At 72.8% G+C, this 57671-nt stretch carries 45 protein-coding genes and 2 pseudogenes (2 of these 47 cut by a window edge); 31 read left to right on the plus strand and 16 right to left on the minus strand.

The annotated features are described in order from the left end of the window. Positions 1 to 370: the 5' portion of a hypothetical protein gene (locus ACU6P3_RS08350; RefSeq protein ID WP_447196564.1), read on the minus strand. The gene continues 44 nt to the left of window position 1, outside the view; only the first 370 of its 414 coding nucleotides appear in the window; it begins with the start codon at positions 368 to 370; its stop codon lies off the left edge, out of view. Between the two features lie 318 nt (positions 371 to 688). On the opposite strand from ACU6P3_RS08350, the pseudogene ACU6P3_RS08355 reads away from it, so the two are divergent. Next, positions 689 to 1591: pseudogene (locus ACU6P3_RS08355) on the plus strand (non-reducing end alpha-L-arabinofuranosidase family hydrolase); the annotation flags it as partial. Positions 1592 to 1682: 91 nt separating this feature from the next. On the opposite strand, the gene ACU6P3_RS08360 reads toward ACU6P3_RS08355, so the two are convergent. The 4 genes from ACU6P3_RS08360 to ACU6P3_RS08375 form a co-directional block, all read right to left on the minus strand. Continuing rightward, positions 1683 to 4889, minus strand: a complete 3207-nt coding sequence (locus tag ACU6P3_RS08360; protein ID WP_447196565.1) for an efflux RND transporter permease subunit — start codon at positions 4887 to 4889, stop codon at positions 1683 to 1685. A 271-nt stretch (positions 4890 to 5160) separates the two neighbouring features. Then, positions 5161 to 5859, minus strand: coding sequence for a response regulator (locus ACU6P3_RS08365; RefSeq protein ID WP_447196566.1), 699 nt, complete (start codon positions 5857 to 5859; stop codon positions 5161 to 5163). Next, complete coding sequence (locus tag ACU6P3_RS08370; RefSeq protein WP_447196567.1) at positions 5856 to 7160, minus strand: sensor histidine kinase; 1305 nt, start codon at positions 7158 to 7160, stop codon at positions 5856 to 5858. The genes ACU6P3_RS08365 and ACU6P3_RS08370 overlap by 4 nt, the downstream gene beginning before the upstream one ends. Positions 7161 to 7558: 398 nt before the next feature. Continuing rightward, on the minus strand, positions 7559 to 8146 hold the full coding sequence (locus ACU6P3_RS08375) for a TetR/AcrR family transcriptional regulator (RefSeq protein ID WP_447196568.1): 588 nt from the start codon (positions 8144 to 8146) through the stop codon (positions 7559 to 7561). Between the two features lie 95 nt (positions 8147 to 8241). On the opposite strand from ACU6P3_RS08375, the gene ACU6P3_RS08380 reads away from it, so the two are divergent. After that, on the plus strand, positions 8242 to 9294 hold the full coding sequence (locus ACU6P3_RS08380) for an NAD(P)-dependent alcohol dehydrogenase (RefSeq protein WP_447196569.1): 1053 nt from the start codon (positions 8242 to 8244) through the stop codon (positions 9292 to 9294). 192 nt (positions 9295 to 9486) lie between these two features. Here the strand turns inward: ACU6P3_RS08380 and pspAA are convergent, their stop codons facing one another. Then, positions 9487 to 9771, minus strand: a complete 285-nt coding sequence (gene pspAA, locus ACU6P3_RS08385) for a PspA-associated protein PspAA (RefSeq protein ID WP_030746057.1) — start codon at positions 9769 to 9771, stop codon at positions 9487 to 9489. 86 nt (positions 9772 to 9857) lie between these two features. Further along, positions 9858 to 10637, minus strand: coding sequence for a PspA/IM30 family protein (locus ACU6P3_RS08390; protein WP_447196570.1), 780 nt, complete (start codon positions 10635 to 10637; stop codon positions 9858 to 9860). A gap of 325 nt (positions 10638 to 10962) precedes the next feature. On the opposite strand from ACU6P3_RS08390, the gene ACU6P3_RS08395 reads away from it, so the two are divergent. From ACU6P3_RS08395 to ACU6P3_RS08410, 4 genes are all read left to right on the plus strand, one after another. Continuing rightward, complete coding sequence (locus ACU6P3_RS08395; protein WP_030746064.1) at positions 10963 to 11562, plus strand: DUF3043 domain-containing protein; 600 nt, start codon at positions 10963 to 10965, stop codon at positions 11560 to 11562. Between the two features lie 59 nt (positions 11563 to 11621). After that, positions 11622 to 12377: a class I SAM-dependent methyltransferase gene (locus tag ACU6P3_RS08400; RefSeq protein ID WP_447197809.1), complete on the plus strand. Its 756-nt coding sequence runs from the start codon at positions 11622 to 11624 to the stop codon at positions 12375 to 12377. 142 nt (positions 12378 to 12519) lie between these two features. Then, positions 12520 to 14490, plus strand: a complete 1971-nt coding sequence (locus ACU6P3_RS08405) for an ABC transporter ATP-binding protein (RefSeq protein WP_447196571.1) — start codon at positions 12520 to 12522, stop codon at positions 14488 to 14490. Positions 14491 to 14725: 235 nt separating this feature from the next. Next, positions 14726 to 15928, plus strand: a complete 1203-nt coding sequence (locus tag ACU6P3_RS08410; RefSeq protein ID WP_447196572.1) for a S1C family serine protease — start codon at positions 14726 to 14728, stop codon at positions 15926 to 15928. Between the two features lie 148 nt (positions 15929 to 16076). Here ACU6P3_RS08410 and ACU6P3_RS08415 read toward each other — a convergent pair whose 3' ends face one another. Beyond that, positions 16077 to 16286, minus strand: coding sequence for a hypothetical protein (locus ACU6P3_RS08415; protein WP_447196573.1), 210 nt, complete (start codon positions 16284 to 16286; stop codon positions 16077 to 16079). Positions 16287 to 16383: 97 nt separating this feature from the next. Between ACU6P3_RS08415 and ACU6P3_RS08420 the strand changes: the two genes are divergently transcribed. The 9 genes from ACU6P3_RS08420 to ACU6P3_RS08460 all read left to right on the plus strand — a co-directional run bounded on the left by ACU6P3_RS08420 (position 16384) and on the right by ACU6P3_RS08460 (position 26123). Beyond that, the gene (locus ACU6P3_RS08420) at positions 16384 to 17703 is read left to right on the plus strand and encodes a bifunctional adenosylcobinamide kinase/adenosylcobinamide-phosphate guanylyltransferase (protein WP_447196574.1); all 1320 of its coding nucleotides are present in this window, start codon (positions 16384 to 16386) and stop codon (positions 17701 to 17703) included. A 369-nt stretch (positions 17704 to 18072) separates the two neighbouring features. Continuing rightward, on the plus strand, positions 18073 to 18978 hold the full coding sequence (locus ACU6P3_RS08425) for a LysR family transcriptional regulator (protein WP_447196575.1): 906 nt from the start codon (positions 18073 to 18075) through the stop codon (positions 18976 to 18978). Positions 18979 to 19134: 156 nt separating this feature from the next. After that, entirely contained in the window at positions 19135 to 19608 is a 474-nt protein-coding gene (locus ACU6P3_RS08430; protein WP_107055594.1) for a cobalamin-dependent protein, read from the plus strand. Further along, positions 19605 to 20954: a methylaspartate mutase gene (locus ACU6P3_RS08435; protein WP_447196576.1), complete on the plus strand. Its 1350-nt coding sequence runs from the start codon at positions 19605 to 19607 to the stop codon at positions 20952 to 20954. The genes ACU6P3_RS08430 and ACU6P3_RS08435 overlap by 4 nt, the downstream gene beginning before the upstream one ends. Then, complete coding sequence (locus ACU6P3_RS08440) at positions 20951 to 21886, plus strand: transporter substrate-binding domain-containing protein (protein ID WP_051764938.1); 936 nt, start codon at positions 20951 to 20953, stop codon at positions 21884 to 21886. Before ACU6P3_RS08435 ends, ACU6P3_RS08440 begins: the two co-directional genes overlap by 4 nt. Positions 21887 to 21918: 32 nt before the next feature. Next, positions 21919 to 22923 (plus strand): DMT family transporter, encoded by a 1005-nt coding sequence (locus tag ACU6P3_RS08445; protein ID WP_447196577.1) that lies wholly within the window; start codon positions 21919 to 21921, stop codon positions 22921 to 22923. Then, entirely contained in the window at positions 22920 to 23963 is a 1044-nt protein-coding gene (locus ACU6P3_RS08450; RefSeq protein WP_030746095.1) for an aspartate-semialdehyde dehydrogenase, read from the plus strand. The genes ACU6P3_RS08445 and ACU6P3_RS08450 overlap by 4 nt, the downstream gene beginning before the upstream one ends. 17 nt (positions 23964 to 23980) lie before the next feature. Then, entirely contained in the window at positions 23981 to 25081 is a 1101-nt protein-coding gene (locus ACU6P3_RS08455; RefSeq protein WP_447196578.1) for an amino acid kinase family protein, read from the plus strand. Between the two features lie 4 nt (positions 25082 to 25085). Then, entirely contained in the window at positions 25086 to 26123 is a 1038-nt protein-coding gene (locus ACU6P3_RS08460; RefSeq protein WP_344284057.1) for a TauD/TfdA family dioxygenase, read from the plus strand. Between the two features lie 485 nt (positions 26124 to 26608). Here the strand turns inward: ACU6P3_RS08460 and ACU6P3_RS08465 are convergent, their stop codons facing one another. The 6 genes from ACU6P3_RS08465 to ACU6P3_RS08490 all read right to left on the minus strand — a co-directional run bounded on the left by ACU6P3_RS08465 (position 26609) and on the right by ACU6P3_RS08490 (position 32673). Then, positions 26609 to 27610 (minus strand): enolase C-terminal domain-like protein, encoded by a 1002-nt coding sequence (locus tag ACU6P3_RS08465; RefSeq protein WP_447196579.1) that lies wholly within the window; start codon positions 27608 to 27610, stop codon positions 26609 to 26611. A gap of 289 nt (positions 27611 to 27899) precedes the next feature. Then, positions 27900 to 28886: a helix-turn-helix transcriptional regulator gene (locus ACU6P3_RS08470; protein WP_447196580.1), complete on the minus strand. Its 987-nt coding sequence runs from the start codon at positions 28884 to 28886 to the stop codon at positions 27900 to 27902. 73 nt (positions 28887 to 28959) lie between these two features. After that, a complete protein-coding gene (locus ACU6P3_RS08475; protein WP_447196581.1) occupies positions 28960 to 29535 on the minus strand; it encodes a TetR family transcriptional regulator in 576 nt (191 codons plus the stop codon). A 146-nt stretch (positions 29536 to 29681) separates the two neighbouring features. After that, positions 29682 to 30497 carry an HAD family hydrolase gene (locus ACU6P3_RS08480; protein WP_447196582.1) on the minus strand — a complete coding sequence of 272 codons (816 nt, stop codon included), beginning with the start codon at positions 30495 to 30497 and terminating at the stop codon, positions 29682 to 29684. Beyond that, positions 30494 to 31642, minus strand: a complete 1149-nt coding sequence (locus tag ACU6P3_RS08485) for an acyl-CoA dehydrogenase family protein (protein WP_447196583.1) — start codon at positions 31640 to 31642, stop codon at positions 30494 to 30496. The genes ACU6P3_RS08480 and ACU6P3_RS08485 overlap by 4 nt, the downstream gene beginning before the upstream one ends. Further along, complete coding sequence (locus tag ACU6P3_RS08490) at positions 31636 to 32673, minus strand: ScbA/BarX family gamma-butyrolactone biosynthesis protein (protein WP_447196584.1); 1038 nt, start codon at positions 32671 to 32673, stop codon at positions 31636 to 31638. Before ACU6P3_RS08490 ends, ACU6P3_RS08485 begins: the two co-directional genes overlap by 7 nt. Positions 32674 to 32853: 180 nt before the next feature. On the opposite strand from ACU6P3_RS08490, the gene ACU6P3_RS08495 reads away from it, so the two are divergent. From ACU6P3_RS08495 to ACU6P3_RS08545, 11 genes are all read left to right on the plus strand, one after another. After that, positions 32854 to 33513 carry a ScbR family autoregulator-binding transcription factor gene (locus tag ACU6P3_RS08495; RefSeq protein ID WP_447196585.1) on the plus strand — a complete coding sequence of 220 codons (660 nt, stop codon included), beginning with the start codon at positions 32854 to 32856 and terminating at the stop codon, positions 33511 to 33513. A gap of 142 nt (positions 33514 to 33655) precedes the next feature. Continuing rightward, entirely contained in the window at positions 33656 to 34768 is a 1113-nt protein-coding gene (gene cobT, locus ACU6P3_RS08500) for a nicotinate-nucleotide--dimethylbenzimidazole phosphoribosyltransferase (protein ID WP_447196586.1), read from the plus strand. Between the two features lie 154 nt (positions 34769 to 34922). Then, complete coding sequence (locus ACU6P3_RS08505; RefSeq protein WP_447196587.1) at positions 34923 to 36719, plus strand: phosphatidylglycerol lysyltransferase domain-containing protein; 1797 nt, start codon at positions 34923 to 34925, stop codon at positions 36717 to 36719. A gap of 42 nt (positions 36720 to 36761) precedes the next feature. Further along, positions 36762 to 37598 carry an adenosylcobinamide-GDP ribazoletransferase gene (locus tag ACU6P3_RS08510; protein ID WP_447197810.1) on the plus strand — a complete coding sequence of 279 codons (837 nt, stop codon included), beginning with the start codon at positions 36762 to 36764 and terminating at the stop codon, positions 37596 to 37598. 193 nt (positions 37599 to 37791) lie between these two features. After that, a complete protein-coding gene (locus tag ACU6P3_RS08515) occupies positions 37792 to 39354 on the plus strand; it encodes a leucyl aminopeptidase (protein ID WP_447196588.1) in 1563 nt (520 codons plus the stop codon). Positions 39355 to 39846: 492 nt separating this feature from the next. Further along, complete coding sequence (lpdA, locus tag ACU6P3_RS08520; RefSeq protein WP_030746143.1) at positions 39847 to 41235, plus strand: dihydrolipoyl dehydrogenase; 1389 nt, start codon at positions 39847 to 39849, stop codon at positions 41233 to 41235. A gap of 94 nt (positions 41236 to 41329) precedes the next feature. Continuing rightward, positions 41330 to 43156, plus strand: a complete 1827-nt coding sequence (gene sucB, locus ACU6P3_RS08525; protein WP_447196589.1) for a 2-oxoglutarate dehydrogenase, E2 component, dihydrolipoamide succinyltransferase — start codon at positions 41330 to 41332, stop codon at positions 43154 to 43156. Positions 43157 to 43327: 171 nt separating this feature from the next. Then, on the plus strand, positions 43328 to 43951 hold the full coding sequence (locus ACU6P3_RS08530; RefSeq protein ID WP_030746149.1) for a GntR family transcriptional regulator: 624 nt from the start codon (positions 43328 to 43330) through the stop codon (positions 43949 to 43951). Between the two features lie 235 nt (positions 43952 to 44186). After that, on the plus strand, positions 44187 to 46868 hold the full coding sequence (gene aceE, locus ACU6P3_RS08535) for a pyruvate dehydrogenase (acetyl-transferring), homodimeric type (protein WP_447196590.1): 2682 nt from the start codon (positions 44187 to 44189) through the stop codon (positions 46866 to 46868). 224 nt (positions 46869 to 47092) lie between these two features. Beyond that, positions 47093 to 48058 carry a helix-turn-helix transcriptional regulator gene (locus ACU6P3_RS08540; protein ID WP_447196591.1) on the plus strand — a complete coding sequence of 322 codons (966 nt, stop codon included), beginning with the start codon at positions 47093 to 47095 and terminating at the stop codon, positions 48056 to 48058. A gap of 272 nt (positions 48059 to 48330) precedes the next feature. Next, entirely contained in the window at positions 48331 to 48852 is a 522-nt protein-coding gene (locus tag ACU6P3_RS08545) for a DUF4240 domain-containing protein (protein WP_447197811.1), read from the plus strand. Positions 48853 to 48976: 124 nt separating this feature from the next. On the opposite strand, the gene ACU6P3_RS08550 is transcribed toward ACU6P3_RS08545, so the two are convergent. Next, positions 48977 to 49495, minus strand: coding sequence for a GNAT family N-acetyltransferase (locus ACU6P3_RS08550; protein WP_447196592.1), 519 nt, complete (start codon positions 49493 to 49495; stop codon positions 48977 to 48979). Between the two features lie 49 nt (positions 49496 to 49544). On the opposite strand from ACU6P3_RS08550, the gene ACU6P3_RS08555 reads away from it, so the two are divergent. Together ACU6P3_RS08555 and ACU6P3_RS08560 are read left to right on the plus strand one after the other, a co-directional pair. Beyond that, positions 49545 to 50429: a TIGR01777 family oxidoreductase gene (locus ACU6P3_RS08555; RefSeq protein WP_344285453.1), complete on the plus strand. Its 885-nt coding sequence runs from the start codon at positions 49545 to 49547 to the stop codon at positions 50427 to 50429. 409 nt (positions 50430 to 50838) lie between these two features. Beyond that, positions 50839 to 52275, plus strand: a complete 1437-nt coding sequence (locus ACU6P3_RS08560; RefSeq protein WP_447196593.1) for an NAD(P)/FAD-dependent oxidoreductase — start codon at positions 50839 to 50841, stop codon at positions 52273 to 52275. 219 nt (positions 52276 to 52494) lie between these two features. Here ACU6P3_RS08560 and ACU6P3_RS08565 read toward each other — a convergent pair whose 3' ends face one another. Continuing rightward, on the minus strand, positions 52495 to 54225 hold the full coding sequence (locus ACU6P3_RS08565) for an NsdA family TPR-like regulatory protein (RefSeq protein WP_447196594.1): 1731 nt from the start codon (positions 54223 to 54225) through the stop codon (positions 52495 to 52497). Positions 54226 to 54832: 607 nt separating this feature from the next. On the opposite strand from ACU6P3_RS08565, the gene lipB reads away from it, so the two are divergent. The 3 genes and pseudogenes from lipB to ACU6P3_RS08580 form a co-directional block, all read left to right on the plus strand. Further along, positions 54833 to 55768: a lipoyl(octanoyl) transferase LipB gene (lipB, locus tag ACU6P3_RS08570; protein ID WP_447197812.1), complete on the plus strand. Its 936-nt coding sequence runs from the start codon at positions 54833 to 54835 to the stop codon at positions 55766 to 55768. Between the two features lie 207 nt (positions 55769 to 55975). Next, positions 55976 to 56935, plus strand: a complete 960-nt coding sequence (lipA, locus tag ACU6P3_RS08575; RefSeq protein ID WP_344275791.1) for a lipoyl synthase — start codon at positions 55976 to 55978, stop codon at positions 56933 to 56935. Between the two features lie 626 nt (positions 56936 to 57561). Beyond that, a pseudogene (locus ACU6P3_RS08580) lies at positions 57562 to 57671 on the plus strand (SCO2195 family GlnR-regulated protein) (its annotated part continues 97 nt past the right edge of the window); the annotation flags it as partial.

Genomic DNA, 57671 nt, shown 5'->3' on the forward strand with positions numbered 1-57671 from the left:
CCCGGACCGCGACCGCGGCCTTTGACCCGCGCCACGGGCCGAGACCCGAGACGACGAAGAACAGCCCGGTCACGCCGTATCCGGCGAGGGCCGCACCGAGTTGGTAGTCACGTATCCGCTCGTCCGCCTGCGCGGTCGCCTGCTCCTCGTAGTCGCGCCTGCCCGTCGAGCGTGCCGTGGGGTAGTCGTACAGGTGGCAGACCGAGCGGTCGCCCGGCCGCATGAGGACGCCGTGCTCCTCACCGTCCTCGCCGAGGAGCAGGCCGGGACATTCCACGGTGTCCGGCACCGACGCCCCCTTGGCGAAGTAGACCAGGCCGGCGAACAGCGGCAGCAGGAACAATGTCAGGAACACGTTTCGAAAGCGCACCGGCCGAGCGTACGCGGACCCTCGGACCCCGAAACCTTTCGACGTTGCTCGCGAATATTGCGAGAGGTATTGACGCCGCTCCGCGGCCTCCTATCATCCAGCTTGCTCGATGAGTCGACCCTTGTTCGACATCTCGAACATCCCGGTCCCGCTCCGCTCCATGACAGGACACCTCCCACTCAAGAATCAGAGGTCCTCATGCGCAGAGGAAGTTTCAGCCGCAAACACCTGTCCGTAGCGCTCTCCGCCACGGTCGCGGCCCTGGTCTCATTAGCGGCGACGCTCGTCGTCAACCCGGCCCAGGCGGCCACCAGCGCGTGTTCCCTTCCGTCGACGTACCGGTGGACATCGACGGGCGCGCTGGCGCAGCCGGCGAACGGGTGGGTCTCACTGAAGGACTTCACCAGCGTGAACTACAACGGCAAGCGCCTGGTCTACGCGTCGAACGTGTCGGGATCGTCCTACGGCTCGATGAGGTTCAGCCCCTTCACGAACTGGTCGGACATGGCGTCGGCCGGCCAGGCCGGGATGAGCCAGGCCGCCGTGGCACCCACGCTGTTCTACTTCGCGCCCAAGAACATCTGGGTGCTGGCGTACCAGTGGGGGGCGTGGCCCTTCATCTACCGCACGTCGAGCGACCCCACCAACCCCAACGGCTGGTCCTCGCCGCAGCCGCTGTTCACCGGCAGCCTCCCCGACTCCGGAACCGGCCCGATCGACCAGACCCTGATCGCCGACGGCCAGAACATGTACCTGTTCTTCGCCGGTGACAACGGCAAGATCTACCGGGCGAGCATGCCGATCGGCAACTTCCCGGGCAACTTCGGCTCGTCGTACACGACGATCATGAGCGACTCGAGGAACAACCTGTTCGAAGGGGTGCAGGTCTACAAGCTTCAGGACCAGAACCAGTACCTCATGATCGTTGAGGCGATGGGTGCGAACGGGCGCTACTTCCGCTCGTTCACGGCCTCCAGCCTGAGCGGTTCGTGGACCCCGCAGGCCGTCAGCGAGAGCAAACCCTTCGCGGGCAAGGCCAACAGCGGTGCCACCTGGACCAATGACATCAGCCACGGTGACCTGGTCCGCAACAACCCGGACCAGACCATGACCGTCGACCCCTGCAACCTGCAGTTCCTCTACCAGGGCAAGTCGCCCTCCGCGGGCGGCCCCTACGACCAGCTGCCCTGGCGGCCGGGTGTCCTCACGCTCCAGCGCTGAACGCGAGGAACCCCGGCCGTGCACCGGCCGGGGTTCCTCTTTCTCAGCTCCTGGGAGTCGGCTTCTCAACTCCTGGGTGTCAGCGGACCCCTCAGGCGTTCACCGGCTCCGGGTCCGGCTCCGAGGCCGGGGCGCCGGCCGGTCCCGAGGCCCCCGGGCCCTCGTCCCCGCCGCCCCGCTTCGCCGCGCGCTTGGCCGACTTCTTCGCGGCCCGGCGCTCCTTGCGCAGCTCCACCACGGCGTACAGCGTCGGCACCAGCAGCAGCGTCAGGACGGTCGAGGTCACCAGACCGCCGATCACCACCACGGCCAGCGGCTGGGCGATGAAGCCGCCCTCGCCCGTGACGCCCAGCGCCATCGGCAGCAGCGCGAAGATCGTCGCCAGCGCCGTCATCAGGATCGGGCGGAGCCGGTGGCGGCCGCCCTCGACGACCGCGTCGACCACGCTCAGGCCCTGGGCCCGGTACTGGTTGATCAGGTCGATCAGCACGATCGCGTTGGTGACCACGATGCCGATCAGCATCAGCATGCCGATCATCGCCGGGACGCCCATCGGCGTACCGGTCAGGATCAGCAGGCCGAGCGCGCCGGTCGCCGCGAACGGGATGGACACCAGCAGGATCAGCGGCTGCACCAGCGACCGGAACGTCGCGACGAGCAGCATGAACACGATGGCGATGGCGGCCAGCATGGCGAGGCCGAGGTTCACGAACGCGTCGTCCTGGTCCTCGGTGACACCGCCGATGGACGCGGTCGCGCCCTCCGGCAGGTCCAGCGCGTTGATCTTCGTCTGGAGTTCGGTGCTGACGGCGCCGGTGTTGTCGCCGGTGGGCCGGGCGGTGATCGTCGCGGCGCGCGCGCCGTCGATACGGGTCATCGAGACCGGACCGGGGACGAGCTTCACGTCCGCGACCTGACCCAGCTTCACCGGGCCGAGCGGGAGGTTCTTCAGCTCCGCGACCGTCGTGGCCGGCTCGGCCGAGGTGATCACGACATCGCGCTCGGTGTCGTCCAGGACCGCCGTGCCCGACCGCGTGCCGCTGACCGCCTGGGCGACGGCCCCGCCGATCGCGGTGTCGTTCAGACCGGCCTCCGCGGCCTTCGCGTTGGCCTTCACGGAGATGCGCGGGACGCTCTGGGACAGGTCGCTCTGCACGTCCGTGACGTCGTCCAGGTCGGCGACGGCACCCTGGACCTGGTCGGCGGCCTTGCGCAGCGTGTCCGCCTCGGATGCCTTGACCACGACGCTCAGGTCCTGGCCGGCGAAGCCGTCACCGCCGCTGATGGTCGTCGTGCCGACGCCGTCGAGCCCGGCCAGCGCCTTCTCGATCTTCTCCTGGGCCTTCTCGTAGGACGCGGAGTCCTTCAGCGTCACCTGGTACGACGCCTGGTTCGCGCCCGTACCGCCGCCGAAGGCGGCCATGAAGCCGGAGGAGCCGATGGTGACCTGGTAGTCCTTGACCTCGTCGATGCCGACGAGGGCCTTCTCGACCTTCTTCGCGGCGGCGTCGGCCGACGCCAGGCTGGTGCCGGGCGCGAGCTTCTGCTTGACGCTCAGGACTTCCTGCTCGCCCTGGTCGAAGAAGTTGGTCTTGAGCAGCGGTGCCATCCCGAACGTGCCGAACAGGACGACGATCGCGATGACCACGCTGGTGACGCGGCGGCGGGTCGCGAAGCGCAGCACCGGCACGTACAGCCGCTGGAGCCTGCTGCGGTTCTCCTTCTCCTCCGCCAGGCGACGGGCTTCCTCGGGGTCGACCCCGTCGATGTCCTTGGGGGCGCGCAGGAACCAGTACGACAGGACCGGTACGACCGTCAGCGACACGAGCAGGGAGGCGAGCAGCGCCGCCGTCACCGTCAGCGAGAACGAGCCGAACAGCTCGCCGACCAGGCCGCCGACCAGACCGATCGGCAGGAACACGGCGACGGTGGTGAGGGTGGAGGAGGTGACCGCGCCCGCGACCTCCTTGACCGCGGTGAGGATGGCGTGCTGCCGCTCCTCGCCGTAGCCGAGGTGCCGCTTGATGTTCTCCAGGACGACGATCGAGTCGTCGACGACCCGGCCGATCGCGATGGTCAGGGCGCCCAGGGTGAGCATGTTGAGCGACAGGTCACGCGTCCACAGCACGATCAGCGCCAGGAGGACGGAGAGCGGGATGGAGACCGCGGTGACCAGCGTCGAGCGGACGGAGGCGAGGAAGACCAGGATCACGAGGACCGCGAAGACCAGGCCGAGCACGCCCTCGGTGGTCAGGCCGGAGATCGACTTGGAGACGGCCGGGCCCTGGTCGCTGACGACGGTCAGCTCGGCGCCGGAACCGAGGTCCGTCCGCAGGCCGGGCAGCTTGTCCTGGACCGCGTCCGAGATCGCGACGGCGCTGCCGTTGTTGTCCATGGTGGCCGAGACGGCGAGGCTGGGCTTGCCGTTCGTACGGGTCAGGGAGGTCGCGGCGGCCTGCTTCTGCTCGACCTTGGCGATGTCCCCGAGGCGTACGGGCTCGGCGCCCGCGCCACCGGCGCCGCCAGCGCCGCCGGGGGCCGCGCCCGCGCCGGCCGGGGGCGTGATCCGCAGGTCCTCGATCTGCTTCAGCGAGGTGTAGCCGCCGCCGACCTGGACCGTACGGCTCTTGCCGTCCTCGTCGAACGCGCCCGCCGGGACCGTGGCGCCGCCGGCCTTCAGGGCCTCGGAGAGGGCCATGGTGTTCAGGCCCGCCGCGGCGAGCTTCTTGTCGTCGGGCGTGACGGCGACCTGGAGGTCACGGACACCGTCGATGCTGACCTGGCCGACGCCGTCGATGTCCTCCAGCGCGGGCACGACGGTGCGCTCCAGCTGGCCGGCGAGTGCCTGCTGGTCCTTGTCCGAGGTGACGGCGAGGACGACGGTCGGGATGTCGTCCGTGCCGCCGGCCACGACCTGCGGGTCGACGTCGGCGGGCAGCTGGGCGCGGGCGCGGTTCACGGCCTGCTGGATGTCGGCGACGAGCGGCTTGTTGTCGCCGCCGCCGAAGTCGAAGCTGGCCATGATCACGGCGCTGCCCTCGCTCGCCGTGGAGGTGACGCCGCTGATGCCGTCGACCGCCTTGATCGAGTCTTCCAGCGGCTCGACGACCTGCTTCTCGACGACATCGGGGGAGGCGCCCTGGTAGGGGGCGATCACCGAGACCATCGGAAGCTCGATGGAGGGCATCAACTGCTGCTTGAGCTGGGGTATCGCGATGGCCCCGAAGACGATCGCGATGATCGACATCAGACCGATCAGGGCCCGTTGCGCGAGGCTGAATTTCGACAGCCAGGACATGGGGTCTCTCTTCTGTGGTGTACGCGGCGGCTGGGCTCTGCGGCCCCCCGGCGGCCCGGCGCGAGCCGCCCGTGCCGGGCACCGCACGCTGTGGCGCGAAGCCTGCCGGACACGGATGGCCCGTCGTGGACCCGTCATGGAACCCGTCATGGAACGGAAGGGAACAACGGCCCATCTCTACGATCAGCCATCCCCGGCACCGCTTTCGTAGGCCCCAGGTCCATTTCCTTGACCGCCGCGTACCGCGCTTGGAGTACGCGGAGGCGGGGGCTCACTCCACCCTTGGACGTACAAGGCCCGACTCATAGGCGATGACCACCAATTGCGCGCGGTCGCGGGCACCCAGTTTCGCCATCGTCCGGTTCACATGCGTCTTGACGGTCAGCGGACTGACCGAGAGCCGCTCCGCGATCCCGTCGTTGGAGAGACCGCCCGCGACCTGGACCAGGACCTCGCGTTCGCGCCCGGTGAGGGCCGCCAGGCGTTCGGCGTACGCGCCGGTGGCCGCCTCGCCGTCGGCGCCGGCACCGTCCTGGGCGAGGAAGCTCGCGATCAGGCCCTTCGTCGCGGCGGGCGACAGCAGCGCCTCACCGGCGGCGGCGATGCGGATGCCGCCCAGCAGTTCGTCCGGCTCGGCGCCCTTGCCGAGGAAGCCCGCGGCGCCTGCCCGCAGGGACTGCACGACGTACTCGTCGACCTCGAACGTCGTCAGCATCACCACGCGCACCCCGGCGAGATCGGGGTCCGCGCTGATCATGCGGGTGGCGGCCAGCCCGTCCGTACCGGGCATCCGGATGTCCATCAGGACGACATCGGCGCGGGCCGACCGGGCCACGGCCACGGCCTGCGCGCCGTCGGCGGCCTCGCCGACGACCTCCATGTCGGGCTCCGAGTCCACGAGCACGCGGAACGCGCTGCGCAGCAGGGCCTGATCGTCCGCCAGGACCACCCGTATCTTCTTCTCCGTCATTCCCGTCCGTCCTCCCCCGTACGGCAACCGGCCCGGTCCTCGGTGTGACCGGCCGGCTCGACCGGCAGTATCGCCTGGGTGCGGAAGCCGCCGCCGTAGCGGGGTCCGGCGCTGAGGGTGCCGCCGAGAGCGGTGACGCGCTCGCGCATGCCGACCAGGCCGTGGCCGCCGGAGGCGATGTGGGGGGTCATGCCGGCGGTCTCGCCGGGGGCCCCGTTCGAGCCGTCGTCCAGGACCGTTATCTCGACGGCCGGGCCGACCCGTACGACGCTGACCTCGGCCTTGGCGGACGGGCCCGCGTGCTTGCGGACATTGGTCAGGGCCTCCTGGACGATCCGGTACGCGGCGAGGTCCACGGCGGCGGGGAGACGGCCGGCGGGCAGGCCGAGGGGTCCGGTCAGGCCGGTCGTCACGTACGTGACGGGCAGTCCCGCGTTGCGGAAGGTGTCCAGCAGCGCGTCGAGCTGCGCGAGGCCCGGCGCCGGTTCGGTGGGCGCGTCGGAGTCGCCGGACTGGCGCAGCAGGCCGACGGTGACGCGCAGTTCGTCGAGCGCGGAGCGGCTGGCCTCCCGTACGTGAGCGAGCGCCTCCTTCGCCTGGTCGGGACGCTTGTCCATGACGTGGGAGGCGACCCCGGCCTGGACGTTGACCAGCGCGATGTGGTGGGCGACGACGTCGTGCAGGTCCCGCGCTATGCGCATCCGCTCCTCGGCGACCCGGCGGCGGGCCTCCTCCTCGCGGGTGCGTTCGGCGCGTTCGGCACGCTCCCGGATGGCGTCGACGAAGGCGCGCCGGCTGCGCACGGCGTCCCCGGCCGCGCCGGCCATCCCGGTCCACGCGAAGATCACCAGGTTCTCCTGCGCGTACCACGGCCCCGGGCTGGTCCACATCGCCACGGCGGTGAGCACGGTCATGGTCGCGAGGCCGACGCGCCAGGTGGTGGGGCGGTCGGTGTGGGCGGCGACGGTGTAGAGCGCGATGACGACGCTGAACGACGTGGTGGTGGGCGGGCTGCCGGTGAGCAGGTCGAGGAGGGTGATCCCGCCGGTCCCCACCAGCACCGCCAGCGGCGCGCGCCGCCGGAAGGCGAGAGCGAGGGCACCGACCACGATCAGGACGATGCCGGCGACGTCCGGGGTACGGGTGTCGAAGGTGGGCCCGTGGGGCCCCCGGTGCGGCTCGGCGAACGCCCCGATGACCATGACGACGAGCGTGGCGGTGGCGAGGCACCCGTCGACGGCGAGCGGATGCGAGCGGGACCAGAACCGCGTACGGGCGAAGGCGGGGGCCAGGGGGGTCACGTCGGTCGCCTCCGTCGGGGGTGGTGGCCGGGCCGGCCGGGCCGGGGTGCGGAGCCATTGTCCGCCGGGAGCGACGGTACGGGTGCGGCTGGGTACGGGACGCGGGGCGGGTGCTGGTGCCCGGCACGGCGGGGTGCCGGCGCGGCGGGGATGCCCGGGGTGCCGGCGTGCCGGCGCGGCGGGGTGCTCCTCCGCCGCGCCCACCGGAGAGCGGCAGGCGGCTGTCACCCACCGCGCACGGCGAGGGGCGAGGGCGATCGGGGGTGGTCGCCGGGCGTCGTTCCAGGGCGCTTCGTGCCCGGGGCTCGCCACCTCTCACGCTCGTTCCTCCGCGTATCGCGACACCGGACGCAGAAGACGGCGGCCACCGGATCCGCGACCCGCACCCGGTCGAGGAGTTACCCGGGCGCCGTGGCTCGGCGGACGCTTTCGTGGAGCAGGGCGCGGCGGCGCTCGTGGAGTTCCGGCGGCTCCTCGGCGGTCGCCGCGTAGACGTTGCTCACCGGCGACCACGCCATGGACATGGCGATGACGACGGCCATCACGTCGAACGGGTCCCCCTCCCGCACCAGTCCCGCGGCCTGCGCCTCGGCGATGGCGCGCAGCTTGTGGTCGTCGAGGCGGTCGGCGTCGGCGACCAGGTGGCCCGCCGGACGCCGTTCCAGGCGCGCCCAGGTGGCCAGCCGGATGAGGTCGGGGCGGCGGAGGTATTCGTCGTAGAGGCGCACGGCCCAGTCGGCGAGGTCGCCGGCGTCGATCGGGACGACGTTCATGATCCGCTCGAGCGAGCCGAAGAAGATGGCGTCGAAGAGCCCTTCCTTGCTGCCGAAGTACGCGTAGAGCTGCGCCTTGTTGGTGCGTGCGGCGGCCACGATGCGCTCGACGCGCGCCCCGGCGATCCCGTGCTCGGCGAATTCCCGGGTCGCCACGTCGAGGATGCGCCGACGTGTCGCGGCTCCGCGCGCGGTCAGGGGCTGGTCGGACATGGGCCGACTATACCAAACAGAACAGTCGGTTTGCCTATCCGTCCCGTGCGGGGCTACGGTGAATAAACCGAACGGTCTGTTTGAGGGAGTACTCCATGCGATCCACATCCGGCTGGCGGGCGGAGGGCCCGGCCGCGACCCTGCGAAGGGCGGCGCTGGAACGGCGCGACCTGCGCCCCGACGACCTCGCGGTCCGTGTGGACTACTGCGGCGTCTGCCACACCGATCTGCACTCCGTCCGCACGCACGACGAGGCGGCGGGCCGGCCCCTGGTGCCGGGACACGAGTTCACGGGCGTCGTGACCGCGACCGGGTCCGAGGTCGCCCGCTTCACCGTCGGCGACCCGGTCGCGGTGGGCAACATCGTCGACTCGTGCGGCGAGTGCGCCATGTGCCGGGCGGGTCAGGAGAACTTCTGCCACGCCTTCCCGACCCTGACCTACGGCGGCACCGACCGGCACGACGGATCGACCACGCTGGGCGGCTACTCCCGCGAGTACGTCGTGCGCGACCGGTTCGTCCACCGACTGCCCGCCGGCCTGGACCCGGCCGCCGCCGCGCCCCTGCTGTGCGCCGGGATCACCGTCTGGGAACCGCTGCACTCCCTCGGCGTGGGGCCGGGGACCCGGGTCGCCGTGGCGGGGCTGGGCGGTCTGGGGCACCTCGCGGTCAAGATCGCCGCGGCGATGGGCGCCGACACCTGGGTCATCAGCCGCTCACCGGACAAGGCCGACGACGCCCGCCGGCTCGGCGCCCACGGCCTCGTCGTCGCCACGGACCCGGCGGGGACGGCCGCCGCTCGCGACCGGTTCGACGTCGTCATCGACACCATCTCCGCCCCGCACGACCTCGGCCCCTACCTGCGCCTGGTCGCCATGGACGGGACACTGAGCCAGGTCGGACACCTCGGCCCCGTCACCGTGGAGACCGTGGACCTGCTCATCGGGCGCAAGAAGCTCAGCTCGGCCGGCAGCGGCGGCATCCCCGCGACCGCGGCCATGCTGGACTTCTGCGCCGAGCACGGCATCACCGCCGACATCGAGCTGCTGCCCTCGGCGCGCGTGAACGAGGCGCTCGACCGGCTCGGGCGAGGCGACGTCCGCTACCGCTTCGTACTCGACATGTCCGATCTGGACGGACCGGCTTGAGCGGCGGGGACCCGGGCGGGAGCGAGCCGGTGCCACTCGGCCACGGCCGCGTCGCGCGGGCCCCGTGCCCCGGCACGCGGGCGCGGCCACGTGCGCGGACCCAGACATGTCAGACATGGACACAGCCACGTGCGCGGATGCGGACCCGACGCGGACGCGGCCTCGGGCCTTCCCGCGGTGGCTCCCCGCCGGTCAGCCCGGACTCGGGATCAGCCCCTCGTCGTTCAGCATCGCCCGGACCTCGTCCAGCGTCGCCTCCGCCGCCGGGAGAATCAGCTCCGACGGTTCCAGCGCGTCGTCCGGCAGGGGCTCGCCCAGTTCCCGCACCTTCGCCAGCAGCGCGTGGAACGTACGGCGGAACCCCTCCCCGTCACCGTCGCGCACCTCGGCGAGCAGTTCGTCGTCCAGCGCGTTCAACTCGGCGAAGTGGCGGTCCGCCAGCCTCACCTGGCCCTCCCCCATGATCCGTACGATCATGTCGAGCCCTGCCGTTCGTCTCTAGCGTCGGTCTCCGGCGTTCGTCTCCGGAGGTTCGTCTCCGGAGGTTCGCCGCCGGCGGTTCGTCACTGCTTGTCGAACTTGTGCTGGTTCTGCCGCGGGGCGTCCTGCGCGTCGGTGCCGCCCTCGATCGCCTGCTGCCGCTCCGACGAGCCGCCGGCGAGCTCCGCCTTCATCCGCTGAAGCTCCAGCTCGACATCCGTACCACCGGAGATCCGGTCCAGCTCGGCCGCGATGTCGTCCTTCGACGTGCCGGTCGGGTCGTCCAGCGCGCCCGAGGCCAGCAGCTCGTCGATCGCGCCGGCCCGCGCCTGGAGCTGGGCGGTCTTGTCCTCCGCGCGCTGGATCGCCATGCCGACGTCGCCCATCTCCTCCGAGATGCCGGAGAACGCCTCGCCGATCCGGGTCTGGGCCTGCGCCGCGGTGTAGGTGGCCTTGATCGTCTCCTTCTTCGTACGGAAGGCGTCGACCTTGACCTGGAGCCGCTGCGCCGCGAGCGTCAGCTTCTCCTCCTCGCCCTGGAGCGTCTGGTGCTGCGTCTCCAGGTCGCTGACCTGCTGCTGGAGCGCCGCACGACGGGAGAGCGCCTCGCGCGCCAGATCCTCCCGGCCCAGCGCGAGCGCCTTGCGGCCCTGCTCCTCCAGCTTGGTGGACTGCCCCTGCAACTGGTTCAGCTGCAATTCCAGCCGCTTGCGCGAGGTCGCCACGTCGGCGACACCACGGCGCACCTTCTGGAGCAGTTCGAGCTGCTTCTGGTACGAGTAGTCAAGGGTTTCGCGCGGGTCCTCGGCCCGGTCAAGGGCCTTGTTCGCCTTCGCGCGGAAGATCATTCCCATACGTTTCATGACACCGCTCATGGGCTTCGCGCGCCCCCTTCTGACGGACTCCAGCTCCAGCACTTCGACCAGACCCACAGTACGGGGCCTGCCTCTATTACCGCACTGTTCGGGCGCGGATGCGCTCATCCCCAAGGACGACTACGGCTCGCGCCGATCCGGCGCAGGAAGTAGATGACCTCCGGGGAGGCGGGGGAACCGCGTCCCCTCTGTCCAGGGTACGGACGGGGTGGGACGGGCTGTCCGGAGGTGTCCTGGTTCGGACACACGCCGTTGCGGGATCGTTCCCCGGCGGGGTGGGGTCCAACCGCCTCACCCCGTACCCTTGGGGCTTGTGTTCCGTAGCCGTTCCAAAGAAGAGAAGGCCCCGTCCACCTCGGTGACGACGAACGGTCCTTCCACGCAGCCCCGCGACCCGCAGGCCCCCAAGGGCCGCCCGACCCCCAAGCGCAGTGAGGCCGAGTCGCAGCGCCGCCGCGCCTCGACGACGCCGACCGACCGCAAGACGGCCATGAAGCGCCAGCGCGAGGCGCGCCGGGCGGACCTGGCCAGGCAGCGCGAGGCCCTGGCGAGCGGCGACGAGCGCTACCTGCCGGTCCGCGACAAGGGGCCCGTGCGCCGCTTCGTCCGTGACTTCGTCGACTCGCGCTTCTGCCTGGCGGAGTTCTTCCTGCCGCTCGCGGTGGTGATCCTGGTACTGAGCATGATCAGGGTGCCGCAGATCCAGACGATCTCGCTGCTGCTCTGGCTGGCCGTGATCGTGCTGATCGTCATCGACTCGGTCGGGCTCGGCTTCCGGCTGCGGAAGCAGCTCGCGGAGCGCTTCCCGGACACCCCCAAGCGCGGCGCCGTGGCGTACGGCCTGATGCGCACGCTCCAGATGCGCCGGCTCCGGCTGCCCAAGCCGCAGGTCAAGCGCGGGGAGCGGCCCTGAGCGCGGACAGACCCGGGCCCGGGGCCCCGTCCGGATTCGCCGGTGGGTCGGCGAACTGGCTGGCCGGGCTCGGTGGGCTGCGCAATGTCGTACGACAGGAACTCGTCGCCCGTCAGATCGACGAGCAGATAGCCCAGCGCTTCCCGGTCGGGCAGCGGCTGCGGGTGCTGGACGTGGGCATGGGCCAGGGCACCCAGGCGCTGCGGCTGGCGCGCGGCGGACACACGGTCACGGGCCTGGAGTCGGACGCCGAGATGCTGGCCACGGCCCGTGCGTCGCTCGCCACCGAACCCGAGGGGATACGGGAGCGGGTCCGGCTGATCGAGGGCGACGGCCGGGAGACCGGGGTCCACTTCCTGCCCGGCAGCTTCGACGTCGTCCTGTGCCACGGCGTGCTGATGTACGTGAGTGAGCCGGACGCGATGCTCGCCGGGCTGGCCCGGATGCTGGCGCCCGGCGGTCTGCTGTCCCTGCTCGTACGGAACGCGGACAGCCTGGCCCTGCGGCCCGGCCTGAACGGTGACTGGGCGGGCGCGCTGGCCGCCTTCGACACGGACACGTACACCAACCGGCTGGGACTGCGGGTGCGCGCGGACCGGCTGGACGTGCTCACGGCGACCCTGGCGGGCATCGCGGCGCCGCTGCACGCCTGGTACGGCGTCCGGCTCTTCACGGACGGCGCCGCCGACGGCCAGGAGCCGCCGGCGGACGAGGCGGAACTGGAACGGCTGCTGTCGGCGGAGGACCGGGCGGGGCGCACGGATCCGTACCGGGGGGTCGCCGCGCTGCTGCACTTGTTCGGGGTACGGGGCTGAACGGTTCGCGCACGGGCCGAACCGCCGCGCCACCGGGTCTCCGGCGGCCGGAACGCGACGGGGGCACGACGGCCGGATTCAGCCATCCGCACTGGCCGGTTCCGTGCCAGGCTGCGAGCCCCCTTTCCGCGTCCTTGAGTCCGTGACCTCCGCAACCGCATCGAGTCCCGCCACCGGCACCGGTGAAGAGAGCGCTCCCCTGCTGCCCGGCCGGGAGACCTGGCGGGCGCTGTACCGGCACATCCGGCCGCACCGCCGTGTCATCGCCCTCGGCGCGCTCCTGGCGCTGATCGGCTCCGCGAGCGCGCTGGCCCAGCCGCTCGCCGCCAAGGCGCTGGTGGACCGGCTCGGCGAGAACGGTTCGATCACCGGGATCCTGCTGTTCCTCACCGCTCTGGTGGTGTTCGGCACGGCGGTCGAGGCGTTCGGTTCCTACCTCCTCGAGCGGACCGCCGAGTCCGTCGTCCTGGCCGCCCGGCGCTCGCTGATCGGGCGGCTGCTCCGGCTGCGCCTGCCGGAAGTGGAGCGGACCCAGCCCGGCGACCTGATGTCCCGGGTCACCTCGGACACCACGCTGCTGCGCTCCGTGACGACGCAGTCGGTGGTCTCGGCGGCCACCGGCGCGCTCTCGACGCTGGCCACGATCGCGCTGATGGGGGTGATGGACGCGGTCCTGCTGGGCGTCACGCTGGGAGTGATCGTCGTGATCGGCGCCGCGGTCGCCACGGTGATGCCGAAGATCGCCCGGGCCACGAAGCGCTCCCAGGAGGCGGTCGGGCACATCTCGACGGTTCTGGAACGGGCCTTCGGGGCGTTCCGTACGGTCAAGGCGTCGGGGGCGGAGGAGCGCGAGACCGCGGTCGTGGAGGCGGCGGCGCGGGAGGCGTGGCGACAGGGCGTGAAGACCGCGAAGTGGCAGTCGCTGGCCGGGGCGTCGGTCGGACTGGCCGTGCAGATGTCGTTCCTGACGGTGCTGGGCGTCGGCGGGGCGCGGGTCGCCTCGGGAGCGATCACCGTATCGACGCTGGTCGCGTTCCTGCTGTTGCTCTTCTACCTGATCGAGCCGGTCTCGAAGCTGGTGAACGCGGTGGCGCAGTTCCAGGTGGGGGCGGCGGCCGTGGCCCGTATCGCGGAGGCGGAACGGCTGGAGACGGAGGAGGTGCAGGCGGAGGGACCACCGGAGACGGAGGGGCCGGAGACGGAGGGGCCGGGAACGGACAGACCGGCTGCCACCGGCGCGCTCCCGACGCCGGCGACGACGGCGCCCGTCACCGCCGCACCCGCACCCGCCGTCGCCGTCGCCGCATCCACCGCCGTCGCCGTCGCCGCGGCCGGCGGGCCCACCGGTCGCGGTCCCGGTCCCGGCCCGAGTCCCGCCTCCGTCGTCTTCGAGGACGTCACCTTCCGCTACCGCGAGGGGCTGCCGTACGTCCACCACGGCGTCTCCTTCGAGGTCCCCGGCCCCGGGATGACCGCCTTCGTCGGTCCGTCGGGCGCGGGCAAGACGACCGTCTTCGGGCTGCTGGAACGGTTCTACGAGACGACCGGCGGCCGGATCCTGGTCGACGGGCGGGACGTCCGCGACCTGCCCCTCGCCGAACTGCGCGCCGCCATCGGCTATGTAGAGCAGGACGCGCCGGTGCTGGCCGGGACCCTGCGCGAGAACCTGGTCTTCGCCGCGCCGGACGCCTCCGACGAGGAGATACGCGAGGTCCTCGCGCGGGCGCGGCTGGACGCGCTGGTGGAACGGCTGCCGGAGGGCCTGCACACACCGGTCGGGCACCGCGGCTCCACCCTGTCGGGCGGTGAACGGCAACGGGTGGCGATCGCGCGTGCGCTGCTGCGGCGCCCCCGGCTGCTGCTCCTGGACGAGGCCACCTCGCAGCTGGACGCGGTCAACGAGATGGCCCTGCGGGACGTGGTGGCGGAGGTGTCGCGGGAGGTGACGGTGCTGGTGGTGGCGCACCGGCTGTCGACGGTGACGCTGGCGGACCGGATCGTGGTGATGGACGCGGGGCGGGTGCGTGCGGTGGGGACGCATGAGGAGCTGGTGGCGAACGACCCGCTGTACGGGGAGCTGGCGGCGACTCAGTTCCTGGCGGCGGAGCGGTGAGCCCGGCCCGGTCCCGCCGGGCGGAGCGGTGAGCCCGGCCCGGTCCCGCCGGGCGGAGCGGTGAGCCCGGCCCGGTCCCGCCGGGCGGAGCGGTGAGCCCGGCCCGGTTTCTGGCGGCGGTGGGCCGGCGCGGGGCGGCGGCGCGGGGCCTGCGGGGCGGGCCGCGCATCGGCGTACGCCACTGATCGGCGGCGCAGCGGGAGCCACCCGCCAACACAAAAGGGATACTCCGGGCATGACTGTTTCGCTTCCACACGGTCCGCGCCGGGGCCGCTCGCGCTGGCCGCTGCCGCGTGTCACCGGCCCGGCCCGCACGTCCCGACCGGCCCGCACGTCCCGACCGGCCCGCACGTCCCGACTGCTCGCCGGGGTCGTCCTGACCGCCTCGGCCGTCCTGGCCGCCGGCTGCTCAGGGACGGGAGCGCCCCGCTCCGGGAACACCGGGGGCGCCGACACCTTCGACAACACCTCGGTGGCCGACACGACATCCCGGGCCGCGGCCGCGCCGCGGACGACCAACGATCTGCAGACCGACTACGAGACGGTCATCAGGAACGTGCTGCCGTCGGTCGTGCAGATCGAAACCGGGAACAGCGTGGGCTCGGGCGTCGTCTACGACGGGCAGGGCCACATCGTCACCAACGCCCATGTGGTCGGGAAACAGCGCACGTTCGTCGTCACGATCGCCACCGGCGAGCAGCCGCTGCGGGCCGAGCTCGTCGCCGGCTACCCCGCGCAGGACCTCGCGGTCATCAAGCTCACCACGATCCCGAAGGGCCTGCGCGCGGCGACGTTCGGTACCACGTCCAAGGTCGCGGTCGGCCAGATCGTGCTGGCGATGGGCTCGCCCCTGGGGCTTTCGGGAAGCGTCACCCAGGGCATCGTCTCGGCGATCGGTCGGACCGTCAGCGAGGGCGAGGCGGGCGGCGGCACGGGCGCGGTCATCGCCAACATGGTGCAGACCTCGGCCGCGATCAACCCGGGCAACAGCGGGGGCGCGCTGGCCAACCTGGACAGTGAGGTCATCGGCATCCCGACGCTGGCGGCGACCGATCAACAGCTGGGCAACAGCGCGGCGCCGGGCATCGGTTTCGCGATCCCGGTCTCGACGGTGAAGACCATCGCCGACCAGATCATCAAGTACGGCAAGGTCACGAACTCGGGCCGGGCGGGCCTGGGCATCACCGGCCGTACCGTCCTGGGCCCGGACCTCCAGCCGTCCGGGGTCGCGGTCGTGTCGGTGACGAAGAACGGCCCGGCGGCGCGGGCGGGCATCAGGCCCGGGGACGTCATCGTGGAGCTCGACGGGACGCGGGTGCCGACGTTCGCCTCGCTGGCGGAGCAGTTGGCGTCGGACAGGCCCGGACAGAAGGTGAGGGTGACATATGTGCGGGAGGGCTCGACGAAGGTGGCGGACGTCACGCTGGGCAAGCTGTGAGGGCGGCGTGCGCCGGCCGGGCCGTACGGCGACACCGGCGTACGACGTGGCCACGCGTACGACAGGAACCGCCGCGCGCCGGCGTCGTGCCACGGCCGGTGGAGGGCGGCGAACGACGGCCCGGCGGACGACGGTTCCTGTCGGGTGGTCAGTCGCCCGCAGCCTGCAGGCTCATGGGGCCGTACACCTCGTTGCCGTCCTCGAACAGCGTGACCTGGTCCACTCCCCCTTCGAGCAGGTCCTTCCAGACCTCGCCGACCCAGGACTCGGCGTCCCCCTGTGTGGTGAAGTCCTCCGGCTCCACCGCCGGCGCGACCTCCGTACCGTCAGCCTTCTCGAACCGCCACATCCACGCCATGTACGCCTCCGGTCCAGGTCCTGCGGAACTGATCAGCTTCCTGCCCGCAGCGTAGCCGGACGCGCACCGAACGCGGCGACACGGGAGGATCGTCTTCGTGGAACTGACTCTGCTCGGCACCGGAGCCCCCTCCGGCCTCCCCCGGCCCCACTGCCCCTGCGCGTCCTGCGCGACCGCCCTCGGTGAACGGGCGCGCGCCGCGACCTCGCTCCTCGTGGACGGGGTCCTGCTGCTGGACCTGACGCCCGGGGCCGCGCTCGCCGCCGCCCGCTCCGGGCACTCCCTCGCGGGCGTGCGCCAGGTCCTGCTCACACATCCGCACGACGGCCCCGCGGTCGAACTGCCCGCCGGTCTGCCCTCGGCGGGGCGGGTGGCGGACGGCCGGGTGCTGACGCTGCTCAGCGGGCACCGGGTGCGGGCGGTGGCGATGGACGCGCCGGGCACGGGGTACGAGGTGACGGGGCCGGACGGCGAGCGGCTGCTGTACCTGCCGCCGGGCGGCGCGCCCGCGGGGGTGTCCGGGGCGCACGGCGGGCCGGGGGTCCCTGGCCGCGCGGGCGTTCCGGGAGTCCCCGGGGCCGCCGGCGCCCGGGGCGTTCCCGGCGCTCCCGGTGTGTCCGGTGGGGCCCGGGGGGCGGCGGGCCCGGGCCCGGCCCCGTACGACATGGTGGCCGCCGACGTCACCGGCCGGCCGGAGGCGGTGGCGCGGCTGCGGGCGGCCGGGGCGGTGGGGCCGGACACGGATGTCGTGGCGGTGCACGTCGACCACGACGTACCACCCGGCGCGGAGCTGGCACGTCGGCTCGCGGCGGCGGGCGCGCGGGCGGTGCCCGACGGGACGACGCTGACGGTCGGCGCGTACCACCCGGCGCCCGTGGTGCCCCGGCGCACGCTGGTGACGGGCGGGGCGCGCTCGGGCAAGTCCTGGGAAGCCGAACGGCGGCTGGAGGCGTTCCCTGGTGTGCTGTACGTGGCGACGGGCGGCACCCGGGAAGGGGACCGGGAGTGGGACGCCCGCGTCCGCGCCCACCGCGAACGCCGGCCCGGTTCCTGGCACACCGTCGAGACCTGTGACCTGGTGCCCCTGCTCGCGGCGGAGGGGCCGCCGCTGCTGATCGACTGTCTGTCGCTGTGGCTGACGGACGCGATGGACCGGGTGAACGCGTGGGACGACGCGGCCTGGTCGGGCGGCGGCGAGAAGGCGCTGCGGGAGCGGACGGCGGAACTGGTCATGGCGGTACGGGAGACGCGGCGGACGCTGGTGGCCGTGACGAACGAGGTCGGCTCGGGCGTGGTCCCCGCGACGGCGTCGGGCCGGCGGTTCCGGGACGAGCTGGGCCGGCTGAACGCGCGGGTCGCGGACGAGTGCGAGCACGTGCTGATGGTGGTGGCGGGCCAGACGACGACCTTGCGGTGACACTTCCTGGCGGAGGGCCGTGGCGGTGACGGTGACCGCGGGTCAGGCCCGCGGTCGGCCGCTCTCCCGCCCCGTCCTTCCCGCCATCGGGGCGGGCGCCCCGCCCCCGGCGGGAGTCCGCCCGCCGGGCGCCTCCCTGCGGACTCGCCGCGTACCACGGGACATCCCCGGCGGACTCGCCCCGTATCCGCCCGGACGCCCGAGATGGGCCCGTCCGATATCCGCCGGGGCGCCTCCCGGCGTGAGGGGGACGCGGCACATACCTGCCGTGGGCACTGTGTGCCACCGGCGGCGCCTTCCACCGCGCGGGGGGCGCTCGGCAGTCTCGATCTCAGGCCCCACGGAGCCTCAACCCCACAGGGAGAGATCATGGACATCCGGCAACTGAGGACCTTCCACCGTGTAGCCGCCCTGGGCAGCGTCACCCGGGCCGCGGCCGAGCTCAACTACGCACAGTCCAGTGTCACCGGGCAGATCAAGAGCCTGGAAGTGTCCCTCGGCACCGACCTGTTCGAGCGGGTCGGGGGCAAGATCCGGCTCACTCCGGCGGGCAGCAGGCTGCTGCCGTACGCCGGGCAGATGCTGTCGCTGGCGGACCAGGCCCGCGGCGCGACCGTGGCCGACGGGCAGCCGGAGGGACAGCTGACCATCGGGACCATGGAGAGCATCACCTCCTACCGGATGCCCTCGGTACTGGAGTACTTCCACCACCGCTACCCGCGCCTCCAGCTCATCCTCCGGCCCAGCCTGTGCGCGGAGACCCTGCACGCCCTGCGCCAGGGCGACTTCGACGCGGGCTTCCTGATGGAGGCCGAGACCCAGCACTCCGGGGTGCACAGCGAGGTGCTCGGCAGGGAGCCGCTCGCCGTGGTGGCCGCGCCGAACCACCGCCTCGCGGGCGAGGCCAAGGTCTCCACGGACGATCTGCGCGAGGAGGCCGTCCTGGCGCCCGAGGCCGGCTGCGCCTACCGGGAACTGCTGGAGGCGGAGCTGAACGACGGCTCGGGAGAGCCGGTGCCGTTCCTGGAGTTCGGCACCATCGAGGCCATCAAGCGCGGGGTCGGCGCCGGACTCGGCATCAGCCTGCTGCCCCGGATGACCGTCACGGAGGAACTGGCCGCGGGCACCCTCGCCCAACTGGCCTGGGAGCCGCCCTTCGAGCTGTACACCCAGCTCGCCTGGCGCAAGGGAGCCCCGCTGTCCCGGGAGCGTCAGGTGTTCATCGACCGGGTCCTCGAATCCCTCAGCCACGAATACCGCGCCCAGGCCGACTGACCGGGACGCCGCGGAGAATCGTCTTCGCCGCAATCCGTCCAAGGTCATCAGGAAAGCCAATAACGGCCATCCGCGATGGCGAACAGATTTCCTGGACTTGCCGGTGAGTCGGCGAACACAATTCTGTAGTAACTGGTTCACGGCGAGGGGAAGCTCATGTCACAGGTCATGCGCCCGGGGAAACGGTTCATCGTATCGAGCGTGTCGTCCGACGCACACATGTGGAATCTTGTCTTTCTTCAGCTCCTGCTCGAGGAGCACGGAGCGGAGGTGAACAACCTGGGCGCGTGCGTGCCCGACGAACTCATCATCGACGAGTGCCTCAGCACGAGGCCGGACGCACTGATTCTGTCCACGGTGAACGGACACGGACACCTCGACGGGCTCAGGCTGATTCGTAAGATCCGCAGCGAACCCGCTCTGGAAGACCTGCGCGTGGTCATCGGCGGGAAACTCGGGGTGCGCGGCGCGGAGAACATCGTCTACGCCGAGGAACTCGCACTCAACGGTTTCGACGCGGTATTCGAGGCGGGCAGCGGAATAGAGCGCTTCGAGGAATTCCTGGGTGCTCTGGAAAGCGGTCCGTCCCGGGCCCGCCCGGCCCTCGCTCCCGTGGGGGCCGCCGCGTGAGCGCGTTGGCCCGGCCCAGTGCCGGCCCCGCGCCCGCCACCCGGGGTGTCCCGCCCCAGGGCCGGTTCTCGAGTTACGTCCACCGTTCCGCGGCGGCCGGGCGGCTGGCGGTGCAGCCCCGGATGGGCTTCGCCGACCTCGCCACCATGCGCGAGGGGCTGCGCGAGGTGCGCGACGCCGACGCCACGTCCATCGGCACCATCACCCTCGACAGCTACACCCGGGTCAACGACCACGACTCGGCCCGCGCCGCCCTGCGCACCGGCGCGGAGCTCAACGGCTTCCCGCTCGTCGCCCACGGCGAGCGAGCCACCCGGGAGTTACTCGAGTCCGTGTCGGGTCGCGACTTCCCGGTCCAGGTCAGGCACGGTTCGGCACTGCCGCAGCCGCTGTTCAGGGCCATGGTCGCGGCCGGGGTCGACGCCACCGAGGGCGGCCCCGTCTCGTACTGCCTGCCCTACAGCCGCGCCCCGATCGCCAAGGCGGTCAGCGCGTGGGCGGAGTGCTGCGAACTGATCGCCGAGCAGCCGGATCCGATGCACCTGGAGAGCTTCGGCGGCTGCATGCTGGGCCAGCTCTGCCCACCCAGCCTGCTGGTGGCGCTGAGCGTCCTGGAGACGCTGTTCTTCCGTGAGCACGGCCTGCACAGCATCTCGCTGAGCTATGCCCAGCAGACCCATCCGGGCCAGGACCTGGAGGCGCTGGCCGCGCTGCGCCGGCTGGGGGGCGAGCGGCTGTCGGGGGCCGACTGGCACGTGGTGCTCTACACGTACATGGGTGTCTTCCCGCGCACTCCCATCGGCTCGTTCCGGATCCTGGAGGAGAGCGTCCGGCTCGCGGTCCGCAGCGGCACCGAGCGGCTGATCGTGAAGACCCCGGCGGAGGCGTACCGCATCCCCACCATCGCCGAGAACGTGAACGTCCTGGAGTTCGCCGAGTCCATCGCCGAGGACGAGGCGGCCCGCGAGCCGTCGTTCGAGGCCACCGACACGGGGATCTACGAGGAGGCCAGGCTGCTGGTCGACAGCACCCTGGAACTCGCCCCGACGGTCGGTGAGGCACTGGTCAAGGCGTTCTCCCGCGGCCATCTGGACGTGCCGTTCTGCCTGCACCAGGACAACGCCAACAAGTCGCGCGCCTACGTCGACCCACGCGGGATGCTGCGTTGGGCCGAACCGGGGCGGATGCCGCTGAACGTGAAGGACTTCGACGCCAGGCGTCCCGTCAGCGCCCAGGGCCTGCTCGGCATGCTCGGCTTCAACGAGCGTCGTTTCGACCGCGAACAGCTGACCCGCGTGCACTCGCGCGAACTGCTGGTCGGGTCCGGTCCGAGGAGTTGGTCGTGAACACCCCCACTCTGGACGACGTACGACGCCGGGGCGCGCTGCGCACCGTGGTGAGCCGCGGCATCCGCGGTCTCTCCCAGCGTTCCGACGACGGCCGCTGGACCGGCCTGGACACCGATGTCGCCCGTGCCGTGGCCGCCGCCGCGCTCGGCGACGCCGAGGCCGTCGACTGGCTGCCCTCGGACCCGGCCGACCGGCTGCCCCGGCTCGTCGCGGGGGAGGCCGAACTGACGGTGTGCAACCTCAGCTGGACGCTGGGGCGGGAGGCCACCTCGCCGGTGCTGTTCGCCGGTGTCACGTGCTACGACGGCGAGGGGTTCCTGGTAGCCGCTGACAACGGTGTCGAGCACCCCGAGCAGCTCGCCGGGCGGCGCCTGGCGGTGCAGGCCGGCACCACCAGCGCCACCAACCTCGCCTCCTGGTACGGGAGCCGCGGGCTGTCCGTCGAGCCGGTCGCCTTCGCCACCCCGGCAGAGGCCCTGGCCGGCTACGCCTCGGGCGACTGCGCGGCCTACGTCCTCGACCGGGTGGCGCTGGCCGGTGAGCGGGCCGCGCTCCCCGACCCGTCGGCCCACCGCATCCTCGACACCGCGATCTCGCGCGAGCCGATGGCCGCGGCGGTACGTGACGACGACCCGTCCTGGTTCCGGCTGTGCCGCTGGGTGCTGCAACTGCTCATCTCCGCCGAGCACCAGGCCGACGAGTCGGGCGAGCGGGAGAAGGCACTCGCGCAGGCCGCCGAGGCGGCCGGCCCGCACGGTCCCGCGATCGGCCTCGACGAGGACTGGGCCGCCCGGGTGCTGTCCGCCGTGGGCACCTACGGGGACCTCTACGAGCGCAATCTCGGCACCGCCACGCCTCTCGCCGTCCCGCGCGGACTCAACGAGCTGTGGACGCGGGGCGGCCTGCACTACGCCGTCCCCCTGCACTGACCGCCCCTCCATGTCGTGAAAGGACCCACTCCATGAGTACCGCACCATCCGGCCAAAGCCAGGAGACGAAGGGGGCGATCGAACTCACCCTCGCGATGGTGCTGTCCGGCACCCTCGGCGTCTTCGTCGTGGAATCCGGCACGTCCCCCTTCAACGTCGTGTTCTTCCGCTGCCTGTTCGGCACGGTCGCCCTCGGCCTCTACTGCCTGGCCCGTGGCTTCTTCAAGAACCACGCGTTCACCCCGAAGAAGCTCGGCCTGGCCGCGCTCGGCGGTGTGTTCATCGTCTTCAACTGGGCGTTCCTCTTCGAGTCCTACGAGGGCACGTCCATCTCGGTGGCCACCGTCGTCTACCACACCCAGCCGTTCTACGTGATGCTGCTCGGGGCGCTGCTGTTCCGCGACAAGCTCACCGTGGCCAAGTTCGCCTGGCTGGGCATCGCCTTCGTGGGTCTGATCCTGGTGGCCGGGGTCTCCGTGTCCGACCTGACCGGCGGCGGCGACAGCGACTACCTCAAGGGGCTGGGTTACGCGCTGCTCGCCGCGGTCCTCTACGCGGCGTCCACCGTGGTCACCAAGCGGGTCACCGGGGTCCGCCCGCACCTGGTCGCGCTGGTCCAGCTCGTGCTGGGCATCTTCCTGCTCCTGCCGTTCACGACGCTGAGCGAGACGTCCGGCCTGGGCGCGGACTGGGGCTGGCTGGTCGGCCTCGGAGTGATCCACACCTGCGTGATGTACGTCCTGATGTACTCCTCGTACCAGAAGCTCCCCACCCCGAAGATCGCTGTTCTCGCCTTCGTCTACCCGGCCGTCGCGATGCTCGCCGACTGGGCCGTGTACGGACACAGCATCAGCCTGCTCCAGGCGCTGGGCATTCCGCTGATCGTCGCCGCCAGCCTGGGCGTCAACCTCGGCTGGTCCTTGCGCGGCAAGGCCGCCGCCGCTGCCGCCGCCCCGGCGCCGGCGCCGCAGCCCACGACGGAGAACAAGACAGCGAACAAGACAGAGACCGAGACCGCGGCCGGAGGCACCCGATGACTCTTGTGACCGACCCCAGCGCACCTCGTATCGCGATAGTCGGCGCCACCGGCGCCGTCGGTGGCACCCTGATCGACCTGATCGAGCGGCGGGGACTGCGCTACCGCGCCGTCGAACTCGTCGCGTCGGCCCGCTCGGCCGGGGCCGAACTCACCGTCGACGGCCGGTCCTACCCGGTGCACGCCGTCGAGGACTTCGACTTCTCGACCGTGGACCTGGCCTTCTTCTCCGCGGGCACGGAGGCCAGCGAGAAATGGGTGCCGGTGGCCACCGCGGCCGGCGCCGTCGTCATCGACAACACCATCGCGTTCCGGATGGACCCCGACACCCCGCTGGTCGTCCCGCAGGTCAACGCGCACGAGCTGGACCGCCGTCCGGTGTCCGGCGTGATAGCCAACCCGAACTGCTCCACCATCCCGCTCGTCAGAGTGCTGCGGGGCATCGAGGAACGCTGGGGCGTACGGCAGGCCGTCGTCAGCACCTACCAGGCCGCCTCCGGCCTGGGACACCCGGGCGTCGACGAACTCAAGGAGTCCAGCCGGGCCGCGCTGGACCACCCCGGGGAGGAGTACCCGGGCAAGGAGTTCGTCCCCTCGCTGGCGTTCAACGTCATCCCGAAGATCGACCGGTTCCTGGACACCGGGTTCACCCTGGAGGAGCAGAAGATGCTCCAGGAGTCCCGCAAGATCCTCGGCCTGCCGCACCTGGACGTCACCACCACCTGTGTGCGGGTGCCGGTGGTCAACGGCCACTCGGAGGCGGTCTGGATCGAGTGCCAGGCGCCGGTCGACCGCGCCGAGCTCGTCGAGGTGATCGCCGCCCTGCCCGAGGTCACGGTGCACGACCGGGAATCGCCACGCGAGTTCCCGACCCCGGCCACGGTCAAGGACCCCGACCGGGTGCACGTCGGCCGGATCCGGGTCAACCCCAACAACCCCCGCGCCTTCTGGCTCTGGGTGGTCGCGGACAACCTGACGATCGGCGCCGCGCTCAACGCGATCCAGATCGCGGAGGAGCTCATCGCCCGGGGCACGCTGTGACGGCCGAGCCGCCCGTCGTGCTCAAGTTCGGAGGCTCCAGCTTCCGGACCCTGGCAGCGTACGGGCAACTCGCCGAAGCGCTCGCGCAACGCGTCACCGACGAGGGCAGGCGCCTGGTCGTCGTGGTGAGCGGCCAGCCGGGCGAGACCGAGCAGTTCCGGGACCGGCTCAACCAGATCAACCGGCACCCGGAGGACGAGACCGTCGCCGGCCTGCTCACCCTCGCCGACACGGTCGGGGCGCAGCTGCTGTCCACCGCCCTGCACCGGGCCGGGCGCACCTCGACCGTCCTGGCGGGGCACCAACTGGGGCTGACCACCGACTCGTCCTTCATGTGGGCGCGGCTGGAGCACACGGACCCGATGCCGCTGCGCCGCGCGGTACGGGACCACGAGGTCGTCGTGGTCCCCGGTGGCCAGGCGGCGGACCGCAAGGGCCGGCCCACCTGGCTGGGCAAGAACAGCTCGGACCTGTCGGCCGTCGCCGTGGCCGCGGCCGTCGGTTCCTCCCGCTGCGAGATCCACTCGGACGTCGACGGCATCTACAGCAGCGACCCGCACCTGATCTCCGGCGCCCGGCTGCTGAACCAGGTGTCCTACAACACCGCCGCGCTGATGTCGCTGTACGGGGCGAAGGTGCTGCACCGCAGGGCGGTCCGGCTCGCCCAGCGCAACCGGATCGAAATCGTCTGCCGTTACAACAGGCCGCCGTTCCCCACGGGTTCGGTGATCGGCACCGCCGGTTCCACGGTGGCCGCGGTGGTGCTCAACCAGCGTTCCTCGGCGCTGCGCTACGACAGCGACGAGCTGGCCGACAAGGCGTACACCGTCTTCCACGCCGAGAACATCGACGCCGTACGCCTGAACTCCGGCCCGCTGGTGGCGATCACCGGCGGATTCGTCGACCTGCCCGAGTTCCAGCGCCGCCACGGCCTCACGCCCGGCGAGTACGCGGGGCTGCCCGTGACCGCCGTGCGCGGCAGCAAGGTCGTCACGCACCTGGCCGCCGACGAAGAGGACGCCCTGCACCTGGCACAGCGCCTGCACGACCACGCCAACCGCCCCGGCGAAGCCGATCTGGACCAGGACCTGCCGGAACTTCAGACTGTAGGAGTGTGATCGCATGACCACCGCCACGGAACTCAACCGTCAGGCCGGGCCCGTCACGGTGCCCACCTTCAGTGAGATCGCCCTGCCGGACGACGTGCGGGACGCCCTCGGCGAACAGCTCGGCAAGCTGCCCGATCCGAACACGGACATCGACCGCTCGATGACCCGCCTGCTGCAGATATTCGCCCAGCTCCCCGTCGGCATACTCCAGCAGATCCTGGACTTCGGCCGGCACATAGACACCCCCGGCGTCTCACTGGTCAGCAACCTGCCGGTGGACCCCGACCTGCCGGACACCCCGTCGGACGGCGGTCCCAGCACCGACAAGGCCACCTTCGTCGCCGAAGGGATCCTGCTCGGCCTGAGCGGACTGCTCGGGGAGCCGATGGGCGTGCTGACGGAGAAGGCCGGGCAGCTGGTGCACGACGTGATCCCCGTCGCCGGCGGCGCGAAGACCCAGACCAACCAGGGGTCGGAGGTCTTCCTCAACTTCCACAGCGACATCATGCACGACGTGATCGGCCGTTACGACGTGGCCAACCCGGACTTCCTGGTGCTGAACTGCCTGCGCCAGGACCATGACGGCGTCGCCGGCACCTTCTACGCCGACGTCCGGGACATCTCGGCCGCGCTGGCGCCGGAGATCCTGGACGCGCTGCGCAGCCCGCTCTTCCGGCTGAACGCGCCGGGCAGTTACGTCCGTGACGTGGCGGGCGGCAAGGACGTGCTCTCCGAGCCGGTGTCGATCATCAGCGGTCCCCTCGACTACCCGGAGATCGCCGTGTCCGCCAACGGGGTGCGCCCGCTGACCAGGACGGCCGAGGAGGCCCTCGCCGCCCTCCAGGAGACCTGCCGCCAGGTCTCGCACGCGGTCCACCTGAGCCCGGGCCAGTGCCTGCTGATCAACAACCGCAAGGGCGTGCACGCCCGCGGCAGCTTCGCGGCCCGCTACGACGGCCGGGACCGCTGGCTCCAGCGCAGCTATGTGCGCCGCAGCCTGTGGAACGTCCGTTACCGGGTGACCGAGGAGAACCGGCGCGTCCACTACTGACGGCGGCGCCCCGAGCGCACAACGCCCCGCCGCTCCCGCACCGGTGCTGATCTCCCCGTCAGCGCCGGTCCGGGAGCAGGCGGGGCGTTGTGCGTCCGGGCGGCCCGGCCGGGTGCCCGGACCCACGGGACACGCCGGTGCCACCGGGTACGGGGGATACGCGGGTGCGCGGGATCGCCCTGGCACGCGGTACCGGGCGAGCACACCGGCTCGCCCGGTACGCCGTCGAACCCGGTACGCCGTCGAACCCGGTACGTCCGGCTCACCCGGTGCGTCGGCAGACCCGGTGCGCCGGCTCACCGGGCACGGAGGTCTCACCGGACGCGGGGTGCCGAGGAGGCTCGGCGGGCAGGGGCCCTCGCGAGCAGGGGCTCAAGGGGGCCCTCACGAGCAGGGGTTCAGTCGGCGCGGGCTCAGCGGGCGGGCGACAGGGCGTGGTTCACGTCGTGCGTCGACCGCGCCGGACCGGACCGGAGGCCGGCCCGTCAGCCCCAGACGCTCTGCGGCAGCGGCTCCGACACACCGTTCGCCCGGTTCGGCTGGAGGGCGATGTCGTCCGGCATCCACAGCCGTTCGGGCAGGTTGACGTGGTCGGCGCTGAGCCCCACGTGCAGGACGGCGGCCATGGCCCGTTCGGTCGCGGGGAGCGAGCCGACCAGCGCCGAGAGCCCTCGCTGCCGGGCCCGTTCGATCACCCCGAGCGTCGCCGTGAGCCCGCCCGCGACATCGAGCTTGACGTTGATCCCGTCGTACTGGTCCGCCACCCGGCCCAGGTCCCCCTCGTCGCCGTACGACAGGTCGCAGATGATGGGGAAGGGCCTGCGCAGCCGCGCCAGGGCGCGGGCCTGCCAGGAGGGCAGCGGCTGTTCCAGCAGCCGGACGCCGTGGGACTCCAGGACCGGCAGCATCGTGCGCAGCCGGTCCACGTCCCAGGCGCCGTCGGCGTCGGCCATCAGCCAGGCGTCGGGCCGGTGCCGGCGGACCGCTTCGAGCCGCGCGATGTCGTCCTCGACCCCGCCGGCCCCGAGCTTCAGCTTGATCGCGGGATGGGTGGCGGTGTTCCGCAGCGCGCGGGACAGCGACGCCGGGTCCAGGAGCGGGACGGTCCGGATCGTCGGCAGCGGCCGCGGCCGCGGCAGCCCCAGCAGCTGCCAGACCCGCTGCCCGCTGCGCTTGGCGAGCAGGTCCCACAGCGCGGAGTCCAGCGCGTTGCGGGCGGGCCCCGCGGGCAGCAGGTCGAGCAGGTCCACGGGGGTGATCATCCGCTCCAGACGGTGGCGCACCGCGTCCACCTGGGCGAGCGCAGCGGCGGGGCCGTGCTCCGTCGCGTACGTGACGAGGGTCGCCTCGCCGCGTCCGGTGTGGCCCGCGTTGTGGAGGGCGACCCGGAGCACGGACCAGTCCCGGGTGCCGGGGGCAGGCCGGGTCTCGTAGAGAACTCGCAGCGCCGTGCCGGTCATGGACCTGAGAAATGCCGGGTCGAACACGAGAACTCCTCACCATGACGTGTGTCCGAGGGCGATGGCGTGGTCAGCGCGGTGCCTCACCCGCCACCGCCACCCTGCCGCACACGTGGAGTCGCGGTCGGACGCGGTCCGGGCGCGCGGCAGCCGCGGTGACGTTCCCCGGCACGCCGAACGAGCCGTGTCGCATGACGATGTCCTCCCCGGGGCGGATTCCCCGGCCCCTGGGGACGATCCTGGCCCGCGGGTGCCGCCCGGCGCCAGACTCGGTGGGCGGCCTCCGGCTGCCGTGGCCGCTTGAGGTCAGGACCTCTCAGCCGAGCAGCCCGCGCCGCGCGGCCTCGAAGCCGGCCTGGAAGCGGCTCTCCACCCCGAGCCTGGTCATCAGGTCCGCCATCACGCGGCGCAGCGTCCGTACGGAAAGGCCCAGTTCGCGGGCTATGGCCTCGTCCTTGCGTCCCGTGGCCATCAGCCGCAGCACCCAGAGCTGCTGGGCGCTGAGTTCGTCCTCGTGGCCGGCATCGGCCGGCTCCAGGGGCGACGCCGAGGCCCAGCACATCTCGAACACCTTGACCAGCAGGGCGGTGACGGCCTCGCCCCTGAGCACCATCATGGCGTCGGCCGCGTTGGTGTGGAGCGCGGGCACCAGCGCCTGCACCCGGTCGACGAGGGTGAAGCGGAACGGGACGATGCTGGCGATGCGCAGCTTCGCTCCCGCGTCGCGCAGTTCCTGGAGGTGGGCCATCGAGTGGATGATCCGGGTCATCGGCCGCAGGTGGATGCTGCGGACCGCCACGCCGCGCTCCAGTAAGCGCATGTCGCGGCGCAGCCCCTGCGCCAGGACCTCCTGCGGCAGGACGGGCCCCGGGTTGATGCTGAGGACCTCCGACGTCGCGAGGTCGGCCATGTCGCCGAGCACGCGGGCGATCACGTCCTGTCCGCTGACGATCTCGCCCGTCGCCGAGCCGGCGCGCGCGGTGTGCAGCGGGAGGAAGACCCCGCGCATCGCGTCGATCTGTTCCCGGGTCCGGCGGATCTGGTCGGTCAGCCGCGTGGCCGCCTCCTCCTCGGCCGTGAGCAGCCGCAGCAGGGCCGCTTCCGGTGTGGTCGCCGTCGCCGGGGACTCGCCGTCCGGCGACAGCGTCAGCAGTCCGACGCGCAGCAGTTCGTCCCGCGCCTGCTCGATCAGGTCGGCCGGGGCGCCGAGCCGGTCGCAGGCGCCGCGCATCGTCCAGTCGCTGTGGGCGGAGGCGTACTCGAAGAGCCGCAGGGCGTGCGAGCTGATCGTCGAAGTGCTCATGCCGACCGTTGCCTTTCCGTACCGGACCGGGCGGGGGAGGCTAAGTACGCGGGGGAGGCGCGGTGCCGGGACGTCATGGGCTGCCGGAACCGATCAGGTTCCACAGCCCGCCCAGGCGGGCCCGGCTCGTGGTGCCGGCGTCCACTCCCGGCTGCGGGCCGCCGAGGATCGCGGCGGTCAGCAGGCCCGAGAACGTCTCCGGCGGGAACACCGCGGTCAGGGAACCCTCACGCTGCGCCCGGACCACCAGTGCGGTGGTGTGCTCCGTCATGTCCGCGAGCAGATCGGACTGCACGTCACAGGTGGTGAGCTGAGGTTCCGAGGCCAGCCGGACGGCGGCCCGGAAGACGACGTCGTCGTCCATCTGCCGCGCCAGCCGCACCGCCAGCCGGCGCAGTTCCCCGCCGGCGCCGGCCCGCGGGGCGACCGGGACCGATCGCAGGTCCTGCCAGGTGCGCACGCCCTCGGCCAGGACGGACTCGGCCAGGGCGGCCTTCGAGGCGAAGTGCCCGTACAACGCGCCCTTGGTCATCCCGATACCGGCGACCACCGTCTTCAGGTGGGCCCCTGAATAGCCGTGGGCCGCGAACTCGACGGCGGCCGCTCGCAGCAGCAGCCGACGGGTCCGCGCGGACCTTTCCTGGCTCACCGGACCACCTCCGGCAGCGGCATGTGCACCATGGAGAACAAAATACCATCCCGAAGGTATTTTTATCGCCGAGGGATTCGGCCCATGACGGATCGCGGGGATCGTCATGGGCCGGCCGTGCCGGACAGGGGCCGGCACGGGACGTGTCAGATGTACCGAGCGGCGGCAGCCATCCCTTCCCACGGCCCGGCGGCGGTCCGGGAGGCGGGTTTTCGACGGGCCGTCAAGAGGGCACGACCGCCCGTCGCAACGGAACATCCACTCGCCGGCGCGGGCTCTCCACGGCCCGTCGGAACGAGTTCTCCACGGGCCGTCGGCGCCGGGCCCCGACGGGTGGTCAGGAACCGCCAGCCCGCGGCCTTGCCGTGCCGGGTGAGCACCGGATCGTCACCGACGACCGCGGGGTGGCCCACCATGGCCAGCATCGGCAGGTCGCCGGCGTGGTCCGCGTACGCGTAACAGTCCCGGGCGCGCACGCCCGTACGGTCGAGGAGGTCCGCCATGAGCTCCTCCTTGACCGGCCCGATCACGGACCTGCGCACGGCGCCGGTGAGAACGCCGGCCGCGTCGGTGAGCTGCTCGGTGGCCAGTACGTGGTGCGCGCCCACCTCCTCGGCGACCGGCGCGAGGAGCGCCGTGGAGGAGCCGGACACCAGCGCGATGTCGTGGCCCGCGCCGTGGTGCGCGATCAGCGCGCCGAGCACCTGGGACAGGAAGGCTTCCGGCCCGCGCCGGTACACCGCGTACCAGTGACGGACCTCCTCCTCCAGACGGGCCGCGGGCACTCCGGCGAAGTGTTCGAAGTACGCGCGGTTGAGAGTGGCCCGGTCCGCGCCGGTCGTACGGAGGGTCGCCCGGGGCCCGCCCGTCCGCCCGGCCGACCAGAAGTGCCAGAAGCTCACCATGCTCTTGGCGGCGAGCAGCGTCTCGTCCACGTCGAAGAAGGCGATCACCCTGGTCATCGGACGGCTCCCGGTCCGGTACGGTGCGCGGCGTCCGCGCGCGCGGCGAGCAGCGCGTTCGTGTAACCGGCGGCCGCCGCCTCGAAGTTCAGGGTGCCGTGTGCCCGCGCCGCCGTGATGTCCCGCCAGGCGCGCTGCAGCGCGTCGTCCTCGCCGAGGGCGCGCGATCCCCCGGCGCGGAAGAGCCGGTCGGCGGTGCTGACGCAGAGTTCGACCGCCGCGCAGGCGTTCCGCTGGTTCTCCGCGACCAGGACGGGGGTGATGGGGGCGTGGTCGGCGGTGTGCGCGGCCCGCTCCAGGAGGAGCCTGGCCGACTGGAGTTCCACCGACGACCGGGCCAGGACCTGTTGCGGGCCCGGCTGTCCGGCCACGGGGCCGCCGTCGGGACGCACGCTCCCGGCCGTCCGCTCCCACCAGGTGCGCAGCGCCCCCTCGGCCGCGCCCAGGACCGGGGCCGCGAAGATCAGCGCGGCCACCAGGGCGTACGGCACGGTGTGGCAGCGGGCCGCGTGCGGCTGTACGCGGCCCAGGTCGCGCAGCGTGAAGGTGAGGTGGTCCGGGACGAGGACGTCGGTTTCCACGCTGTTGCTGCCGGTGCCCCGCATCCCCACCGGGCGCCAGGTGTCGAAGACCTTCACATCGCTCCGGCGGACCGCGAACACCCGGTGCTCGCGGGTCTCGCCGGAGGGGTCGTCCGCGTCGGACGCCCAGGAGGCGAGCAGCACCCAGTCCGCGTGGTCCACGCCGCTGGCCATGGTCCAGCGGCCGCCGAGCCGCCAGCCGCCGCCTTCCCGTACCGCGCTCCCCTGGGGCGGCACGACCGAGGCGGCGACGCGGACGTCGGGCGAGCCGCCCCACAGCTCCCGCCGGCCCTCCTCCGGGAGATAGGAGGCGAGGCGTCCGTGCGCCGCGTACAGGGCGGCCACCCACGCGGTGGAGGCGCAGGTCTCGGCCAGCGCGGACACCGCGTCGAGCAGTGCGGTGAACCCGCCCGCGGCGCCGCCCCATCGCGTCGGGACGAAGTGGCGGGCGAAACCCGCCGTGACCACGGCGTCCGCGAGCCGGTCGGTGAGCCGGCACGTCTCGTCGAGGAGGGGCCCGTCGTCGCGGGCGATGCGCGGCGTCTCCCCCAGGTCGCTCAGCATGCGGTGTCCGCCTTCCGGGGCATCGGGTCCAGCAGCGGCAGGGAGGCACCGGTCAGCCGCGCCGTGGCGAGCACGCGCCCGGCCTGCGTGGCGGTGGTGAGGAAGCCGCCGCTCTCCGGGTCGGCGGTGGCGGTGACGGTGACCGGGAGGCCGAGTTCACCGAACGCGTCGAAGGTGGTCCGCATGGAGCCGAGGAACCACCCGCGCGGGGCCGCGTCCGGCTCGGCCGAGCCGTTGACGCTCAGGAGCGCGGCCTGGCGGAAGGCTTCCACCAGGACCATGCCGGGCACGTGGTCCGAGGCGTGGTCGAACAGCGCGGGGTGGCCCGTGTCCATCCGCAACCGCCAACCGCCCGGGTCGTCGGGGATCGCGGCGAGCAGCACGGCGTCTGCCCGGTCCCGCCCGACGGCGGGCGCGGGCAGGACGACGCCCTCGTCCGCGCCCTGCCGGCCGTCCGTTCCCGTCGCGTCGCCGCGGGCCGCGTCGCCGGGCGGCACGGTGGTGGCGCCACGGTGCCGCACGGCTTCGTACCGCTCGGGCGTCAGCGGGATCCAGTCCATGCCCGCCCGCCCCACCGGTCGGCCGTCGACGAGGATGGTCGCCTCGGCCGACATGTTCACGCGGCCGGGACGGGGCCTGTCGCAGCGGACGGTGATGTCGAACACCACCTTGGCGTCCTCGCCCCCGGGCCTGCGGTCGCACAACGGCGCGTCCAGGTCGAACTCGAAACCGCACAGGATGAACGGGTGGTCCACCGGTACGTCGAAGAAGCGGTGCGAGAGGCATATCCCGGCCTGCCGGAGCGTCTCGACCACGACCAGGGCGTCCCGGGATCCGTCCGCCTCGCGGTGGTGCAGCGGGTGGTCGTGCGGCCAGTGGGCCGTGACGGCGAACCGGCCCTCACCTCGCGGGTGGATGTCCGCCAGCAGCACTTCCGCGTCGGCCGCCTTGTGGACCAGGGCACGTGGTACACGGGTGTCACCAGCCGCGCGCCCCACGAGTAAACCGGGTTCTACGACAGCGTTCCTCATGAAAATCCCCTCCCCAGGGAAGCTTGAGAACAGCAGCTTCAGAACAGCACGGGACATCCGCCCTCCCCCAGGGCCGTCCCGCTGCCGGTGTGAAGAAATATACCTACGGGAAGGTATATTGCAATGGGACGAAACGACGCGCGGATGGCAGGATCGGAATACTCGGAAGCAAGGGGCGAGATGAACGGCACCAACGGCCGGGTCGCATTCCCGGCATCTCGGACGACAACGGCCCACCGCCAGGGGAGGGGCCCTGAGCTGCAGCAGGAACGGGCCGTCCGGACCCGTATGCAGATCCTCGACGCCGCCGCCGAACTCTTCGCGGCGCAGGGCTTCCCCTCGACGTCCGTCAAGGACGTGGCCGACCGGGTGGGCATGACCAAGGGCGCGGTGTATTTCCACTACCCGACCAAGGAAGCGCTGACCGTCGCCGTGGTGGAGGCCCACTACGCGCGCTGGCCCGGGCTCCTGGAGGCGGTCCAGGCCAAGGGGCTCGGCCCCATGGACACCCTGCTGGAACTGCTCGACCGCACCGCGGCCGCGTTCCAGGACGACCCGGTGGTACAGGCGGGCGCCCGGCTGCAGATGGAACAGCCCCTGCCCCTCGACACGATGCCCGAGCCGTACGTGGGGTGGATCGACCTTCTCGAACAACTGCTGGCGGAGGCCGAGGAGGCGGGAGAACTGCGCGCCGGCGTCTCCCCCGCGGCGGCGGCCCGGGTCCTGGTGGCGACCTTCTTCGGCACCCAGCACATCGCGGCCCGCCTCGACCACCGCGCCGAGACGACGAAACGCTGGTCGGAGGCGCGCGACCTGCTGGCCCTCGCACTGCGCGCCTGACAGACCGAGCACACCGCCGACCGGCGGCCCCCGGGCCTGGTGCGAAAGCCCCGCCCGGCCGACGACGCACGGCGCGCCGTGCGCGGTCGCACCCTGCCCCTCGGCCGCGCCCGCGCCTCCCGCGGAACGGTAATCTCGCCGAATGAGCTCGCTGAATCTCGATGACTTCTCCGACCTGATCGAGCGCCCCGACAGCGGCGTCCGGCGCGACGCCGAGGAACGCCGGGAGCGGCTCACCGTGGCACCCGGGGCGCTCGGGCGGCTCGACGAGCTGGGCGAGTGGCTCTCCGCCGCGCAGGGGTCGGTACCCGTCTCGCCCGTCCGGCGGCCACGCGTCGTGCTGTTCGCCGGGGACCACGGCGTGGCCTCCCTCGACGTCTCGGGGCGCTTGGCGGGCAGCACCCACCGGCTGGTGCGGGACGTACTGGAGGGTGCCAGCCCCGTCGCCGTGCTGGCCCGCCGCGCCGACGTCCCCGTACGGATCGTGGACGCGGGACTCGACTGCGACCCGGAGCTGCTGCCCGCCGAGGTCGTACGCCACCGGATCCGCCGGGGCAGCGGGCGCATCGACATCGAGGACGCGCTGACCGCCGAGGAGGCGGAGCGGGCCGTACGGCTCGGGATGGCGATCGCCGACGAGGAGGCGGACTCCGGGACGGACCTCGTCGTGCTCGGCGATCTGAGCGTCGGCGGCACCACCGCCGCCGCCACGCTGATCGCCGCGCTGTGCGGCACGGACGCGTCCGTGGTCACCGGCCGCGGCGGCGCCGGCATCGACGACCTGGCCTGGATGCGCAAGTGCGCCGCCGTCCGCGACGCGCTGCGCCGGGCCCGGCCCGTCCTCGGGGACCAGCTCGAACTGCTCGCGACCGTCGGCGGCGCCGACCTGGCCGCGACCACCGGCTTCCTGCTCCAGTGCGCGGTGCGCCGGATGCCGGTGATCCTGGACGGCGTCGTCTCGGCGGCCTGCGCGCTGGTCGGACAACGCGCGGCGTTCCGGGCGCCCGACTGGTGGCTGGCGGGCCAGCTGAGCGGGGAGCCCGCCCAGGCGAAGGCGTTCGACCGGATGGCGCTGGAACCTCTGCTGGGCCAGGGCGTCACCGTCGGCGAGGGCGCCGGCGCGCTGCTCGCGCTGCCGCTCGTCCAGGCGGCCGCCGCCCTGGCCGCCGAACTGCCGGAACGCCCGGCGCCGGAGGCCGGGGCCGACACGCGCCCGGAGGCCGAGGAGACGGCGGACGCGCACACGCCGGCGTGACGGCAACACCCCCGACGCGCGCCGCCGACCCGCGCCACCGGTCCGCGCGGCGGTCGACCGGCGCACGACCCCGCCGACCGGCGCCGGACTGCCGACCGGCACGACCGGCGGGAGGGCGGCCACCACCGGCCGACGCCCCATATGATCCGGTTTCATGGGAGAAGTCCGCTTGGCTGCCGCCGGTCCCGGCCACGGCACCGACCGTTCACGCCGCGCCGCCGCCCTCGCCGTCGGATACCTGCGCGCCGTCACGTTCATCAACTTCCTGAGCGCGGTCTGGGTCTCCCTCGGCCAGGATCTGCGCCGGCACAACACCGACGACCACTTCACCCCGTACCTGCTCACCGCGGGCTTCGCCTCCGGCGCGTTCACGCTCTTCCTCGCCATCACCACGCGGCGCCGCAAGCGGGCCGCGTGGATCCTCAACCTCGCGCTCGCCGGGCCGTTCCTGCTGCTCCTGGCCTTCGCGATGCCGGTGTTCCCGGAGATCGGGCGCCATCCGCAGAACTGGGTCTCACTGGTCCTGACCGCCGCTTTCGTGGCCGCTCTGCTGCTGGGGCGGCGCGAGTTCTACGCGCGCGGGGACCGGTCGAACCCGCGGCTGGCCGCGGCCGTGGCCGCGGGCGGGCTGCTCGTCGCCTCGTTGCCGGCCGCGCTGCTCGTGACCGTCACCAACACCGCGCCACCCGGCGGCTCGTCCTTCGCCGAACGGTGGCGGTACGGAGTGATGCGGCTGGTCTCCCTGACGGCGGACCCGGCCCGGTACCCCGGTATCGCCACCCCCGCCTGGGTCGACGTCACCGTCAACGTGCTGTCCACCCTGCTGCTGCTCGCGGTGGCGTACGCGGCCTTCCGCTGCGCGCGGTCCGTCGACCCGCTCACCGAGGACGACGAGTCGAGACTGCGCGACCTCCTGGAGCGGCACGGCGAGCGCGACTCCCTCGGCTACTTCGCCCTGCGCCGGGAGAAGAGCGTCATGTGGTCCCCGACGGGCAAGGCGGCTGTCGTGTACCGGGTCGTGGGCGGGGTCTCGCTCGCCTCCGGCGACCCGATCGGCGATCCGGAGGCCTGGCCGGGCGCCATCACGCCCTGGCTGGCCGAGGCCCGCGCGCACGGCTGGATCCCGGCCGTGATGGGCGCGAGCGAGGAGGCCGGCACCGTCTACGCCCGGCACGGCCTGGACGCGCTGGAGCTCGGCGGCGAAGCCGTGGTGGAGACCGCCGGATTCCGCCTGGACGGCCGGGCGATGCGGACCGTGCGGCAGGCGTACCACCGGGTCGCGCGGGCCGGTTACCAGGTACGGATCCGACGCCACGAGGACATCCCCGAGGAGGAGATGGCCGCGCTGCTGCGCCACGCCGACCAGTGGCGCGACGGAGCCACCGAACGCGGCTTCTCCATGGCGCTCGGCCGACTCGGCGACCCCGGGGACGGCCGGTGCGTGATGCTCGAATGCCGACTGGCCGGCGCGGCCGGTCCGGCGTGCGGCACCCGTACGAACGACACCCGGGACGACGGCTCCACGGGCCCGCTCCGGGCCGTCCTGAGCTTCGTGCCGTGGGGCCCCAAGGGTCTGTCCCTGGACCTGATGCGCCGTGACCGGGACAGTGAGAACGGCCTGGTGGAGTTCATGGTCATCGAACTCCTCCGGCGCGCCGACGAGATCGGCGTCGCACGGGTCTCACTCAATTTCGCGATGTTCCGCTCGGTCTTCGAGCGCGGCGGGCGGCTCGGCGCCGGGCCCGTGCTGCGGCTGACGCGTTCCCTGTTGAGCTTCTGCTCGCGCTGGTGGCAGATCGAGTCGCTGTACCGCGCCAACGCGAAGTACCGGCCGGTCTGGGAGCCGCGCTTCCTGCTGTTCGAGAAGAGCGCCGACCTGCTGAGGATCGGCGTCGCGGCCGCCCGCGCCGAGGGCTTCCTGACGCTACCGGGGATCCCCGCGCGCGGATGAGTCCGACCACGCCGTACGGCTACGCTTCGCGCGATGACTTCCATGGACGGCGCACCGGACGACGGATCCGCCGACGCACCCGTCGGCGGGGGGAGCGCGGACCGTGCCTCCCTCGGTGCCGGGCTGCGCTTCGCCTTCGGCACGCTCACCGCGCTCCCGGTGCGCGTCGCGCGCTGGGACCGGCCGGCCGCCCGCACCGGGATGCTGTGCGCACCGCTCGCCGGGCTCGTCGTGGGCCTGGCCGCGGCGGGGCTCGGCGGGCTGCTCCTCCTCGCCGGCGCGGCGGCGCCGCTGGCCGCGGTCGCCTCGGTCGCCGTGCCCGCCGTACTCACCCGCGGCCTGCACCTGGACGGGCTCGCGGACACCGCGGACGGCCTCGGCAGCGGCCGGCCGGCCGAGGACGCCCTGCGGATCATGAAACGGTCGGACATCGGCCCGTTCGGCGTGATCACGCTGCTGCTGGTACTGGGCGCGCAGGTCGCGGCGGTGGCGGAGCTGTACGCGACGGGCTGGGCGCGGGGCGCGCTCGCCGTCGTGCTGTCGGGGGTCACGGCACGGCTGGCGCTCACCCTGGCGTGCCGCACGGGCATACCCCCGGCCCGGCCCGACGGGCTGGGAGCCGCCGTCGCGGGCACCGTGCCCGTACGGTACGCGGCGGGCGCGGCGCTGCTCACCACGGCGGGCTGCGCGGCGGCGGGCGGCGCATTCGGGATCCTGGGCGCCGCCCACCACGCGCTGGCCGCGGTGGCCGCGCCGGTGGCGGCCGAGCTGCTGCTGCGCCACTGCGCACGGCGGCTGGGCGGGGTGACGGGCGACGTCTTCGGCGCCCTCGCCGAAACGGCGGCGACGGCGGCGCTGGTGGTCCTGGCGCTGGGCTGAGGCAGCCCGTGGCGGTCACCGCGGCCGAGCCCGAGCGTGCCCAAGGACCGCCGCGCAAAGGGGAGAAGCCCCCCATCGGTGCGTGAAGCGCCGCCCCCGTGGGCGACGTACATCACTGAGCGTAGGCTCGTTCTCGCCGCGCCTCGTGCCGGACGATTCCCAGGAAACTCAACGGAAGCGAGATTTCACCACCGTGACTGCTCTCACTCTCAAGTCTGCCGGCGCGGCGACGCTGCGCGCCGACGCGATCGTCGTCGGTGTCGCGAAGGGTCCCAAGGGGCCGGTCGTGGCACCGGGTGCCGAAGACGTGGACAAGGCGTTCGACGGAAAGCTCGGCGCCGTCCTGGAAACCCTCGGTGCCGTCGGCGGCGAGGGCGAGGTGACCAAGCTGCCCGCGCCGGCCGGTCTGAAGGCCCCGGTCGTGATCGCGGTCGGGCTGGGCCCGTCCCCCGCCAAGGACGAGACGTTCGGGACCGAGGCGCTGCGGCGGGCCGCGGGCGTCGCGGCCCGGACCCTGGCCGGGGCGAAGAAGGGCGCGTTCGCGCTGCCGGTCGCGGCGTCCGACAACGGTGCCGCCGGTGACGCCCTCGCGGCCGTCGCCGAGGGGGCGCTGCTCGGGGCGTACGCCTTCACCGCCTACCAGGGCGGCGGGCACGAGAAGAAGGGCCGGAACGGCCGCAACGACAACGGCCCCAAGCAGCCGCTCGCCGAGGTCGTGCTGCTCGGCGCCAAGCCGCGGGACAAGGCGCACAAGGCCGCGGCGGAGCGGGCGACCGCACTGGCGGAGGAGGTCAACCGGGCGCGCGACCTGATCAACACCCCGCCGAACGACCTCACCCCCGCGGCCTTCGCGACCCTGGCCTCGGCCGCGGCCGGGGAGAACGGCATCAAGGTCGAGGTCCTCGACGAGAAGGCGCTGGCCAAGGGCGGTTACGGCGGCATCCTCGGCGTCGGCCGGGGCTCGGAGAACCCGCCGCGCCTGGTGAAGCTCGCCTACACCCATCCGAAGGCCGAGAAGTCGCTCGCCTACGTCGGCAAGGGCATCACGTACGACTCGGGCGGCATCTCGCTGAAGCCGGCCGGCCACAACGAGACCATGAAGTGCGACATGAGCGGCGCGGCGGCGGTCTTCGCCGCGGTCGTGACGGCCGCGCGGCTGGGCCTGCGCGTCAATGTCACCGGCTGGCTGGCGCTGGCCGAGAACATGCCGTCCGGCTCCGCCACGCGCCCCGGTGACGTGCTGCGCATGTACAGCGGCAAGACGGTCGAGGTCCTCAACACCGACGCCGAGGGCCGCCTGGTCCTGGCCGACGCGCTGACCCGCGCGTCGGAGGAGGCGCCGGACGCGATCGTGGACGTGGCGACGCTGACCGGGGCGATGATGCTGGCGCTGGGGAACCGTACGTTCGGGATCATGGCGAACGACGACGCGTTCCGCACGACGGTGCACGAGATCGCGGAGGAGGTCGGCGAGGCGTCCTGGCCGATGCCGCTCCCGGCGGACCTGCGCAAGGGCATGGACTCCCCGACCGCGGACATCGCGAACATGGGCGAGCGCATGGGCGGCGGGCTGGTCGCCGGACTCTTCCTGAAGGAGTTCGTCGGCGAGGGCATCACGTGGGCCCACCTGGACATCGCGGGCCCGGCGTACCACGAGGGCGCGCCGTACGGGTACACGCCGAAGGGCGGGACGGGGTCGTCGGTGCGGACGCTGGTGCGGCTGGCGGAGAGGGCGGCGTCGGGCGACCTGGCCTGAGTCGTCCCTTCCGTGGGTCCGCCCGCGGTGTCGCCTCCGGCGGGGGGTTCGGTGCGGCCGGTGGTGGGTGCCGGGGCCCGGGTCGTCCCGGCCCGGTTGGTGACGGGTGCGTGGTGCCGGTGGTGCGGTGTGACACAGGTGGTCGGCTGCGGGGCCCGGGTCGCCCCGAACCATTCGGTGACGGGTGCTGACCCGCGCCACACATCCCCGCACCGGGCCGGAGGCCCCCCGCCGCGCTGCCGGCGGACCGAGGGGCCGGGGCCGTCAGCCCCCGGGGTGGGGTCCGGGGCACCGCCCCGGTTGTGGGAAGGGGCGGGGAGGGGAGCAGCCCGCCGCAGGCGACCCGCACCCCCGCCGGATGGCGCAACGTGCAAAGATGGGTTACCGGCAGGACAGGGCCCCCACCACAGGGCCGAAGATGAAGCGGCCGAAGACCAGCCGCCGCCCGGTCACTGGAGACCGCGCTCGGCGCACATGCATGGAGGACGTGACGTGGCGAACGACGCCAGCACCGTTTTCGACCTAGTGATCCTCGGCGGCGGTAGCGGCGGTTACGCCGCGGCGCTGCGCGGAGCGCAGCTGGGCCTGGACGTCGCCCTGATCGAGAAGAACAAGCTCGGCGGCACCTGCCTGCACAACGGCTGCATCCCCACGAAGGCCCTGCTGCACGCCGGCGAGATCGCCGACCAGGCACGCGAGGCCGCTCAGTTCGGTGTCAAGGCCACCTACGAGGGCATCGACATCGCCGGTGTGCACAAGTACAAGGACGAGGTCGTCTCGGGCCTGTACAAGGGCCTCCAGGGGCTCGTCGCCTCCCGCAAGGTGACGTACATCGAGGGTGAGGGCCGGCTGTCCTCCCCCACGTCCGTCGATGTGAACGGCCAGCGCGTCCAGGGCCGCCACGTCCTCCTCGCGACCGGCTCCGTGCCGAAGTCGCTGCCGGGCCTGGAGATCGACGGCGACCGCGTCATCTCCTCGGACCACGCCCTGAAGCTGGACCGCGTCCCGCAGTCCGCGATCATCCTCGGCGGCGGTGTGATCGGCGTCGAGTTCGCCTCGGCGTGGAAGTCCTTCGGCACCGACGTCACAGTCGTCGAGGGCCTCAAGCACCTCGTCCCGGTCGAGGACGAGAACAGCTCCAAGCTCCTCGAGCGCGCGTTCCGCAAGCGCGGCATCAAGTTCAACCTCGGTACGTTCTTCGAGAAGGCCGAGTACACGCAGGACGGCGTCCGCGTCACCCTGGCCGACGGCAAGACCTTCGAGGCGGAGGTGCTGCTGGTCGCGATCGGCCGCGGCCCGGTCTCGCAGGGACTCGGTTACGAGGAGCAGGGCGTCGCGATGGACCGCGGCTACGTCCTCGTCGACGAGTACATGCGCACGAACGTGGAGACGATCTCCGCGGTCGGCGACCTCGTCCCGACCCTCCAGCTCGCGCACGTCGGTTTCGCCGAGGGCATCCTGGTCGCCGAGCGGCTGGCCGGTCTGAAGACCGTGCCGATCGACTACGACGGTGTGCCGCGCGTCACGTACTGCCACCCCGAGGTCGCCTCCGTGGGGATCACCGAGGCCAAGGCCAAGGAGGTCTACGGCGCGGACAAGGTCGTCGCCCTCAAGTACAACCTCGCGGGCAACGGGAAGAGCAAGATCCTCAAGACCGCCGGTGAGATCAAGCTCGTCCAGGTCAAGGACGGTGCCGTCGTCGGTGTCCACATGGTCGGTGACCGTATGGGCGAGCAGGTCGGCGAGGCCCAGCTGGTCTACAACTGGGAGGCACTGCCGGCCGAGGTCGCGCAGCTCATCCACGCGCACCCGACCCAGAACGAGGCGCTCGGCGAGGCCCACCTGGCCCTGGCCGGCAAGCCCCTCCACTCCCACGACTGACCCGTTCCCGGGCGCGACGACCACCACCGCACTTCCCCTCGCTCGGCGCTCCGCGCAAGCTGGGGAGATCCCACCGTTAGGAGCAACTGGAACCATGGCGGTTTCCGTAACCCTGCCGGCGCTCGGCGAGAGCGTCACCGAGGGCACTGTCACCCGCTGGCTGAAGGCCGAGGGTGAGCGCGTCGAGGCCGACGAGCCGCTGCTCGAGGTCTCCACCGACAAGGTCGACACCGAGATCCCGGCCCCCGCCGCCGGTGTCCTCGCGTCCATCAAGGTCGCCGAGGACGAGACGGTGGAGGTCGGCGCCGAGCTGGCCGTCATCGACGACGGTACGGGCGCCCCGGCGGCCGCCCCGGCCCCGGCCGCCGAGCCCGCCCCGGCGCAGGAGGCCCCGGCCCCCGCGCCCGAGGCCACCCCGTCCGCCGAGGCCGCGGCCCCGGCCCCGGCCCCCACCGCCGAGGCGGCCGCCGGCGGCGGCGACGCCGAGGGCACCGACGTGGTCCTGCCGGCGCTCGGCGAGAGCGTCACCGAGGGCACCGTCACCCGCTGGCTGAAGGAGGTCGGCGACTCGGTCGAGGCCGACGAGCCGCTGCTCGAGGTCTCCACCGACAAGGTCGACACCGAGATCCCGGCCCCCGCCGCCGGTGTGCTGCTGCAGATCGTGGTCGGCGAGGACGAGACCGCCGAGGTCGGCGCCAAGCTCGGCGTCATCGGCGCCGCGGGTGCCGCCCCGGCCGCCGCGCCCGCACCCGCGCCCGCCCCGGCGCAGGAGGCCCCGAAGGCCGAGGCCCCGGCGCCCGCGCCGGCCCCCGCGCCGCAGCAGGCCCCGGCTCCGCAGGCCCCCACCACCCCGGCCCCGCAGACGCGCGAGACCCCGGCTCCCGAGCCGGTCCCCTCCGCGCCCGCCCCGGCACCGGCCCCCGCGCCCGTACCGGCCCAGCCGGCCGCTCCGGCGCCGGCGGCGACCGCGAGTGACGACGGCGCGTACGTCACCCCGCTGGTGCGCAAGCTGGCCGCCGAGAACGGTGTGGACCTGACCGCCGTCAAGGGCACCGGCGTCGGCGGCCGGATCCGCAAGCAGGACGTGATCGCCGCGGCCGAGGCCGCCGCCAAGGCCGCCGCCGCCGCGACCCCGGCCCCGGCCCCGGCCGCCGCTCCCGCCGCCGCTTCGAAGGCGCCGAAGCTGGAGGCGTCCCCGCTGCGCGGCCAGACCGTCAAGATGACCCGCATGCGCAAGGTCATCGGCGACAACATGATGAAGGCGCTGCACACGCAGGCGCAGCTGACCTCCGTGGTCGAGGTGGACATCACCAAGCTGATGCGGCTGCGGGCGCAGGCGAAGGACTCCTTCGCCGCCCGCGAGGGCGTCAAGCTGTCCCCGATGCCGTTCTTCGTCAAGGCGGCGGCCCAGGCGCTGAAGGCCCACCCGGTCATCAACGCCCGGATCAACGAGGACGAGGGCACGATCTCGTACTTCGACACCGAGAACATCGGCATCGCCGTGGACTCCGAGAAGGGTCTGATGACCCCGGTCATCAAGGGCGCGGGCGATCTGAACATCGCCGGTATCGCCAAGAAGACCGCGGAGCTGGCGGGGGCCGTCCGGGCGAGCAGGATCACCCCGGACGACCTGGCGGGCGCGACCTTCACGATCAGCAACACCGGTTCGCGCGGGGCCCTGTTCGACACGATCATCGTGCCGCCGAACCAGGTCGCCATCCTGGGCATCGGCGCCACCGTCAGGCGTCCGGTGGTCGTCAACCACCCGGACCTCGGCGAGACGATCGCGGTGCGCGACATGACGTACGTCGCGCTCTCCTACGACCACCGGCTGGTGGACGGCGCCGACGCCGCCCGCTACCTGACGGCGGTCAAGGCGATCCTGGAGGCCGGCGAGTTCGAGGTCGAGCTCGGCCTGTAGATCGTTTCCTGTCGGTGCGGCGGCATCCTGTGCGCCAGGCTCCCGAACGGCAGGCCCACCCCGTACGGCAACGGCGCCCCTGTCCGGATCTCCTCCGGGCAGGGGCGCCGTCGTGCGTGCGCCGCCGCCGTATCGTCTTATTCATCCACCGCTGCCCCCGAGGAGCGCTTCATGACCCCGCCCGTCATCCACTCGCTGCGCGAACAGATCCGCGAGCACATCGTGGAGGGGATCGTCAGCGGCCGCTGGAAGCCGGGTGAGCGCATCGTCGAGCGGCGGATCGCGACCGAACTCCAGGTCAGCCAGACACCCGTACGGGAGGCGCTGCGTGAGCTGGAGAGCCTGCGGTTGATCGAATCGGCCCCCAACAAGGGCGTGCGGGTACGGAACCTGACCGCCGCCGACCTGGAGGAGAGCTATCCGGTCCGGGCCGGGCTGGAACAGATCGCGGCGGAGCTGGCCGCCGAGCGGCTGGCCGAGGACTGCTCGGCGCTGGAGCCGCACGTCGCGGCGCTGTACGGGGCGGACCGCAGGGCGGACGGTACGGCGCAGGTCAGACATACCGTGGGCTTCCACCGGGAGCTGGTGCGGGCGGCCCGCAACGGGGTGCTGCTGCACACCTGGGAAGGGCTGGGCATCGAGGTGTTCACCGCGCTGTCGATCCGGTGGCTGGGCACGGTGCAGAAGTCGTACGCCGAGGAGCACGAAGAGCTGGTCGAGGCGTTCCGGCGGCGGGATCCGCGCATCGGTGCACTGGTGAAGGACCATGTGCTCGGATGCGCGCCGCGCGCATGACGCACACGAGGTGCCCGATTCGCCCCGTACGGCAGGGGATGGGACCGTCACTCGGTGCCCTGCCGGACGGCACGGAATGCCAACTTCTTCGCTTCCGGGAAGTTTTACCTCTCAACCCTTTGATCGATCATCGATCAGCGATTTACAGTCATCGGTGGGCTGCACCCAGCCCGTCGCCCTGTCCTGCCAGACAAGGCACCTTCTCCACCCCCCTCCTGTCCGGAAGGCGGCGTCCATGACCGACCCCGTAGCCAAACTCCCGAGCGAGCTCGACCAGCTCCCGGACCGTGACACCGAGGAGACCGCCGAATGGGCGGCCTCCCTCGACGCCGTCACCGAGCACGCGGGCTCCCACCGCGCCGCTTACCTGATGCGGCGCACCCTCCAGCACGCGGAAGCGGCCGGGGTGCCGGTGCCCGCGCTGTTGGAGACCGATTACGTCAACTCCATCCCGACGGCCGCGGAGCCCGAGTTCGACGGCGACCTGGAGATGGAATCCCGGATCACCGCCTGGAACCGCTGGAACGCGGCGGCGATGGTCACCCGCGGCGCCCGCTTCGGCGTCGGCGGCCACATCGCCACCTTCGCCTCGGCGGCCTGGCTGTACGAGACGGGCTTCAACCACTTCTTCCGCGGCAAGGAGTCCCAGGACTCCCCCGGCTCCGGGGACCAGCTCTACATCCAGGGCCACGCCTCCCCCGGCATCTACGCCCGCGCCTTCCTCGACGGCCGGCTGAGCGAGCAGAACCTGGACAACTTCCGGCAGGAGGCGGGGGGCGGCGGCCTGCCCTCGTACCCGCACCCCCGGCGGCTGCCCTGGCTCTGGGAATTCCCGACGGTCTCCATGGGCCTCGGCCCGCTCTCCGCGATCTACCAGGCGCGCTTCAACCGCTACCTGACCAACCGCGGCATCAAGGACACCTCGGGCTCGCACGTCTGGGCGTTCCTCGGCGACGGCGAGATGGACGAGCCGGAGTCGACGGCGGCCCTCGCGCTCGCCTCCCGGGAGCGGCTGGACAACCTGACCTTCGTCATCAACTGCAACCTCCAGCGCCTCGACGGCCCGGTCCGCGCGAACTTCAAGATCGTGCAGGAGCTGGAGGCCCAGTTCCGCGGCGCGGGCTGGAACGTGATCAAGTCGCTCTGGGGCTCCGCCTGGGACGAGCTGTTCGCGCTGGACACCACCGGCGCGCTGGTACGGCGGCTGCGCGCGGTCCCGGACGCGCAGTTCCAGACGTACGCGACGCGGGACGTGGCGTACATCCGCGAGCACTTCTTCGGCGCCGAGCCGGCCCTCGCCGAGCTGGCGAAACTGCTGTCCGACGCGAAGATCGCCGAGTGTTTCCACACCTCGCGCGGCGGCCACGAGCCCCGCAAGGTGTACGCCGCCTACCGCGCGGCCCTCGCGCACAAGGGCGCGCCGACCGTGATCCTCGCGCAGACCGTGAAGGGCTGGACGCTGGGCCCGGGCTTCGAGTCGCGCAACGCGAACCACCAGATGAAGAAGCTCTCGGGCGACCAGTTCCGCGCCATGCGCGACCTGCTCGACCTGCCGATCCCGGACTCGAAGCTGGACGACAGCCTCGTGCCGTACGGCCACCCGGGCGCCGACTCCCCCGAGGTCCGCTACCTCCAGGAGCGCCGCGCGGCGCTCGGCGGTCCGGCCCCGGCCCGCCGGGTGCACCCGGTCGCGCCGCTGCCGGAGCCGTCCGAGAAGGCGTTCCAGGCCGTCTACAAGGGTTCGGGCAAGCAGTCGGTGGCGACGACGATGGCGTTCGTCCGGCTGATGAAGGACCTGATGCGGGACAAGGAGACCGGCAAGCGCTGGGTCCCGATCGTCCCGGACGAGGCCCGCACCTTCGGTATGGAGGCGCTGTTCCCGTCGGCCGGCATCTACTCGCCGCTGGGCCAGACGTACGATCCGGTCGACCGCGACCAGATCATGTACTACAAGGAAGCCGCGAACGGTCAGATCCTCAACGAGGGCATCACCGAGGCCGGTTCGATGGCGGACTTCATCGCCGCCGCCACGTCGTACGCGACGCACGGCGAGACGATGATCCCCTTCTACATCTTCTACTCGATGTTCGGCTGGCAGCGGACCGGCGACCAGATGTGGCAGCTCGCCGACCAGCTAGGCAAGGGCTTCATCGTGGGCGCGACGGCCGGCCGGACGACCCTGACGGGCGAGGGCCTCCAGCACGCGGACGGCCATTCGCACCTGATCGCGGCCACGAACCCGGCGTCGCTGAACTACGACCCGGCGTTCGCGTACGAGATCGCGGTGATCGTCAAGGACGGTCTGCGGCGGATGTACGGTCCCGATGCCGAGGACGTCTTCTACTACCTGACGGTCTACAACGAGCCGATGCCGCAGCCCGCGATGCCCGAGGGGGTCGAGGAGGGCATCGTCAAGGGCCTCTACCGCTTCAAGGAGGGCGCGCCCGCCGCGGCCGACGCGCCCCGGCTCCAGCTGCTGGCCTCGGGCACGGCGATCCACTGGGCGCTCGAGGCGCAGGAGCTGCTGGCCGCCGACTGGGGCGTCACCGCCGACGTCTGGTCGGCCACCTCGTGGAGCGAGCTGCGCCGGGACGCGCTGGCGGCGGACGAGGCGCTGCTGCGCGGCGAGGAGCGGGTGCCGTACGTGACCCGCGCCCTGTCCGGCGCGCCGGGCCCGGTGCTGGCGGTCAGCGACTGGATGCGGCAGGTGCCGGACCAGATCAGCCAGTGGGTGGAGCAGGACTACAGCTCGCTCGGCACGGACGGCTTCGGTCTCTCCGACACCCGCGAGGCGGCCCGCCGCCACTTCGGCGTGGACGCGCGCTCGATCGCGGTCGCGGCGCTGGCGCAGCTGGCCCGGCGGGGCGACATCAAGCCGGAGCGGGTCGCGGAGGCGCGGGAGCGGTACGGACTCTGAGCGAGCGCGCCGCGTGGCCGGAGCCCGGACCGTACGTGCCGTACGGTCCGGGCTCCGGGCGGTCCCGGCCCCGTTCGCGGGAGCGGAGCCGAGCGTGCTTGCCCGATGAACGCGGACCGTTGAACGTGCTCCGTGCGCGCTGAGCGACGAACCAGTGGTTCTTTGGTGACCGCTCTTGGGGGCCCCTGTCACGGTGACGGGGGCTCCCCTGCATCATGGGGGGCATGCGCGCTGCCCGGCTGATCAAAATGGTGCTCCTCCTTCAGTCCAGACCCTCCATGACGGCCGGTGAGCTGGCCCGGGAACTGGAGGTCTCGGAGCGGACGATCACCCGGGACGCCCAGGCGCTCTCCGAGGCCGGGGTCCCGGTGTACGCGGACCGGGGCCGGGCGGGCGGCTACCGGCTGATCGGCGGTTACCGCACCCGGCTGACGGGGCTCGCGCGCGGCGAGGCCGAGGCGCTGTTCCTGTCCGGAGTGCCGGGCGCGCTGCGCGAGATGGGCCTCGACGACATCTCCTCCGCGGCCCGGCTCAAGGTGTCGGCGGCGCTGCTGCCGTCCCTGCGGGACGCCTCGGACACGGCGGCGCAGCGCTTTCACCTCGACGCCCCGGGGTGGTACCACGAGCCGGAGACGCCCGAGTTGCTGCCCGTCATCGCGGAGGCGGTCTGGGGCGACCTGCTGCTGCGCACGCGGTACCGGCGCGAGGACACCGACGTGGAGCGGCGGCTGGCCCCGTACGGCCTCGTGCTCAAGGCGGGTGTCTGGTACCTGTGCGCGGCGGTCGAGGGGACCTTCCGGGTCTACCGGATCGACCGGTTCGTCTCGGCCGAGCCCTTGCAGGAACGTTTCTCCAGGGAGGCTTCCTTCGACCTCCCGGCCTTCTGGGAGGAGCGCGCGGCGGAGTTCGCACGCTCCTTGCTGCGGGCGGAGGTCGTCGTACGGCTCACGCGGGAGGGCGCCCGGCGGCTGCCCCATCTCACCGACCGCGCCGCCGCCCACGCGTCGATCGAGGCGGCGGACCCACCGGACGGAGACGGCCGGATCACGGTCACGCTGCCCGTGGAGTCGGAGGAGGTGGCGTACGACCAGTTGCTCGCGCTGGGACCCGAGGGGGAGATCCTGGCGCCCCGCACGCTGAGGGACCGCTTCGCGGAGGCGGCGGAGGAACTGCGGAAGCTGTACGGGTAGGTGGCGACCGCGAGTCCGCGGGCGCCGCGTCGATCAGCGCGTGCGGTGCCGCCGTCCGCCGGCTGGACGGAGGGCCCGCCGAGGGCGCCGGGGACGGGACGCGCGACGCGCACCGGGCGTGAGCCGCAGGGACCCGCGGCCGGGAAACTCGACGGGATCATGTCAGAACCGGCGCGCGGGAGCCCGGGAAGCGGGGGAAGCTTGAGGAAACGCCCCGCATTTCGTCGCCTGAGCGTGCACTGCCCCGCACCAAGCACGATGCTGTACCCGTGATGGACGAGACGGAGTTCTGGGAGATCGTCGACAGCACCCGCGAGGCTGCCGAGGGCGACCCCGAGGACCATGCCGATCTGCTGGTGGAACGGCTGCTGACGCTCGACCCCGACTCCGTGCTCGACTTCGCGCGGCACTTCGAGTCCCGCTACAACCGTGCGTACCGGTGGGATCTGTGGGCCGCGGCGGCCGTGCTGCTGGGCGGCGCCAGTGACGACGCCTTCGACTACTTCCGCTGCTGGCTGATCGGGCAGGGCCGGGAGGTCTTCGAGGGCGCGCTGCACGACCCGGACAGCCTGGCCGAGTTGCTGGACGAGTTCGACGAGGACCTGGACGGGGACGGCGAGGAGCTGGGGTACGCGGCGGACGAGGCGTACGAACAGCTCACGGGCGTGGTCGCCCCGGACCTGGGGATCACGCCGCAGTCGGCCGAGCCGGAGGGCACGCCGGTGGACTTCGAGGACGACGCGGCGCTGGCGCGACGGTTCCCCGGGCTGTGGGAGCGCTTCGGGACGGAATGAGGCGGGGCGCGGCCGGTCCGCCGGGGCCTCGATCCGGTCCGGAGTTCGGGGATCGGGGATCGGGGATCGGCTCAGGGTTCCCGCTCGGGGTTCCGGCGCTGCCCGGCGTTCCCGAGGCGCCGCGTCACGTCGGCGTGGACGTCGGCTCAAACGTCAGCGCGACGCCCATGAGCACGTCGTCGACGTACCGGCCGTCCAGCAGGAACTCCCCGGGCAGGACCCCCTCCACGGCGAAGCCCTCGCTCTCGTAGAGCCGGCGCGCCGGCGTGTTGTGGCCCAGCACCCGCAGGGTGAGCCGCCGCGCGCCCTGGTTGCGGGCGTGCAGGGCCGCCGCGCGCAGCAGGGCCCGCGCCACTCCCCGGCCACGCGCCCACTCGTCGACGGCGAGGCCCTGGATCTGCCGTACGTGCGCGTTGCTGACGAGCGGCGTGGGGCGGACGACACGTACGTAACCGGCGAGGCGGTCGTCGTCGGCCTCGGCGACCAGGAACTCCTCGACCGGGTGCAGAACGTCGAAGAAGGGCCCGTAGGGCTCCCTGGGCCGGGGCGTGACCGCGTGGAGCGTGGACCAGGTGCGCCGGTCGAGGTCGGCGAGCGCGTCGTCGTCCGCGTGGTCGGCGGGCCGTATTCGTAGGTCGGACATGGCGGCAACTGTGCCATGCGGGGCGGCCGGGGAAGGGCAGGATGGGGGCATGAAGATCGCTGTCACCGGTTCCACCGGGCTCATCGGATCCGCGCTGGTCGACTCCCTGCGTGCGGACGGCCACGAGGTCACCCGCCTGGTACGGCGCCCCTCCCGCGCGGGTGACGAGGTGGAGTGGGATCCCGTGCGCCAGTACGTCGACCTGCGCGGGCTGCACGGCTGCGAGGCGGTGGTGCACCTGGCCGGCGCGGGCATCGCCGACCGTCGCTGGAGCGAGGCGCACAAGAAGAACGTCCGCGAGAGCCGGGTGCTCGGCACGGCGGCGATCGCGGAGGCCGTGGCCGCGCTGGACCCGCCGCCCCGGGTGCTGCTGTGCGGGTCGGCCATCGGGTTCTACGGCGAGACGGGTGACCGGGTGGTGGACGAGAGCGCGCCGCCGGGTGAGGGCTTCCTCCCGTCGCTCTGCGTGGACTGGGAGGAGGCGGCCGGAGCGGCGGAGGAGGCGGGCGTACGGACGGTGTTCGCCCGCACCGGCCTGGTGGTCTCCCGCGAGGGTGGCGCGTGGGCCCGGCTGTTCCCGCTGTTCCGTGCGGGTCTGGGCGGACGGCTGGGCTCGGGGCGGCAGTACTGGAGCTTTGTCGCGCTGCACGACGAGGTGGCGGCGCTGCGGCACCTGCTGGAGACGGAGTCGGTGCACGGCCCGGTGAACCTGACGGCTCCGGAGCCGGTGACGAACCGTGAGGTCACGGCGGCGATGGGCCGGGTACTGCACCGCCCGACGCCGTTCCCGGTGCCGGCGGTGGCCCTGCGGGCGGTGCTGGGGGGCCTGGCGGGGGACGTCCTGGGAAGCCAGCGGGTGGTGCCGAGGGTGCTGTCGGAGTCGGGGTTCACGTTCGCGTTCCCGACGATCGAGGACGCGATCCGCGCGGCGTGACGCATTCTGGCGGGGGGCGGGGCTGTACGGGGTGCCCTTCGGCCGTCGGCGAGCCGCTTCCGTAAGCCGGAGGCCGGGGCGGGCCCCGCGGGAGGCCGCGCCCGGTGGCCGCGCCCGGTGGCCGAAGGCCGGGCCGGGTCGCCGGAAGCCCGGCCGGGGCGGCCGGCGCGGTGGCGGTGCCGGCGGGGGCGGCGCGACGGCGGCAAGGGGCAGGGACAGGGCGTCGGGCGGGGGAACCGCCCGCGGTGGCCGCGCCCGCCGCACTCCCGTGCCCTCGGCCCCCGCGGGGAGGCGCCTCCGTGCCACCCCCATGCATCGGTGACCCCCAGCACGCGCGTGCGCGGCCCGCGCCTCCCCTCCCTACGCTCGTCCGGGAATCACCAGCCGCGCCGACCTCGGGGAGGGGCACGTGCTCAGCACCGCACATCGGAACACATCCGCACACGACGTGGATGTCGTCATCATCGGAGCCGGGATCGCAGGTCTGGCGGCGGCTCACCATCTGACCAGCGCGGGCGTGACGGTCGCCGTCCTGGAGGCCGCGCCGCGCGTCGGCGGGCGCATGGCCACGGACCGGGTCGACGGCTTCCTGCTCGACCGCGGCGGCCGGCTCCTGACGACCTCGTACCCCGAACTGCTGCGCACCCCCGGCCTGGAGGGCGTCACCCTGCGGATGTTCGCGCCGGGCGTGCTCGTCCACAGTGACGGCCGCAACTACCGGACCGGAGCCGTCGGGGCCGCGCGCGGTAACCGCAACTCCCGTACCGCGCACGCCACTCGTACCGCCCATGTCACCCGTTCCACGGCCGGTCCCCGGGGCTCGCTCCGCACGGGTGCGGTGGGGAGCGCACGGAGCGCACTGACCGCTGCGCGCGCCCTGGCGAGCGCCCCCCGGCCCCCGCTCGGCGGCGCCGTCGACCAGGCCCGGCTCGGCGCCGCGCTCAACCGCCTCGCGGGCACCCCGACGACGCGGCTGCTCGCCCGGCCCGAACTCACCGCCGCCGAGTCGCTGTCGGCCCGCGGGCTGCCCTCCCGCACCGTCAACGGCTTTCTGCGGCCCCTGCTGTCCGCGCTGCTCAGCGATCCGGAGCTGGGTACGTCCAGCCGCTGCGCCGACCTCGCGCTGCGCGCGTTCGCCCGGGGCAGGCTCTGTGTCCCGGCCGGCGGCGCCGCCGCGCTGCCGGAGCTGCTGGCGCGTTCGCTGCCGCCCGGCACGGTCCGTACGGGCGTCTGTGTCACGGACACGTCGATCAACTGCGTGACCACCAAGGAGCACGGCGAGATCAGCTGCCGCTCGCTCGTCCTGGCGACCGGCGCGTCCGCCGCCGCCGAGTTGCTGCCCGGTCTGCGCGTGCCGGACTTCCACGCCGTGACGGTCCTGCACCACACCGCTCCGGTACCGCCGCTCACCGACCCCGCTCTCCTGCTGGACGCCGACCGCGGCGGCCCGGTCGCGCACACCGCCGTGATGAGCGAGGTCGATCCCTCGCGCGCCCCGTACGGCCGGGCGCTGATCACCTCGACGGTGCTGGGCACCCCTCCCCCCGCCGCCGAACTGGACCGTTCCGTACGCGCGCACCTCGCGCGGCTGTACGGGACACCGACCGACGGCTGGGAGCTGCTGGCGGTCCACCACGACCCGGAGGCCGTGCCGGCCATGCCGCCGCCGCACGATCTGCGGCGTCCGGTACGGCTGTTGGCCGGGCTGTACGTGTGCGGGGACCACCGCGACATGAACACGGTCCCTGGCGCGCTGTTCTCCGGCCGTCGCGCCGCCCACGCGCTCCTGCGCGACCTGGGCGTACGTCCGGCGGCCGGGCCGGTGCGACTGCCCGCGGTGGCGTAAGCGCCGTACGCGGCGCGGGTGCCGGACGCGGCACAAGTGCCGTACAGGGTGCGGGCCGTACGCCGCACGGTCCCCTCAGCGGCCCGACGTGGTGCGCGGGGCGCCGCGTCCGCCCACCCCGCCAACTCCGGTCCCGTCCGGCGTCGATCACCCCGGACGGGACCGGCTTCCAACTCCCGCGCCGCCTCCCGTGCCCCCGAAGGCGCGGTACGGCACCGCTCAGCCGAGCGCCGCCACCCGGTCGCGGTAGTTCCGTACCGCCGCCGCGTCCCGGTACGGCTCCAGGCGCCGCTCGAAGTCCCGTACGTACTCCACCGCGCGCACCGACCGCATCTCCGTGGCCTGCTGGGCCGCCTCCGCGCCGAGCAGGCACGCCTGGTCCAGCTCGCCGAGGCCGAGCCGGGCGCAGGCGAGGACGACCCGGCAGAAGAGTCGGCTGCGGGCGTATTTGGGGGCGCGCAGCTGGAGCGAGCGCTCCGCGTGCTGCGCCGCCGCGCGGTACTGCTGCAAGTCCCGGTGGCAGTGGCCGAGTTCGTCGGCCATCTGGGCCTCGTCGAAGAAGCGCGCCCAGTACGGCACGTCGTCGCCGGTCCGGGCGGAGTCCAGGGCCCGTTCGGCGCGTACGAGCGAGGCGGTGCACGCCCGCACCTCGCCGAGCACCCCGTGTCCGCGCGCCTCGGCGGCGTGCAGCAGCGCCTGGACGACCGGCGGGGCGGACGCGCCGACGCCCTGCTGGGCGACGCGGGCGAGCTGGACGGCTTCCCGGCCGTGGCCCAGGTAGACGGCCTGCCGGCTCATGGTGGTCAGGACGTAGCTGCCGTACACGCGGTCCCCGGCCGCCTGGGAGAGCCGGAGCGCCTGGACGAAGTAGCGCTGGGCCAGTCCGTGGGCCGCGATGTCGTACGAGGTCCAGCCCGCGAGCCGGGTCAGGTCGGCGGCCGCGGCGAAGAGGCGGCGCCCGGTGCTCTCGCCGTACACGCCGCGCAGCATCGGTTCTGCCTCGTGTTCCAGGTAGCGGACGAGCGCCTGGCGGGCGTGCCCGCCGCCGTACGCCTGGTCGAGGGAGCCGAACAGGTCGCTGACCGAGCGCAGGGCGGCGATGTCGCCCGTGGTCACGCGCTGGCCCGCCGCACGCTCGACGCGCTGCTGGCGGGGTACGGCGGCGGCCCTGCCCTGCGTGCGACCGCCGGGCCCGGACAGCGCACCGGTGCCGGCGCCCGGCCCCGTACCGGGTGCGCCGCCCGGCGCCCCGGCCGAGCGCCCCCGCCCTTGGACGGGGACCTGGGTGGGCGGCTGGGCCGGCAGCGGGCGGACGGCCGAGGCGCCCGGGCCGGGCGCTCCCGGGACGCGGGGGCCGGTCTGCGGAGTCTGCGGAGGCTGCGAGGACCGCGCGGCCTGGGCGGATTGCGCGGACTGGGCCGTCTGTGGGGACAGCGGAGTCTGCGCGATCCGCGGTGGCTGAGGTGTCTGCGGCGGCTGTGGAGAGGCGAGGGCCGGATGGCCGACCCGGTCGTCGGGGCGCCCGATCAGCCAGTCACGGCTCGGGACGACCAGACCGGCCGGAGTGAACGCGATCTTGCGCAGCTCGGTGTGGCTGCCGGAGTCCTTGCGCCACAGCCCGGCGACGATGTCGATGGCCTCGTCGGGGGTGGACGCGAATTCGAGCCCCGCGTAGACGGGCGCACAGGCGTCCAGGCCCAGGTCCTGGGCGGAGAGCCGGCGGCCGAGCCTGCGGGTGAAGACCTCGGCGATGAGGGCGGGGGTGGTGCCGCGGGGCTGCTGCCCGCGCAGCCAACGGGTCACCGACGTTTTGTCGTACCGCAGATCCAGGCCGTGTTCGAGGCCGAGCTGATCCACCCTGCGGGCGAGTCCCGCGTGGGAGAATCCGGCTTCCGCGATGAGCGCGGCGAGCTGGCGGTTGGGGATGCGCTGCGGAGGTCGTTCCGACATCAGCTGTACGGTCTCCTGCCTTCCGGGCCCGGGAGCAGCCCACATGGAACGGCGCGAATTTAACTGCCGGGAAGTCCATGACCACTACGTTCGCCCCATATTCATCCGTTCGTGTGAGCAGCGACGATGGTGATGACCACGCCGGACGGGGCGGGTGCGCGACGGCCGGGCGACGGCCGAGGGCCCCTGTGGGCGCGGCCGAAAAGCGACGCCGAGCCGGTGTGGGCCGTGGCCGCCGGCCCGGTGTGGGCCGTGGGCGCCCCGCCACGGCCCGTCACGGGATGGCTCCTCGGTAGGCCCTCCCAGGTACGAGGCCCGGCCTCCGGGCGATTCGGGACCGGGCTCCGGCCCGGGACCGCCCTCCGGGATGCTTCGCGGAGAGCCGCCGTACAGTGGCCGGGTGCGGCGGATGCGCCCCTGGGCGACGCGTGCACGAGGAAAACTTCTCTAAGGAGGCGCTGCCGTGAGCGAGCCGCGCGAGGACGAACCGGCGAACGAACCGGCGAACGAACCGGCGAACGAACCGGCGAACGAACCGGCGACCGGACCGGTGGTCAAGCCGGCGGGCGAGTCGGTGGGCGGGGCCGCGGACCGGCCCGCGACCGGGCTGCGGTACGTACATCTCGGGTTCGGCGAGGAAGCCGTCGACTACCAGGAGGCGTGGCAGGAGCAGCGCCGGGTGCACGCCGCCCGGTTCGCCGACGAGATCCCCGACACCTGTCTGCTGCTGGAGCATCCGGCGGTCTACACGGCCGGACGGCGTACGCAGGACAGCGAACGCCCGCTGGACGGCACCCCGGTCGTCGACGTGGACCGGGGCGGGAAGATCACCTGGCACGGCCCCGGTCAGCTGGTGGGCTACCCGATCGTGAAGCTGCCGCGCCCGGTGGACGTCGTCGCCCACGTACGGCGGCTCGAAGAGGCCCTGATCCGTACGGCGGCCGAGTTCGGGCTGGAGACGACGCGGGTCGAGGGGCGCAGCGGCGTGTGGGTGCTGGGCGACCCGGTGGACCGGCGGCCCGCGCCGGCCGGGCTGTCGCTCGACTTCGACCCCCGGCTGGCGGACGAGGAGTTCGACCCGCGGCTCAACGGTCCCGAGTACGCCCCGTCCAACGCCGGGCAGCGCCGCGAGGACCGCAAGCTCGCCGCGATCGGGATCCGGGTCGCCAAGGGCGTGACGATGCACGGCTTCGCGTTGAACGTGAACCCGGACAACACCTGGTTCGACCGGATCGTGCCGTGCGGGATCCGGGACGCGGGGGTCGCCTCGCTCTCGGAGGAGCTGGGCCGCGAGATCACGATCGCGGAGGTCCTGCCGGTGGTGGAGAGGCACCTGCGGGAGGTCCTGGAGAGCGCGGACCCGAAACCGCGGGAGATCGTGCGCGAGGCGCCGCGGGAGCGGTCGGAGGGGCCGGCCGGGGCGGGGCACTCCCCCATGTCACCGGCCGTGCCCACGCCCCCGGCCAGGCCCGCGCCCGGGGCCGGGTCCGAGGACTCGTCCGGGCCGGGGCGCGCTGTCGGCGACCTGCGCGCGACCGCGTAGCGCCCGGAGCCGGTGGCGGCGTCGTACGCGGCGCCTGCCCCGGCCCCGCCCGCTTCGGTACGGGGCGCTCCGGTACGGGGCGGGTACGGGGCGGGAATGCGCCCCTTTGGCCACCGGTTGGCCCTACGTAATGCCACGCAAACAACGGGCGTAACCTGGTGTTCGCCGAAGAATCGAATGCCGCGCCAGCAGAGAGAGGTGCCGGACGTGTCCGCTGTCGCACCCGACGGACGCAAGATGCTGCGCCTGGAGGTCCGGAACAGCCAGACCCCCATCGAGCGCAAGCCCGAGTGGATCAAGACCCGGGCGAAAATGGGCCCCGAGTACACCCAGTTGCAGCAGCTCGTGAAGAGCGAGGGGCTGCACACGGTCTGCCAGGAGGCCGGCTGTCCGAACATCTTCGAGTGCTGGGAGGACCGCGAGGCGACCTTCCTCATCGGCGGTGACCAGTGCACCCGACGGTGCGACTTCTGCCAGATCGACACGGGCAAGCCGCAGGCGCTGGACCGTGACGAGCCGCGCCGGGTCGGCGAGTCCGTCGTCACGATGGACCTGAACTACGCCACGATCACCGGCGTCGCCCGTGACGACCTGGACGACGGCGGTGCCTGGCTGTACGCGGAGACCGTGCGCCAGATCCACCGGCAGACCGCGGGGCGGGAGGCGGGCCGCACGAAGGTCGAACTGCTCATCCCCGACTTCAACGCGGTCCCGGAGCAGCTGGCCGAGGTCTTCTCGTCCCGCCCCGAGGTGCTCGCGCACAACGTCGAGACCGTGCCGCGGATCTTCAAGCGGATCCGCCCCGGTTTCCGCTACGAGCGCTCCCTGGAGGTGATCACGCGCGCCCGTGAGGCGGGGCTGGTCACGAAGTCCAACCTGATCCTGGGCATGGGCGAGGAGCGGGCCGAGGTCAGCGAGGCGCTGCGACAGTTGCACGAGGCGGGCTGCGAGCTGATCACCATCACGCAGTACCTGCGGCCGTCCGTGCGGCACCACCCGGTCGAACGCTGGGTGAAGCCGCAGGAGTTCGTGGAACTGAAGGACGAGGCGGACGCGATCGGGTTCTCCGGTGTGATGTCGGGGCCGCTGGTGCGCTCGTCGTACCGCGCGGGCAGGCTGTTCCAGCAGGCGATGGAGCGGCGGGGCGGCTCGGCGACGGCCGCGTAGGGCGGCCCGCCGGGCCCGCGAGGAACCGGGCGGGTCCCGCACCCGTCCGGCGCGGAGGTACGGGCAAGGGCCGGTGCCGCGAGGGCGTTACGGCGCGGCATGGGCGTCACTCCGTGGCGCGGGCGTCACGGCACGGCGCGGGCCCTTCGCGCGGCGCGGACGTGGCTTGCCCCGTACCGGCCGGCCGCCCACCTGCCGACCGTACGGCCCTGTGCGTTCGCGAACCGCTCGCGCCCCCTTCGCGCAGGGCACCGGCACGTCGTGTGAATCCGAGCACAAGTGACTACTTGCCGGTAGCGGCCAGTTCGGCGCGGTCCGTAAGCTCCTCGCAGGTCGCGGGCACCGCACGGACCGTGGTGGCGTTTCCAGGGGCACGGCAGGGTTTCATCCGCGTTTGACCGGTCGGTCACGTCCTGGTAACACCAATCAGTGACGCTGTTCGTACGCAGCGCGCACATCGGTTCTACGCAGGCACATTCCTTCCGCACCTCACTCCGCCTCACCGCTCTCCCGAGGGGACCGCCATCATGCAGGTCGCGCCGGTACGAGACATCGCCGAAGCAACGGCCTCAGCCACCCGCAGCCGTAAGCCCGCCGCCGGACACAACCCGCCCGCCGGACGCGGCGCCCGTGCCACCCGCGCCTCCGCCGTCCTGCCGTCCGTCTCCACCGCGCTGCGCGCCGTGGAGTCGCTGCTCCTGAGCGGCGGACAGCGCACGGCACGCCGTAACGCCTG

Source organism: Streptomyces hebeiensis, from assembly GCF_052983195.1.

What these genes read in the sequence shown, in the direction of transcription:
- ACU6P3_RS08360 (WP_447196565.1), bottom strand. Translation starts at nt 4,889, where the DNA reads ATGTCCTGGCTGTCGAAATTCAGCCTCGCGCAACGGGCCCTGATCGGT.
- ACU6P3_RS08365 (WP_447196566.1), bottom strand. Translation starts at nt 5,859, where the DNA reads ATGACGGAGAAGAAGATACGGGTGGTCCTGGCGGACGATCAGGCCCTG.
- ACU6P3_RS08375 (WP_447196568.1), bottom strand. Translation starts at nt 8,146, where the DNA reads ATGTCCGACCAGCCCCTGACCGCGCGCGGAGCCGCGACACGTCGGCGC.
- ACU6P3_RS08380 (WP_447196569.1), top strand. Translation starts at nt 8,242, where the DNA reads ATGCGATCCACATCCGGCTGGCGGGCGGAGGGCCCGGCCGCGACCCTG.
- pspAA (WP_030746057.1), bottom strand. Translation starts at nt 9,771, where the DNA reads ATGATCGTACGGATCATGGGGGAGGGCCAGGTGAGGCTGGCGGACCGC.
- ACU6P3_RS08390 (WP_447196570.1), bottom strand. Translation starts at nt 10,637, where the DNA reads ATGAAACGTATGGGAATGATCTTCCGCGCGAAGGCGAACAAGGCCCTT.
- ACU6P3_RS08410 (WP_447196572.1), top strand. Translation starts at nt 14,726, where the DNA reads ATGACTGTTTCGCTTCCACACGGTCCGCGCCGGGGCCGCTCGCGCTGG.
- ACU6P3_RS08415 (WP_447196573.1), bottom strand. Translation starts at nt 16,286, where the DNA reads ATGGCGTGGATGTGGCGGTTCGAGAAGGCTGACGGTACGGAGGTCGCG.
- ACU6P3_RS08425 (WP_447196575.1), top strand. Translation starts at nt 18,073, where the DNA reads ATGGACATCCGGCAACTGAGGACCTTCCACCGTGTAGCCGCCCTGGGC.
- ACU6P3_RS08430 (WP_107055594.1), top strand. Translation starts at nt 19,135, where the DNA reads ATGTCACAGGTCATGCGCCCGGGGAAACGGTTCATCGTATCGAGCGTG.
- ACU6P3_RS08445 (WP_447196577.1), top strand. Translation starts at nt 21,919, where the DNA reads ATGAGTACCGCACCATCCGGCCAAAGCCAGGAGACGAAGGGGGCGATC.
- ACU6P3_RS08450 (WP_030746095.1), top strand. Translation starts at nt 22,920, where the DNA reads ATGACTCTTGTGACCGACCCCAGCGCACCTCGTATCGCGATAGTCGGC.
- ACU6P3_RS08460 (WP_344284057.1), top strand. Translation starts at nt 25,086, where the DNA reads ATGACCACCGCCACGGAACTCAACCGTCAGGCCGGGCCCGTCACGGTG.
- ACU6P3_RS08470 (WP_447196580.1), bottom strand. Translation starts at nt 28,886, where the DNA reads ATGAGCACTTCGACGATCAGCTCGCACGCCCTGCGGCTCTTCGAGTAC.
- ACU6P3_RS08480 (WP_447196582.1), bottom strand. Translation starts at nt 30,497, where the DNA reads ATGACCAGGGTGATCGCCTTCTTCGACGTGGACGAGACGCTGCTCGCC.
- ACU6P3_RS08485 (WP_447196583.1), bottom strand. Translation starts at nt 31,642, where the DNA reads ATGCTGAGCGACCTGGGGGAGACGCCGCGCATCGCCCGCGACGACGGG.
- ACU6P3_RS08490 (WP_447196584.1), bottom strand. Translation starts at nt 32,673, where the DNA reads ATGAGGAACGCTGTCGTAGAACCCGGTTTACTCGTGGGGCGCGCGGCT.
- ACU6P3_RS08495 (WP_447196585.1), top strand. Translation starts at nt 32,854, where the DNA reads ATGAACGGCACCAACGGCCGGGTCGCATTCCCGGCATCTCGGACGACA.
- cobT (WP_447196586.1), top strand. Translation starts at nt 33,656, where the DNA reads ATGAGCTCGCTGAATCTCGATGACTTCTCCGACCTGATCGAGCGCCCC.
- ACU6P3_RS08505 (WP_447196587.1), top strand. Translation starts at nt 34,923, where the DNA reads ATGGGAGAAGTCCGCTTGGCTGCCGCCGGTCCCGGCCACGGCACCGAC.
- ACU6P3_RS08510 (WP_447197810.1), top strand. Translation starts at nt 36,762, where the DNA reads ATGGACGGCGCACCGGACGACGGATCCGCCGACGCACCCGTCGGCGGG.
- sucB (WP_447196589.1), top strand. Translation starts at nt 41,330, where the DNA reads ATGGCGGTTTCCGTAACCCTGCCGGCGCTCGGCGAGAGCGTCACCGAG.
- ACU6P3_RS08530 (WP_030746149.1), top strand. Translation starts at nt 43,328, where the DNA reads ATGACCCCGCCCGTCATCCACTCGCTGCGCGAACAGATCCGCGAGCAC.
- aceE (WP_447196590.1), top strand. Translation starts at nt 44,187, where the DNA reads ATGACCGACCCCGTAGCCAAACTCCCGAGCGAGCTCGACCAGCTCCCG.
- ACU6P3_RS08540 (WP_447196591.1), top strand. Translation starts at nt 47,093, where the DNA reads ATGCGCGCTGCCCGGCTGATCAAAATGGTGCTCCTCCTTCAGTCCAGA.
- ACU6P3_RS08545 (WP_447197811.1), top strand. Translation starts at nt 48,331, where the DNA reads ATGGACGAGACGGAGTTCTGGGAGATCGTCGACAGCACCCGCGAGGCT.
- ACU6P3_RS08550 (WP_447196592.1), bottom strand. Translation starts at nt 49,495, where the DNA reads ATGTCCGACCTACGAATACGGCCCGCCGACCACGCGGACGACGACGCG.
- ACU6P3_RS08555 (WP_344285453.1), top strand. Translation starts at nt 49,545, where the DNA reads ATGAAGATCGCTGTCACCGGTTCCACCGGGCTCATCGGATCCGCGCTG.
- ACU6P3_RS08565 (WP_447196594.1), bottom strand. Translation starts at nt 54,225, where the DNA reads ATGTCGGAACGACCTCCGCAGCGCATCCCCAACCGCCAGCTCGCCGCG.